This is a genomic window from Vibrio sp. N418 (assembly GCF_000222565.1).
GTDB classification, from domain to species: domain Bacteria; phylum Pseudomonadota; class Gammaproteobacteria; order Enterobacterales; family Vibrionaceae; genus Vibrio; species Vibrio scophthalmi.
Map to the genome: position 1 here is coordinate 1 of NZ_AFWD01000058.1, position 57,671 is coordinate 57,671.

Consider the following 57,671-nt stretch of genomic DNA (forward strand, 5'->3'; position numbering starts at 1 on the left):
CTCATCATAGAGGCGTTTTTCTATAAACCATCTTTTATAGCAGAATAAAGATACCCGCTAAGCACGCACTCATTAAGTTAGCTAGAGTACCTGCAGCCACAGCTTTAAGGCCAAGATTTGCCACTTCCGAGCGACGGTCTGGAGCAATAACTCCAATCGAGCCAAGTTGAATTGCAATTGAACCAATATTGGCAAAACCACATAGCGCAAAAGTGATGATCACCTGTGAGTGCTCAGAAAGCAATTGCTTGTGTTCCACAAAATCAATGAACGCAACAAACTCATTCATAATGATCTTTTGACCAATGTAAGAACCAGCCATCAGAACTTCATGCTTTGGAACACCAATCACCCAAGCAAGAGGAGCAAACAAGTAGCCAAAAATACCTTGTAGAGTAATACCTGAAAAGCCAACCAGCTCGCCCATATTCTCTAGACCGGTATTCACCATTGCAATCACTGAAACAAAGGCAATAAGCATGGTACCCACCGCAACTGCGACTTTCATACCATTCATCGCACCACTCGCCAATGCATCAATGACATTGCTATCTTGCGCTTTGTCCATCTCAATCTGAGTTTGGTCCACAGGAACATCACGCTCAGGCACGATGATCTTTGCCATCATTAAGCTACCTGGAGCGGCCATAAAACTTGCTGCAATCAGATATTTAAGATCGACACCTAGGCCAGCATATCCACCTAAAACACTACCCGCAACTGAAGCCATACCCGCTGACATCACAACAAAAAGTTCCGAACGTGTCATACGAGACAAGAATGGACGAACTAGAAGAGGAGACTCACCTTGAGAAAGGAAGATGTTGCCCGTTGCAACTAACGATTCAGCTTTACTTGTACCCAAGAATTTTTGGATACCGCCACCAATAAACTCAATGACCTTTTGCATGATGCCTAAGTAGTAGAGAGCTGAAATAAGCGCGCTAAAGAAGATAATGATAGGAAGGACACGCACAGCAAAAATGAAACCCGACGTCGCTAAATCACCAAATAGGAATTTGATGCCTTCATCTGCGAAGGAGAGCAATCCGGCCACACCACTGCTCATACTGGTTAATGCGGCTTGACCCAGCGGGAAATAGAGAACCAAAGCGGCAAAACCCACTTGCAACAACAGAGCTCGAGAGACTGTTTTCCAGTTAATTGATTTGCGACTTTCTGACAATAGAACCGCACACCCGATCAGAGCGAGAACGCCGATTAAACCAAATAATACATTCACTTTAGATTACCTTTACAAGCATTGAGTTGGTAGCTGGTCCGGTCCGTGGGGTCATTCACCATTCCCTGTGACGGCTTGTAATTGGTAGAGCTGATGCTCTTAACCGGGCGGAAAGTATAAACATCAGTGTGAGATATTCATCACATATTTTTACGCAAACGTTCAAGCGAACAAATGTTAACCACGCAATCGTTTCATCATTTTGAATGGGAAGCGAATGCAAGACAAAATAGTGAGATGCAAATCCCAATCACCGCTCAAAGGGCAATTATTTGCATATTGAAATTAGCCAAATATGACTTCTTTACCTAAGGTTAAAGCAGTTAACGTACTCCTTGCGTTCACTACAACGTCAACGGTAAATCATTACAAATACCCACAAGCCTTCATCCCCGCTCAATGCGGGGTTCTTTTTATCGCCTGCAATACTGATAAATCGTTCTTGCGATGGAATTTTTAACTAAAACTCTTGATTGAGTTGAAGCCGATTCCATCTTGCTAATGTACCAATGTAACCCCATAGCAATCGCTATGAAACTTAACGTATAACGATTGGCAATACGTTAACACTCAGTTACAAGGCTGCCGTTATGAAAAACCTCCCAATCTCTTTCAAAGTGAGTATTCCCCTAATTGCCGTACTCTCTACCCTACTCTTCTCCACCATGTTCTCGATGTTTCAAGCAAACACGCAAAAAGAGTTAAACCGTCAACTCAATGCGAGTGTGTTACCAGCCTTCACCAATTTGGAAGATGCCTATCGAGATCTTTACCAAGTCATGGTTGCCGCGATGAATATCTATCGCGTCAGTGATCCTGAGCAAATTGCCTATCATACTGAAGAATATTTCGACAATGCCAAAAAAGCGATTCCACGCATGCAATCGGCATTACCACTCTATCAACAAGGGCTATTGAGCGCCGAAACACGCATTAACTACGATACGATGATATCGACCACGGATATCTGGTTAGACTCGTTCAAGCCGATGTTTGATAATCCTGCTCAAGCAGAAGGCTATTTCAATCAAAACGAACAGTTAATTGAAAAACAATTCAAAGTCATTCGCGAAAATCTCGGTGTGATCAAAGACGATATCGAATTACAAAAAGAAGTTTTAATTGAAGAAGTAAATGCTTCGATTTCTCGCTCAAACGTCGCCGTTCAGTTTAGTGCAGCGTTTGCGGTACTGGTTGCCGTTCTCGCCTTCTGGATGAATAGTCGTTTTGTGGTTAATCCAATCAAATCATTACAACTCGCAATGAATGATATTAGCCAAGGCGAAGCAGATCTATCACAACGTATTGACATTGATACCAAAGACGAGCTTGGCGCACTGGCGAAGTCGTTTAATACTTTTGTTTCTCGTATTCACACTACCGTCGAGCAAGTAGTCATTTCTTCAAATGCTGTTCGATCTGAAATGGAAAATATCAAGTCAATAACCCATAGCATGGCGAACTTTAGTAGTAGTCAACAACAAGAAAGTGAAATGGTCGCTACAGCCGTTTCGCAAATGCTGGCCACCACAGAGACAGTCAGCGAGCATGCTATCGTCGCAGCCGATTCCAGCCGTGAAGCGAATAAAGAAGCAGAAACCACGAATAACACGATTACTTCTACCGTGAGTTCTATTGAGTCGCTTTCCGCCGATGTCAGCAATGCCAGCAGCGTCATTAATACGCTCGATAGCGATGTAGGTAATATTGTCACCATTTTAGACGTTATTCGTGATATTGCAGAACAAACCAATCTTCTTGCGCTCAATGCCGCTATTGAAGCTGCCCGTGCGGGTGAGCAAGGCCGAGGCTTCGCCGTTGTCGCTGATGAAGTACGATCTCTCGCCAGTCGCACTCAACAAAGCACTGGTGAAATACAGGCGATGATCGAACGCCTAAAAGACGGTGCAAAGCGCGCAGTCACCGTTATGGATTCTAGCCAGCAAAGCAGTAATGAAACCATTTCTACCGCACAATCTGCAGCCCTCTCCCTTAACACCATTCGCAGTGCTATTGAGAGTATCAACGATATGAACGATCAAATCGCCATTGCAGCGACCGAGCAAGCCAGCGTAGCTAACGAAGTAAATGGTAATATCCATCGTATCGCTGGCAGTAGCCAACAAATGGTTGAAATGGTGAATAGTGCTGACAATGCCTGTGGGAGTCTTGAACAGCAATGTCGCCACTTAGATCAATTGGTGGCCGAATTTAAAGTGTAAATACATCTCTATTTTAAAACAGCAACCTCCACATATTGCTCGGCTATCACGCCGAGCTTTTTCTGTGTACCGCGCTTTGCCATTAAGACTTACTGCTTACGTACCAACAAGCTTGCATGGTGTTGGTATAGTGACGGGCACAAATCTAGATATGAAGGCAGTATAGAAAAACCATCGCTCACGTCCAAATATTGAGCATTCGCAGATAGACGCAAATGCCAACGACTGATATTTTAAATCGTATACTATGTTTAGCCTCTATTGAATTGGTGGAACTATGCGGATCGCGAATGCTATTTATCAACCACATATTCAACAAGATTTAAAAAATGCCACCGCTTATATCAATGACTCCCTTGATACCAACGGTAGCAAGTTAAGTGCTTCACTGAGCCCACAAAATCAAATTCAAATTCGCAACACAGAAGGTATCGTTGTCAAAACACTTCAAGGGGAAAAAGTTGCGATGAAAATGAACAATATTGATGAGTATGTATAAAGAAAAAGCCGAGTACTGAACTGACTCCCAATACTCGGCTTTTTTACTTCCCGCAAACCCAGTGATCGATGTTCGCACTCATACTGACATTTCGCCCAAAAACTCAACTATCAATAAAAATAAATTAGCTACTCATTAGAATCATTTATTTGAAGTTTGTCACAAAATAAGTAGAATACCTGCCTGTTAGACAACGACTTGCACAAGAGGCAGAAGAATATGAATTCTACATCACTATCGATAGACGCTTGCAGCAAGACTGCAGAAGAGAGCACAGCAAGCCAGCCGACCTCGGTTCTAAGTGAAATCATAACTCTCTCAATTATGTTCTTGGCGACAGCCACAGTCAGCTTGTTACTTACCCTAACTTGGGTACTGTAGTCATCTGATTTTCACGGATTGAAAGGCCATGCTCTCATCGCAATACTGACAGCATGGCTCATTTTATGCCGCACGATTAATTGCTTTTACATTCATTAAATCAATCCAAAAAGAACTCTCCGCTTTCTACCACGTTAAGTTACCTTTCCGAACGTCTGCAAATAACGTTATATTGGTCGCTGTCATGAAAAGACGCGTTTAATATTCCTAGCCATCTTAGGTATAAATCGAGCCTGAGCCTACCTCTTAGCGATTCAGGTCATAATAAAAAGGTTTACCCGCTTAACAGTTGGAAGGCAACATATTTGCTCTACACAGAAGAATAGCTCACCCTTGATCAATAAGTCCGTCATACGTACAACGACCTTGATAACTAACAAATAAAAAAGAAACGAAGAATCAACATGAACCAATACGTAAATGATCCATCCAACTATCAACTACTGATCAAAAACCTCCTCTTCTCCCCAGTGGCTTTTGATCCTGAGCGTGAAATTGTTTATGCCAACCATCGCCGTCACAACTACAAAACCTTTCACGATCGAGTAAAGCAGTTTGCCAATGCACTGACCAAAATGGGCGTGAAAAAAGGCGATACTGTTGCCGTCATGGATTACGACTCACACCGATATTTAGAGTGCTACTTTGCTATCCCGATGATTGGCGCAAAGCTGCATATGATCAACGTTCGTCTTTCTCCTGAACAGATCCTGTTCACCATTGACCATGCCGAAGATGACATACTACTAATCCACGAAGAGTTTTTGCCTATACTGGATCAAATTAAAGGGCGCATCGATACCATCACACAATACGTTGTCTTACGTGATGACGAAGAATGTGAATATGAACAACTGCTCAAAAAGGAAGCGGCACACTTCGACTTCCCCGATTTTGATGAAAATACCGTTGCCACCACGTTTTACACCACCGGCACAACTGGCATGCCGAAAGGGGTTTTCTTTACGCATCGTCAACTGGTTTTGCACACACTTGGCATACTCAGCACCATTGGCACAAATGCCGTTCAGGGAAGATTGCATCAAGGTGACGTCTACATGCCTATCACACCAATGTTCCACGTCCATGCGTGGGGACTTCCTTACATGGCGACCATGCTTGGTGTGAAACAAGTCTACCCAGGCAAATACGTCCCAGACGCTTTACTCGGCCTGATAGAACAAGAACAAGTGACCTTTTCACACTGTGTTCCAACTATTTTGCATTTGCTATTAAGCTCACCGAAATCTCAATCTGTCGACTTTTCTCGCTGGAAAGTCGTTATAGGCGGAGCTGCACTGCCCAAAGCGTTATGTAAATCGGCGCTGGAGCGCGATATTGATGTATTTGCAGGCTATGGAATGAGTGAAACCGGTCCAATTCTATCTATTGTGCAACTGACCTCAGAACACTTGAAACTGGATATCGACCAGCAAGCTGAATATCGTACCAAGACAGGTAAAAAAGTAGCGATGGTTGAAGTCGAGATTGTTGACGAAGAGATGAAAAAAATCGACCACGATGGCGAAGCAAGTGGTGAAATAGTCGTTCGAGCGCCGTGGTTAACGCCAAATTACTATAAAGATAACAAGAACTCAAAAGCCCTGTGGCGCGGTGGTTACTTGCATACCGGTGATGTTGCCACCATCGATGGTGAAGGCTTTATCAAGATCACTGATCGAGTTAAAGATATGATTAAAATCTCCGGTGAATGGGTTAGCTCACTAGAACTAGAAGATATTATCCATCAGCATCGTGCGGTTTCTGAAGTCGCCGTTATTGGCATGCCGCATAACAAATGGGGAGAAGTGCCGTTAGCGCTGATCACTATTAAGGAAGGAGCTCAAGCCACCGAAAAAGAACTGCTTAGCTTTGCTAAAGACTTCATCAACAAAGGTATCCTAGCGAGAGAAGCACTGCTACTCAAAGTGAAGTTTGTCGACACAATTGCCAAAACCAGTGTGGGTAAAGTTGATAAGAAGGAACTACGCAGGTTGCATTTGTAGCTAACCTTTTGCGTCTAGGTCAGCGAGACTCATTATATCTCGCTGATCAGAATCGCAACCAGTCTCTATAGTTATCGCCATTTATAAAGTCAATAGGTTCCAAGCATTACTTAGTAGTTGGTCGCTATAAACGACGATCATGAATGTTCTACTTAGAATGCTAGTCAACTTGATTAGAGGTTTGGTTCACACAAAGAAAAATTGAATGAACTACAAGTGACTCACTGCTTAATCGCTTTCCAATTTTACCTCTTTTCAGTTAGTGATCATTGAGCTCACGCTCCTAGAGTTCCCGCCATTTCAACATAAGACCACCGAGTAAGAGAGTTAAGCGCTCAAACTCACTGCCTACCGACTCATGCATTCCCGTTATCGACCAAAAATCAATCAGCGCATCTGGCTCTGTGTAAGATATTTCGGCGAGGACAAATTGATAACAAAAAATTATTATTCTTATAAATTATGATAATTTTTCATGCGATACCTATAAACCTATACTTCTCCACATCGAAACGCATTGCAGATGCAGTTCACTTAAATAATCAACACTAGAATTAAGTTGGAGCAAGTTATGAAGATGAATCACATTGGTATCATGGTGGGTGATATGGACAAAGCGGTTGAGTTCTACACCAAAGCACTGGGTCTTAAGATTGTCATGAACAACACTAAAGTTGAAGAAGAGCGCGAAACCGCCATCGGCCGTATGTGCATTGCTGTGTTCGGCGAAGGTTTTAAAGGCTTTAATATTGCCCACCTACTCACCAATGATGGCATTGGCGTTGAACTATTCGAAATGAAAGAGCGCCAAGAACGTCACGACGTTGATTTTTCTCGCATCGGGATTTTCCATTTCTGTCTACAAACAGATGACTTTGCCGGTGTGATTGCTCGTACTGAAGAGTTTGGCGGCAAGGTGCGTATGGACATTATGCGTTACCACCCAGAAGATGATTCTAAGCCTGCGCAAATGGTCTACCTAGAAGACCCGTTTGGTAACTTATTCGAGCTTTATTCGCACACTTACGAAGAAACTTATGCATCTGACTACGAGTAAATTCATCACACTCACTTCAAAGTAGCGCAATCAAATCTAAAAAGGCTAGCACTCTGTGGCTAGCTTTTTACTTTATTTGGCTAAGTTTTAGATAGGAGTGCAATTCGTGGTTTTTATGCTCTACGGCCGATATGTTGAAAAAAGCCCCAAGAAATTCTTGGGGCTTGCTAGGATTATCTACATTAAATGGAGTCACACACTCTCTTAACGCCTTCATAAGGTGCAACTTAGAATGCGCTACACCCCAGTAGTATCCCTTGGCTTTCGTTATTCCCAGTCAAGGATAACTTTGCCAGACATCCCGCTACACATAACGTCGAAGCCTTCTTGGAAGTCATCAACCTTGTAGTGGTGAGTGATGATTGGGGTCAGATCTAGGCCTGACTGGATTAGCGAAGCCATCTTGTACCAAGTTTCGAACATCTCACGGCCGTAGATACCTTTGATCACAAGGCCTTTAAAGATCACTTGTGTCCAATCGATACCCATATCTGATGGTGGAATACCTAATAGAGCGATACGGCCACCGTGGTTCATCGTGCTCAACATTGAGTTAAACGCCATTGGGTTGCCTGACATTTCAAGACCAACATCAAAGCCTTCTTTCATGCCCAGCTCTTCCATCACCGTTTCAAGGCTTTCATTCGCCACGTTAACTGCGCGGGTCACGCCCATTTTACGAGCAAGGTCTAAACGGTATTCATTCACATCAGTGATCACAACGTGACGAGCGCCAACATGTTTCGCAACCGCTGCCGCCATGATGCCGATTGGACCTGCGCCTGTGATCAGTACGTCTTCACCGACAAGATCAAACGAAAGTGCTGTGTGAACAGCATTACCAAACGGGTCAAAGATTGATGCCAAATCATCTGAAATATCCGCTGGGATTTTAAAAGCATTAAATGCAGGGATCACAAGGTATTCAGAGAAACAACCAGTGCGGTTTACGCCCACACCAATCGTGTTACGACATAGATGAGTACGGCCGCCACGACAGTTACGACAATGACCACAAGTGATATGGCCTTCACCAGAAACACGGTCGCCAAGTTCAAAACCACGGACTTCTTGACCAATTCCAACTACTTCACCTACATATTCATGGCCAACAACCATCGGTACTGGAATGGTTTTTTGTGACCATTCGTCCCACTTATAAATGTGAACGTCGGTACCACAAATGGCGGTTTTCTTGATGCGGATTAACAGATCATTATGGCCAAGTTCAGGCTTGTCCACTTCTGTCATCCAAATGCCTTCTTCAGGCTTTAGCTTTGCTAATGCTTTAATTTTCATTCTATTCACCCAATATTGCTTCGCTCTTTGCGTAGCAAAAAAATCTATTCTTAATGACAACATAGCTCGTTCTTGGTCGTGACGGCACTATATGCGCCGTCACCATAAAGAACAAAAGCGGGCTTAGATGATGCCCATATCTTGGCCAACTTGGATAAAGGTATCGATCGCACGATCTAGCTGTTCACGTGAATGTGCTGCTGACATTTGTGTACGGATACGCGCTTGGCCTTTTGGTACCACTGGGAATGAGAAGCCAACAACATAGATACCTTTCTCTAAACAGCGCTCTGCAAATTCCGCTGCTACTTTTGCATCGCCCAACATGATTGGGATGATGGCATGATCAGCGCCGCCCATGGTAAAGCCAGCTGATTCCATGCGAGTACGGAAATGCGTTGCGTTTTCCCATAAATGGGTACGCAAATCGCCACTTTCTTGCAGTAGGTCAAGTACACGTAGTGATGCGTTTACGATTGCTGGTGCCACTGAGTTTGAGAACAGGTAAGGACGTGAACGTTGACGAAGCCAATCAATCACTTCTTTCTTACCAGACGTGTAACCACCTGATGCGCCGCCGAGTGCTTTGCCTAACGTGCCAGTGATGATGTCGATACGATCAACTACATTGTGGAAATCTGGCGTACCTGCACCGGTTGGGCCCATAAAGCCAACCGCGTGAGAATCATCAACCATCACCAAAGCATCGTACTTATCAGCCAAATCACAGATAGCAGGAAGATTGGCAACCACACCATCCATTGAGAACACACCATCAGTAACAATAAGAGTATGACGCGCACCCGCTTCTTTTGCAGCAATCAATTGCTGCTCAAGCTCTTGCATGTTGTTGTTTGAGTAGCGGTAACGCATTGCTTTACATAGTCGCACACCATCAATGATTGAAGCGTGGTTCAATGCGTCAGAAATGATTGCGTCTTCTGCACCTAAAATAGTTTCAAATAGACCCGTGTTAGCGTCAAAACATGAGGTGTAAAGGATGGTATCTTCTTTGCCTAGGAAATGAGATAGCTTCTGTTCAAGCTCTTTATGGATGTCTTGAGTACCACAAATAAAGCGAACTGATGCCATACCAAAACCGTGCTCATCCATACCCGCTTTACCCGCTTCGATAAGTGCAGGATGGTTAGCAAGGCCTAGATAGTTGTTCGCACAAAAGTTTAAAACTTCTTGGCCAGTAGAGATTTTGACTTGCGCTTGCTGTTGAGAGGTAATTACACGCTCAGATTTGTAAAGGCCTTCACCTTTAACATCTTCAATTTGTTGTTGGATCTGTTGGTAAAATGCAGAGGACATCTTCAATTCCTTATCATTATCTTTATAAATAGCGCCCATTTCGGCTTTCGTTAATGAATAGCACATTGGCCAGACGCTAGGTTGATTAAGGCGTGAACACTCAATCAACCTACATCTGTTAAGTGTAATCTAGGAGAAGAAATTGCATTATCCCACTAAGTGGAAAAACATTATTGAATCTGAGGCACAAATCCGCTTAACTAAGCGCTGTGTGTTCCGAGTTGAATACCTGCAAGCACCATGATTGCAGCAATAAATAACAGGATATTTTCGAGTGTCGACCAAAGGTCGAGCATCATATCGGCATAGAGCATCGTGGTCTCCTCGTAGGTTGTCGTTGGAGATACCTTAGTCTTTGCATTGGTTCTAAACAGAGATGTAAATCGCAAAAAATCCTTATTTATAAATATATTACTATGTGACTAATTATGATCAACAATCGCCTTATCGCGTTACTGCCTGACCTCGCTTCATTCATTCTTATTGTGAACGAAGGCAGTTTTACTGCCGCCGCCAAGATTTTAGACGTAACGCCTTCCGCTCTAAGTAAATTGATCACACGTTTAGAAAAAGCACTGTCAGTAAAGTTGTTTGAACGAACGACTCGATCATTAATCATCACTCCTGCCGGACAAAAAGTGTATGACCAAGCATTATTGATGGTGAATGCCGCGCAACAAGCCATTGAGCTATCCACCAGCGATCACACGGAAGCAAGTGGTTCGATTACTGTTGCTGCACCAGAAGCGTTTCTAAATTCAGTGTTACAACCTCTGGTACTGCCATTTTTAGCAAAATATCCAGAAATTGAACTTCGCTTGCGCGTGGCGGATGGCCAGTTTGATCTGCTGCGTGATCGTATCGATATTGCTTTTAAACTGACTGATAAGCCTGATGAGAACCTAGTACTCAAAGAGATTGGTCAGACGCATCTACGTTTATGCGCCAGCCCTGAATATATTCAACAATACGGCATGCCCGATCACCCAACGCAGCTTATTGATCATCAATGCTTATATCTTGCTGAAACAGATCGTGACCATATCTGGGACTTTTTCAAAGATGATGAATACCACTCCATCTCAGTACGAGGTCGATATGCAGTAAACCACTCTCAAATGCGCTTAAATGGTGTTAAAAGTGGCTTAGGTATTGGTATTTTCCACGATTTCGTTATCGCCGAAGCACTCACTACTGGAGAGGTAATCGAAGTACTTGGCGACTGGACACTAAAAAGTAATTACCATGGCGCGATCGCGATGCAATATCCACAAACCCAATATATGCCGGCCAGAGTACGGGCTTTTATTGATTTTGCCATTGAGCACTTACAAAAAAAGCTAGCGAACTAGCTTATAACGACACATTAGCGACTAACTACCTATTAGCTACACATAGATAGTGCCTTTTAAATAAATCGTAGCAAAACCGGAAATAAGCACTCGCTCACTCAACAGTCGGCAATATAAATTGCCTCCACGTGCTGACGCTTGATGAGCCAACAGTTCGGTTTTACTTAGTCTTGCTCCCCAATAAGGAGCAAGACCAGAATGAATGGAACCAGTGACTGGATCTTCATCGCCCCCATTGGCAGGCCAAAAATACCGCGACACGAAATCATAATCTTTCGCAGCTGCGGTCACGACCACATCAAGTGGAGCCAGTCGCTTCAATTGCGCTGAGTCATAGTGAACTTGATAGACATCTTGCTCATCATCAAATACCGCAAAGTAGGCTTGACGATTTTTTAACACACAACTTGGCTTAATCGATAAACCGTTAAGTAGACTTTCTGGCACCTCCTCTACCTCAGTCGGTGCCTGATTTGGAAAACTCATCTCAATCCGACCATCATCTTTGCAATTGACGAACAGAGAGCCGACTTCATTGGTGAGAAATTCCAACTCACCTTGGCTCTCAAATATATTGAACAGCACATAGGAGGCCGCGAGCGTCGCATGACCACAGAAATCCACTTCGGTAAGAGGAGAAAACCAGCGAATAACATATTGATTAAGCGACTCTTGTTTAATAAATGCGGTTTCCGAAAGGTTGTTTTCTGCGGCGATATTTTGCATTAATTCATCGCTTAGCCATTCATTAACTGGTACCACAGCTGCAGAATTACCTTTAAATTGCTTATCACTAAACGTATCTAAAATATAGATATCCAGTTCCATCTTCTCTCCTCTTCCTTAATGTTTATACTTTACACGCAAACTGACGACAGTGCTGAGTTTGTCTCACAAGGCTCATTTAGGCCTCTTGCAACGCATGCATAACCGCGGCTTCTGCATGGATCTGCGTTGTATCATAGAGCGGAACGGATGTATGGCTCTGTTCAACCAGCAACGCGATCTCCGTGCATCCCAAAATCACCGCTTGTGCTCCTTGTTCGGCAAGGCTTGCTATGATTTGAAGGTACTCCTGTCGCGATGTCTCAGACACGATACCTTGGCACAATTCGTTATAGATAACATCATGAACGAGATTGCGCTGTGGCTCATCAGGAATCACCACCTCAATACCAAATTGCTCGGTTAGGCGCTGTTTGTAAAAATCTTGTTCCATCGTAAAACGCGTACCTAACAAGCCGACTTTGCTCACGCCATCATTCACCAGTTGCATCGCCGTCGCATCAGCAATATGTAAAATTGGAATCGAAATCGCTTGTTCAATTACAGATGCAACTTTGTGCATCGTATTGGTACAAATCAGCACAAAATCCGCGCCACCCGCCTGCACCGATTGGGCTGCTTGACTTAAAATTTCTGCGGTATCGTCCCAACGGCCTTGATGCTGCAGTTGCTCAATTTGATGAAAATCGACACTATAAAGACAGATTTTTGCGGAATGCAAACCGCCAAGCTTTGCTTTGACACCTTCATTGATTGCTTTGTAATAACTGGTTGTCGACTCCCAGCTCATTCCACCAATTAAACCTATTGTTTTCATTATTTTACCTTATTAAAAATAGATTAGTTACGAAGACAACCCACGTCCTGTGGTTAAAAAATGCGCCCAATCATTTCTCTCTCGACACAACGCTTGCTCAACAGCAGAAGCCACATCGTAGTCCACACAATGAAATGCCACATCCCATTGCTGTTCTGCATTCAGTGTTAATGTTGCATAACGGGCATGTGGACTATAGTTTTCCATTGAGTGAAGAAACGGTTCATCATCGGTATAAGCAGGCATACCCACACTTCCCGGGTTAATCACTACTTGTCCTGTAGAGAGGGTGACACAGCGAGGCGTATGAGTATGACCACATAAAATAATGGGAGACGTTTGTCCATCTAAGCGATCAAGAATAGATTGGTCATCACGCAATTGCGCATGGCCATGGCTAGCATCTTCCAGTAAGTACTCCAAATCATCGCTTGGCGTACCATGGCAGGCATAGATATCGTCACTAATCTGATAATCGAACGGCAACGCTTGCATCCACGCCATCGCTTCTTGACTTAATTGCTGCCAGATAAACTGCATGGTTAGATTCGCGTCCAAATCGTCCTGAGTCGCCTGGAAAATTTGCCGATCTTGATTGCCACATATGGTGATCGCGTTCAGTGATTGCAAATACTGGAAGGTTTGCTGAGGCGCTATCGGCCCATAGAGAATATCACCCAAGTTGATAAATTGGCTAATCCCTAACCGCTTGGCATGTTCAACCACCGCACGCAGCGCGTAAACATTGCTATGGATATCAGATAGAATCGCGTAGGTTTGCATTTCACTCATTCCTTGAGTCTATAAACATTTGCTTCGATACTAACAGCTGCTCAAATCGTATGGCATTGAAAATCGTTAACAATTAACTTTTCGTTCCAATCAATATTCAGCCATTAGATAAACTTACTGCTGGTTAGATACCACCGCCGTTCTTTTGCCTAAAATACGCCATTAGTCAATCACTTAATAGTACAACGCTGGTAATTACTCGTCAATTAATGTCATATTTATTAATAAATCAGTTTCATTTTGCCACATTCATACATATAATTTTACTTACATTATAAAAATGCCCAAGGAATCGAAATGCGCTACCTGATTACCTTGATGCCAATTCTTTTTTCAGCAGTAGTTTTTGGCTCGCCCCTTAAAATTCAACTTCCTGATCAATCGGTTATCTACACAGATACTGAAACGCTGTTAAGCGATTTTGAAACGGAAACGTTCGAAACACACTTGCCTTGGTTTGAAGACGCTCGGCAGTTTACTGGTATTCCTGTCATCGAATTAATAGAACGTTATGGTGATAAGAATACCTTTGCCGTGACCTTCTCCGCCCTTAATGATTATCGAGCGACCAGCACGATCGAAGACATTAATAATTACCAACCTATTATTGCCTTATCCATGAATAACGAACCGATGAAAATAAGGCACAAAGGGCCATTTTGGATGATTTACAATCTCGATAAATATCCTGAAATCGATAACGCTACTTATCATTCACAAATGGTATGGCAAATTGATGAAATCGTAATTTATAGCAATAGTAATGACCAATAAAAATAAAACAAAACGTTTTTCAACCCTACAAGCTCGCTTGAAAGGTATGTTGTTAGCCCTCTCTGCTTTGCTCATTCTCGCTAATTTGTATGTTTTTTCTGAAACACGCCAGTTAGCACGGTCCTATTCGGAGCAACAAAATCAAGCAACTTGGTTTTTATTCCAATTAAGTAAAGAGTTTTCATCGTTAGTGTCTGTCACACCATTTGCGCTAGAAAACGACCAATATCGACAAAAAGCAGAGCTAAGTTATGAGCTTACGTGGAGTCGGTTTGACCTCTTGCTTAACGCCAAAGAAGCCGACAGTTTCATGCAACTGACAGGTGCTCGAGAATTTTTTTCCGCGCTATTCCAACGATACATTAGCTTGGAGCCAGAGCTTTGGAAGCTAACATCCAAACGACAGGCGATGGTGCTGACCAACCAGCTAGAGTCGATCTATCAAGACATGATCACTTATGTAAATGTCAACTTCCGCATCAAAAGCCCGATATATCAACAGCAAATGGATCAAGCAAGACTGCTGAACCAAACGCAATGGTTTCTAATGTCATTGCTCTTCATTTGTGCCCTGTTGGTTGGCTATATTTTGCATTTAGAGTCCAACTACAACAAACACTTAGCTTTAACAGATGCGTTAACAAAAATTAAGAATCGCCTTGCGATGACAGAAGATGTCAATCGTCAAATAGAAAGCCAAACCCACTTTACTGTCTGTTTACTTGACCTCAATGGTTTCAAACAAATCAACGACCGATATGGTCACCATGCAGGCGACATTGCCCTGCAAACACTGGCTAAACGGTTCGAGAATGTTGAATGCCATTGCCATGCATATCGTATGGGTGGAGATGAATTTGCATTAATACTGCCGCAACAAAGGCAAGAAGAAATGGAACAAACATTGGAGGCGATTCTAAGCTGCTTTGACGAAAAAATTACGCTATCCCTAGAAACCTCTGTTCAACTGAGCGCCAGCTTGGGTCTGGCTAGCTACCCAGCCCAAGGTAACAACTTTAGCGAATTACTTAAAACGGCCGACAGCAATATGTATCAAATGAAATTCGCAGCTCAAAAACGCTCGATTCAACTCTGATGCAGTAAAATAGATCTGTTAAAGTTTTTTACTCCAAGACTGACAAGCCGAACGAATCTGGGTAGCTGAAGCTTGGTAACAATCCAGAGATTTTAAAAACGGGTCAGCAATACTGCCCTCTCCCCACTGACCAAGCAAAAATGTTTTACCACGAGCCTGAGTTGAAACTTTCGCGACACTGACAATATGCTCAGGCTCCATCACCAAAATAATATCGCTCCAGAGACAATCGTCTTTCGTTAATTGATGAGCCTTGTGTTCATCAATCGCGATACCAATATCATTGGCGACACTTACCATCGTACTGTCTGCTGGAAATCCCTCTAGTTCACTCTGCTCTGTTGCCGTTCCGGCAGAACGCACTTCGACATGCGGTAAATACTGCTTAAGCAACACTTCCGCTAAAGGAGAGCGGCAAATATTCCCGCTACATACCACTAAAAACCGCTTAAACATCCACTCTTACCCTCTTCAAAGGCGTTGCAATAGAATAGCTCGCTCCGATAACCACCAATATTGCCAAAAAGGTGACGGTATTGGCTGGTGCCTGCAAATTAAAATCAACCGTAATGTGCAGTAGCATTGCTACCAGAGCAATAAGCCCTCCCAATGCAGCCCCTTTACATGTGCGACTTTGTCGATGACTAATCACCCAGATAGCTAAACCCAAAGCCCAAATCAATGATATTGATAAAAATAGCGTCGCAGGTAGCCCTGCCTCCGCAATGAATTGAACATATTCATTATGGGCATGATCATAGTAGCCAATCGCTTGTTGAGTGTAGCTTGGAAAAACAATATAAAAGCTCCCCAAACCACTTCCCGTTAACAGAAAGTCCTTCATCATCGGTATGCTCCATTCAACCACGAGAGGTCTGGTATCACTGCCCAGATGAGATTCCGCGATTCTTTGCTGCACTTTCTCTAAACCGAAAAACGAGCCCAGTACGATAATATCGATAACAAATAAGCTAATTAACAACCAAGTCAGCTTAGGCGGTCTTTGTTTATAAAAACAAAATGCAATAACACCAGCGACAAAAGTGGCGGCAAAAAAGGCACTATTGCCCATTCTTGACCGAGTCATAACCAGAGCGATAACCATGATGATCAACGCAAATCGAATTAACATTTTTTTTGAGACTAACAACTGAAGCAACGCATTAACCCACTCTTGCCATGATGACAAGCGCTCTTGGGAACTACTCAGATCAATAACGATTAAACCTATCCCCATGCTGAGGCAGAGCAATAAATAGTTAGCCAGGTGGTTCTTATAAACAAACGATCCCGTCGCAATGTCTGTTTCTGGCAAGCTAAAAATCCAAGACGATTCAACCCCAAGTAAAACATTAATCGCGCCATACAAAGCTTGCAGCGTGCCACTAATCACTATTGCAAGCATGACAGTTTTTAGCCGCTTTTTACTATTAATTAAAATGGCACTACAGCAGATAAAAAATAGATAAGCGATACCTTTAATCAAAGAGATATAGGTTGCAGCAGGATCCAGTGAAATGTAACCCCATTTGGCGCCGACATCCTGATAGGCACTCGCTGATGCAGGCGATATCCATTCTAGAATAAATATCGGTAGTGGCATAATTTGGCAAAACACCCATATTTGAAAGGCTGAAACAGGGATGATAAGCCAACGAAAAGGCTTCAATTGGCGAATAGAGAGAGGCTGACGATTTTTCGGCATCTCTCGGCTCTTATAAAGCACCCAAGCTAAAACGAAAGCAATACTCGCAATCCATACTTCCCCAATGGTCCATGCCCAAATGCGATTTGATCCCAATGGTATTGGCAGCCATATAAGTAGCGCGACTAGACTTGCAAAACAACCACGTTCAAGTCTATTTATCATTCTTACGTCCTTTGCTGATAATATTTATTTCACGACCAAAGAGTCTCAATTCTCCGCGTCATTAAGTCAAAATATTCACCAAATAATTACGCTAACTCTCAAATTTGGGACACAATTAAATCTCTATTTATAATATATTTCTCGTTTGCTTTAAGGTTGATTATCAACCAGATTTTGATTAACGGAAGAATCATGAATAAACGTATAGTTTCGATGTCCTCTATACTTCTTATCAGCGCCCCTTCTCACGGTTACGAGATGATCAATAACGATATTGCTTATCTTGATTTTTACGGCGATATAAAAGCGAGTGCTCTATTTCTCGATAGAGAAGATAATGAGTACTCATTTGGTGATTCTAAAATTGGTGTTCGCGCCCGCTATGCCATCACTGATCTCGTTTCGGTCGCGGGAGGAACAGAAGCACAAGTCAACCTTGATGCTGATGAAGATAAAAATGAAGATGAAATCTTCATCTCACAGTACTTTGTCGGTCTATACGCAGAGTCACTCGGCGCCCTGACTTATGGTAAACACAGTACATCATCAGACGACTTAAGTGGAACCGATTACTCCGAAGTTTTTGGCGGCAAATCCAACCTAAACTCAGTCGGTGTTAAAGGCGATACCATAAAGTACGTTTACGATAACGAACTCTTTACCCTCAATGGTACATACGGTTTTGAGTCTGGCGAACTAAAACGAACCCTTACGGAATTCTTTGGCCAATATAATCTCGCAGATCTGATATTAGTCAGTGGTATTGGTTCAACGGAAACTAACGCGACAAATAACAAAACTGATGCGCTATATTTTCATACCACCGCTCGTTTAGAAATGGGTGACACCAATTTAGGGATTACCTACTACCATCTGAATTTTAATAATGATTCACAACCATCGCGCTCAGTAGATAAAAACGCCTTTGCCATTGCCGGTCAAATCGCATTCACCGTTGCCCTTACTGGTTACGCTGGTCATGAGGTTATTAACCAAGACTCCGATAACTCAGCATTGACTGGTACCCAAAATAACAGCTACCTTGGCGTGTCGTTAGTTCCGCTTGAGTACACCAAGTTATTTGCTGAAGTTAATTTCAACTCTCCTATCCAAGCCCCTGATGAAACTAACTTTGCCCTCGGCGCAGCGATCGCTTGGTAAACCGCTTGATGAGCATTCGATATTTATCAAGGGCATTGATAAGTCATTGTGAGGGAAAGGATACTCCTACCTCGTAACAATCTAGTGAGTTACCCATATCAACCACGTGTTCAAATACAAAAATGGCTGTTACCAACAGCCATTTTTTGTTTTTCTGAAACCACTTAGTTGGCGGAAATCGGATCTTTTTTCGTAGGTGCATTTGGTACCGGCGTTTCAGCAACAGCTTCAATACCTGCCGCGGTGGCCTCTGCGATAATCGTCGGGTCAATTCCAGCCTCAATCGCCGCAATGGTAATATCTTGATTTGATAATCCCAGTTCACGCGCGGTTTGCACGATTAAATCAATATGTTCCGGATATTTGATAAAGGCATGTGTGATAACTTGTGGCAAAATTTCGTTTCTCTGCTTTGCTGTTTCCTTCAAAAATGGCACCAAATTATCGGCAGCAGGATACTGAGAAAACTGTTCCACCAATGCCGCGGGGCTTGTTGAGGCATCTTGAAACAGGCTATTGAGTTGATCTTGTGTCATCAATTCAGCATGCGCCATAGATGCAACAGAGAGTGCAACCGCCATGCTTGCGATTTTTAGCCTTTTCATAAATATCCTTTTTTACTTGAATAGAACGAATTAATAATATGAACTACATTTGAACCGATACTATTTAATTTTGATTACGGCAGTAGTAGGGTTTTACACTGTTAAATGCCAAAATATTACAGGCTCTTTCACCTACAACTGGCAGCTTCAATATTGAATCATATTGCCAAAGTTTCATTTTATATCTTTTATGATCCAACAAATAAGAAATTGTCTGTTTTTTATCTGTTAACGATAATTCTGGCCAATGTGCCAAATAATATTTTAAAGACTGCATCACCGTAAAAGGCTCATAACGACCTACCTCTTGGGCATAATGGAACTCAGCTACGACCGCATCAAACTCTGCGCCATTTCTCCACATTTGATTTGCTTTATCGATCACTACAGATGAATCGAGAGGTCGCTGTGCTAATTGCAATTGAAACTGCTCCACGGACTTCAATGAAAACTTCTCTATCGACGCCTTATCTTGCGCAGTAAAAGCCAACCATGAATAGTACAAACCGAAGGCTTGATAGTCGATAAAAGGACCTTGGGACACAGGTTCAACTAAGCTATTTAACGTTCCTATTGTACCGTTTTCTTGCTCAGCCGACTTTTTAATGTCGCTAAGATAATTACGTATTGTCTGATTTTGCCAATCATCCGCTCCTTTGATAAGAGAAAGCGTCATCAGCAGCAATGCGCCAACCATTAGAGTTAGAATCCCAACACGCTCATGCATAAGACAGTCCTTGTGTGATTTGTTCTTTATCATCCTGCAACACTCTTTTTTGTACGATTCGATAACGAACATAAACAAACGCTAGAGCAAATGGTGCAATATATCTTGCATCAATCGTCATAAAAAAAGCACTGGATAACACTAAAAACAGCAGCACAGCAAAATCATATTGCATACGGTGTTTAACGAAAAACTTAAACAGCCGCCCGATATATTTCACATAAACATAGACGAAAAAAATCCCGCCAAATATGACCCAATCAAAAAAGAACGACTTCGTCGATACACTTTTGGTTTCACCCACGACTAAATATTTTGAGAATTCAGAAAAATTTAGTAGCCCAGGCGCTAATCCATCGACAAAGCTCACCGCATGGACACCATATTCGTACATGGATGGTAGATAGCCAAAGAAACCACTGCCAATTGGGTTATAAATCAATGATATAATTGCCGTCATCACCGCAGTCCCGCGAGTTGCAACACTGGTGTAACGTTCAACGTCATTGACGATAGAGCCGCCCAAAAATGTAGAGACAAACACGGTGATACCAAAGAGCAAAATCAATGAGGCCAACAACTTATGGAAAGCATTGATGCGACTAAAGGTGACAAAAGTAATAAAGATGGTCATCAAGAAACAAATCAATGTTCCCTTTGAAGTGATTAATAACACACTGGCCACAATGATTGGCGTAATCACAAAAAGGTTAATACGGAAAATAGCCGCAACCATCAACAAAACTAAACTAAACTGGAAACCAAACGTACTTGCTTCTAACGTAAAGCCTCGCATTCGATGTGGCGACAACGCATAGTTATGATGGAAAAATGATGAGCTATTGATGAAGCCACGCGCCGCCAAGTTCAATAAAAATGCGAAGATAACAACACTAGCGATGACTAATAATCCCTGATAAATTGTTTTTTCATCTTGACGAACCACCGTCAGGAAGACGACAACAGGAGGAATGATCAGCAATAAAAACCTTAGTCCTCGGTCAAATAGAAAGGTTTTATTGTAATCCCCATAAAAGAATGTCAACAGCAAGAAGGAATAAACAAAAAAACCGAACAGTAATTTGACCGTGTTGAACTCCGTCTCCGATAACGAACGATAAGACAGAGCAATCTGCAATGCGAGCAACGGGATCATAGTGATCCCAAGTGGCGCAGTAAATACGCCACCAATAGAGGCAAGCGCAGTGTTCTCAAACGGAATTAGCAAACAAAAAAATAGAAATACCGCTTTTTGCACTGGGAACTCCTAACTGAGTGTCGAAAATGACTGGAAGTAGCGCTGATTCATAATGTCTTCATGAAAATTCTGCTCAAAGTGCTCAACACAATCTTGCTGACTAATATTAAGATAAGCTTTATCTACCAACACCTTTGCTATACTTTGAGATAAATTCGCCTTACTTTCTAGATCAAAAACCCAGCCAGTTTTATCGTTCAGCATATCTGCGAGTGACCCAGCATTTGAAGCAAACACCGGCGTACCATTGCGTAAAGATTCAGCCACGATCAAGCCAAAACCTTCCCACAACGAAGGCACAACAACAAAGTCAGCCCGTTGAAAGTAAAGATCGAGCTGTGTATTCTCCACCCAACCTAAGCGCTTAATTACGACATTTGTGATTGTGCTATCCAGCAATATGTCCAATTCAGGGCAATCATTACGCACAGACTCACCGATCACAGTTAACTCGACAGCTTGTTCAAGCTGCGGTAGATTTTGTAACGCATGAATCAAAAGATGCAGACCTTTTTGCTTATCCAAGCGCCCGACAAATAGGATTCGAGTGACCGTTGTCTCTTGCTTGGTTTCAGGCAAGGTCAATGCACTACCTTGAACTCCATTCCAAACGAGTGTGAGTTTCTTTTCCTGTAAACCAATTTTCAACGCTTCACGATATTCATATTGAGAAATGCAATATATCTGGTCACAAAAGGGCGTTAGTAAGCGCTCTACTGCGATATAAATCGCTCGGTAAAGCGTATTCTTTATTTTTGAACTGTAGTGAATATCAAACGCCCAGCCATGACTGCAATAAACAATCGAGACATTTTTCCATTTACCTACAGGCCATAACAATGGACGCAATAATCCCGAGAATGTACTATGCAAAAAAACAACTTGATACTGCTTTATTTCTAGTTGAAATAGTACGACCCATAACAACATTAAAACATTAAAAGGTCTAAACCCTTTGGCTTTAAGCGGAAGAATAGAACGATGGTAGTTAAGTGCAAGAAAATCATTATCAACTGATTGAGAGCGAGATAGTGACTCAAAAAAAGTTTCAATGCCACCTTGTGTAGTTTCAGAAATATTAAGAACTCTCATCATTGCTCCACATAGCTCAAGCGGCGCAACACTTGATGATTAGTTAAACCATCAAGCTTAAATAATATACGTAATATCTTAATAACGATCGAGTATCGGCTGATCTTTGCATCAATCGCACCAAATAAAAACTTCTGATTTGAAATTATTTTTTCAAAAACACACTTATCTTTGGTTTTATTCTTTACTAAGAATTTAATTAAGTTGATATAACACGTAGAAAGAAAAAAATTGACATCTTGCTCTCTGGCCAGTTTTTTAGCCTGTAACGAAATACGCTCAAATGCATCAATGTGAGTGGTGTCTTTCTCAGTTAATAGACTATTGATGGCTGAACCGCTGCGCATTACGTGAAAATATAAAATTTGCTCACTGATGTAGCATTGACGAGCAAGTGACAGGTAATCGACAATAAATAACACATCTTCACTAAAGTGCAGTGTCTCATCAAATCTTAATTGATGCTCGACTAGCAGCGAACGCGATACCATCAAGCCACAAACATGTACGCGGATCTCTTTAGTCAAAAATTGAGACAACGCTTGCAGCCCACCCACCTGCTGAGCACGGTTCTGAGCTTGCTCTGATTTATCATCGGACACTTTTTCGAACGAAAATAATATCGTATCTAGATTAGTGCGTTCCAACAGCTCTTTATCCAAGTAACTGAATAAGCCGGATTGATATTTGTCGTCTGAATCTAAAAATAAGATAAACTCACCACGCGCATTCTCAATACCAACGTTGCGAGCACTTGAAACGCCACCATTCTCTTTTCGTATCAATCTAATACTCTGATGATCAATCGTGTAGTTAGGCCCCTGCTTTGAGCCATCATCGACCAGTATTAGCTCTGCGTCTTGCTCTGTACGGGCCGATACTTCTTGAACAAACCACTCTACGATGCGTTGGGCATAATCAAAGGTGTTGTAAATAGGTACAATCACGGAATATTTCATGCAACAGCCTCCTGCCATAACTGATTAACAACTTCTATTTCCGTTTCTTTCGCTTTGTTTAGTGCATTATTTGATAAGGTGGTGTAACGCGCTTCGTTGCTGCAAATCTCGATAATTCGCTCAGCAAAGCGACGGCTATCGCCTTCAACAACACGATAACCATTGACCCCGTCTTCAACAATCCATGGCAATGCATCAAAGGTTTGATAAGCAACTATCGGTAGACCTTGGCTTCGAGCCTCGATGAGAGTTTGTCCAAAACCTTCATACCTTGAAGTCATAATGAACGCAGCATAGTTTTGTAGCGTATCGGCTACATCGCTAGTCGGGCCTTTAAATTGGATTTTGTTGTTCTCCGCAACACGCTCAATCAAAGCGTTCACTTTGCTGTCACTACCATCCCCATAGATATCTAAGTGATACCCATCAGGTAACTGGTCGATAACCTCTATCATGGCTGAGAAGTTCTTCTGCTCCTCATCAATTCGAGCAATCGTCACTAACCTTTTGCTTAGCTGTTGTGGCTCCGACGAAGTCGAAAGCTTACAGCCGCGAGGAATCACTTTTACCTTCGAAACCAAGCGAGGAAATAACGTCGCTAATGCCTGCTTGTCTTGATCGGTATAAACCGTAAACAAATCAATTTTACTGTGTAACAAAGCCATGATTAATTTTGATAACGGTTTAAAAAAGACCGAGAACTTATTGGTCTGCACCAATACTACCTTGGTCTTTTTCAATACCTGTAGAGGCAAGTAGAGCAAGTCATTGGGGTGAAACAACACCACAACGTCTTCGGCAGAAAGTTGCAGCTTCCTCACCGCATCAATTTGGCTTAACTTTGCCGCGATTTTGTTACCACTGCCATACTTAACGTATTGGATCTTTGAACTTTCAGGATAATGTTCCTTCTCAGGTTCAAACTGATACAACTCATAGTTTTCACAATCAAATAGAGTATGCAAACTTCTGATCAACGTCTCTACCCCACCCATGGTGGTCGACTTTTGTGGATTAATGGTGACGAGTTTCATCAAGTATTTAACCTTGTCCTTAGTCGCTACCAAATAGGTCGCGGGTGTAAACTTTATCCGCAACATCAGCTAGTTCTTCCATCATGCGGTTACTCACAATCACATCGCTGATCTGTTTGAACGAAGCAAAGTCATTCACCACTTCTGAGTTAAAGAATGTCGGCTCCTCTAACAATGGTTCATATACGATGACTTCGATCCCTTTCGCCTTGATGCGTTTCATAATGCCCTGGATACTCGACGCTCTAAAGTTGTCCGAACCAGACTTCATAATCAGACGGTAAATACCTACTACTTTCGGTTGCTTGTTGACAATCGAACGAGCAATGAAATCTTTGCGGGTGGTATTTGCCTCAACAATTGCTTGAATAATATTGTTTGGCACATCTTGATAGTTGGCCAATAACTGTTTGGTATCTTTTGGCAAACAGTAGCCGCCATAGCCAAACGAAGGATTGTTATAATGAGAGCCAATACGCGGGTCTAAACCGACACCTTCGATGATCTGACGTGAATCTAAGCCATGACTTTCTGCGTAAGAATCCAGCTCATTAAAATACGCCACACGCATCGCCAAATAAGTATTAGAGAACAGCTTAACAGCTTCAGCTTCTGTCGAATTGGTGAACAGCACTGGAATATCTGTTTTCACTGCACCTTCGAGCAATAGCCCAGCAAACGTTTCAGCACGAGGCGAGGTTTCACCCACAATAATGCGCGAAGGGTAAAGGTTGTCATGCAGCGCTTTGCCTTCACGTAAAAACTCAGGCGAGAACAAGATATTTTCAAAATCAAGCTCTTGCTTCACTCGTTCAGTAAAGCCTACAGGGATTGTTGATTTGATCACCACCACACCCTGTGGCGCATACTGTTTGACTTCTTTGATCACCGACTCGACTGAACTGGTATCAAAAAAGTTCGTTTCTGCATCATAATTTGTTGGCGTAGCCACGATGATGAAATCAGTCTCTTTGTAAGCGAGTTCTTTATCGATGGTTGCGGTTAGATCCAGCGTTTTTTCTGCCAAAAACAACTCAATTTCAGTGTCTGAAATAGGCGAAATACGCTGATTTATTTTGGCGACTTTTCCTTCATCAATATCCAATGCGACCACTTGATGATTCTGCGCCATAAGCACTGCATTCGACAAGCCAACATAACCGGTACCAACAACTGTAATCTTCATAAATCTTCCGTAATTTTTTCAATTTTTAGGCAGTAACGAATTACTACGCTTGATATTTTTGACTGCTCAGAGATTGCTTTCTTTTGATAAAGCGATCGAACAATGCCATTGGGTTTTTGAGGTAGTAGTATGTGCGCTTTGGTACAACCGAAATTTTTCCTTGAAAAAGCAAACCCACTACCTGCATAAAATCTCGTAGTGACATCACCTTACGGAAGTTCTTCACCATCTTGTAAAGTGAGGTACTGTCAGTTGGTAAAGCAAAGGAGGCAATGTAATCGATTCTGTTTAATTCCACCTCATAACGAGAGCGCACCACCGCAGGTTTAAAATTCACTGTCAGGGTGCCTTTACCGCGCGTCACGCAATAAATCTCCTGCGGATGAACTGAAATAGAAGCTGCTTTTCGCCCGGAAACCAACGAGAACATCACATCATTGGATGCTATGACTTGGTCAAAATAGAGCCCATGGTCTTGGATAAACTCGGTACGAAAGACTTTGCTCCATGGAACCGAAAAGTGATAACGAATATCCTCATCACCTGTATTGAGGAAATCACGCACCAAATTGGCATAAATATGATGACGATCCGATAGCTCACCCGTGACATCACAACGGCTAGTCGGCGAAAAATAACTAATATCATCTCCACTTAAAACCGTATCGAGTAGCTCAAAAGCCCCTGAACAAAATAAGTCATCTGCATCTGCAAATAAGGTGTATCGACTACGTAACTGTTTTAGCCCCACGTTACGAGCAGAGCCCGCGCCTTTAGTACCCGTATTGTTCGTTAGAAACTCTAGATGATGGTCCTTATATTGCTCAGCTAGGCGCTGGCTATCCAGCGCTTCACTGCTGTTATCGTCAACAACGATGATTTGAATATCCGGTCTAGTAGGAATCGAGTTTAATAACCGTTTCAAACCTTGCTCGCTGTTGTAGTGCGGCACAACGATGCTATACATAAAATCCATTTTTAGGCTTCCTACTTATGATTGCTGTGCTTGAGGAACTTTGTCCAAATGGTGAATGTAGTCACCGTAAACATAATCTTGCTTACCTTTCCCTTCACTGATTTGGTTTAGCAGCAACCCTTCAAACTGCACATCATGAGATATAAATCTGGATATTGTGTTGCGTAGAGTGACAACTCGCGTACTTGAAGCTCTTAGCACCACCACAACCTTACCGGTGATTTTACTTACAATCATACTATCGCTGACCACTAGAGCGGGTGGCGTGTCTATAATGACCTTGTCAAAGCGCTCAGCAAGTTGGTGTAACAGCTGTGAGAAGCGTTCTGAACTTAGCAGTTCTTGTGGATTCTGAGTTGGCATACCCGCTGGCAGTACGGTTAGTCCCGAGCGCTCATCGACAAACAGACATTCCTCTAAGCTGGCTTTCATCAAAAGATGGTTGGTTAAACCTAGCTTATAACGTTTATGTCCAAAACGCTCAGCAACCGCTGACTTTCTTAAATCACAATCGATAAGCAGAGTATTCTCTACCTTGGAAAATGCGAGTGCTAGATTGATTGAGCACGTTGTTTTCCCTTCATTCGGTAAAGAGGAAGAGATTGTAATAAATTTATTGTCTTTATTTACTAGTGCTAGCGCTGTCCTAGCCGATCGGATCGACTCGTTAAACGTCATGAATTTTTCGCTAAAGAAGACATCACTCCCCATTACTCGCTTCTTAAATTTGTTGAGCTTAGGGATTCCGCCGAGTGGAATGATGCCGAGTTTGTCTTCACAATGTTTAATTGACGTAATGGTGTTATTAAAGGCATCTAGCAGCAACACAACCGAGATCGACAGAAGCAACGCTGCGATCATCGCAAGACCGACGATCAATTTCTTATTTGGTTTAGCTGGGAACTGCGGCACCAATGCCTCATCAGTAAAACGAGCATTTCGTGAATCAAAATCACTGGTTGCCGTGGTCTCTTTTTGACGATTTAAGAAGATATTTAATATATTGCGGTTGGTCTCTTCTTCACGCAGTAACGCTTCATATTGGCGCTTTTTCACCGTCAAACTTTGGAATTCTTGTTTACGCTTATCCAACTCACGTGAAATCAAACTCTCTTGAGAGCGCACGGCTTGCAGCTCTTTACCAATCCCACCGACCAATTGGCGGATCAATTGATTTAACTGCTCTTCAAGGTTCGCGCGTTTGGCACTAACAGCAATCATCTTTTCATGCTTAGGGCCATAGGTTTTCGAGAATTCTGTTTGCTCATGTTTGGCGTTAGACAACAAACCACGCAAATTAATCACCTGAGGGTGTTTAGATATTTCGGGTACTGAAGAGACATCAGTGATTGCCAATGAACCACCACTGCTCAACGTACTATAAGCAGATTCCAGTTGAATTCGACGGTCAGTGACCTCGCTTAAACGCAAGATAAGATCATTAATCACTGCGCTCGCTTGAACATCAATACCGCTATCATCGTCATCAACTAATTTTTCCTGCGCCAAAAACTCGATTAGAGCATTTTCAGAGCGCTTCAATTGTTCTTGTAGCTGCGCCATTCGACCCGAGATCCAAGACGATGCATGTTCCGTGGCATCTAATCGGGCATCAAGTCCTTCGAGAATGTAGGCCTCACCCACGGCATTAGCCACATCTGCCGCAAGTTGTGGGTCTACAGATTCAAAGGTAATGCGGACTAGTTGTGTTTTACGAATAGGCGAGATATACAATCTCGATTGGAAGTTGGCTAACACCGCATAACGCACCTTGGTCGCTAATTCTTCTGCGGTAGGCTCTACTTTCGCTTCTTCTGACTTAAACATCGGCAACGCCAGAATTTTCTCTTTCACAAGAGATTTAAAGGATTGCTTCGGTTCAATATAGGGATTGAACTCTTTATTTTGCTCCAAATTCAATTGTGCTATGACACGCTCAGCGATGCGGTGCGATTTTAGAATTTCAAACTGAGTCAAATAGTACTCTTGCTGAGTCGAATCAATGCCTACTACTTCTTCGATCGAAACGGCTTTACTGGTGTTTGATTCAATCAATAGTGTCGCAGTTGCTTGATAGGTAGGGGCAATTGATAATGCAAATAACGCTGCAAGTACTGTAACAAGAGTGGTAAACAGTGATATTTTTAACCAACTGCGTTTTAGTAATACGATGTACTTACCAAAATCCACCGACTCCCCTTCAATCGAGGTTTTCTCATCGCTTAGTAACTTCATACTTTCCCTAATAATTCGTCAAATTGAGTTGGCTGGTGAGGCTTATTACCAAAAAGAAGCAACGACATGAATCGTGTCACCGGGGTGAATGACTTGGTATAACTCAGCTTCCGTTTCTGTATTTTTATCAAATTCTTTCGCTAATTGTTCTGCAGTAAGATTGGCGTATTGATCTGCTTCTGTAGATTTAGTGCGGTAAGCTCTCGCACTGCGCCGATACTTACTCATCACGCCACCCGCTAATGAAATCGCCTTTTGTACCGTGAGTCCCGGTTCGTATTCATAGCCACCCGGTTTATTGACGAGGCCGTTAATGTAAACATTACGATATTGAACAATAGCGACGTTCACTTTAGGACTAACTAAATAGTCACCTTGCAGACCTTGAGTAATTTCACTCTGAACTTGCTCTAATGTCTTACCACCGAGTTTAATCACCCCCAAATACGGGTAATCGATCACTTCACGGTTATCGATTTTTTGCTCTTCTATGGTGAGATTCTCTTCACCGTAAACTTTAATACTGATGACGTCACCAGCCGCAAGTTTGTACAGATCCGTGATATTCGCATTGACCGAACCAATAGAAATACAACTCAGCACAAGGATTTTAAACAGCTTGTTAATCACTTTTACACCTAATTTTATTGGATAAATTAATATGCGGTTTTACCTACAAAACCTTTAAATATGGTTAAGAAAATTATCTTAATATCGAGCCACAATGACCACTCACGAATATAGGTCAAATCATATTCGACACGCTTTTCCATTTTGTCGATAGTATCTGTTTCTCCGCGATAACCATTAATTTGTGCCCAGCCAGTAATGCCTGGTTTGACTTTATGGCGTAACATATAGCGGTCGACAATTTGGCGATATTCTTCGTTGTGCGATACCGCGTGGGGACGAGGACCAACAATTGACATGCGGCCTTGGAGGACGTTGATAAATTGCGGTAATTCATCCAAAGAAGTTTTACGAATAAATGCGCCAAATTTGGTAATTCGTGGGTCACCTTTTGTAGCTTGCTTTACTACTTGACCATTATCCATAGAGCGCATTGAGCGAAATTTCCACACTTTGATCTGCTTACCATCAATACCATAACGATGTTGCTTAAATATAATTGGTCCAGGAGAAGACAACTTCACTCCAATGGAAACGGCTAAAAGCACGGGACTAATAAGCAAAAGAATAAGCGCTGAAACGACGATATCTTCTAGTCGTTTTACAAAAGTCGACATACCATAAAATGGCGTATCATGGATACTTAACGTGGGAATATTACCCACATTACGCCAACGTGATTGAATAAGATCATAAGTAAAGAAGTCTGGCACGATATATACACGAGCGGTGCTATCGGCAAAGTAATTGATCACTTCTTTAATTCGATTAGAGGCCTTCATCGGTAACGCAACATAGACATGGCGAAAATCACGTTCTTTCGCCATTTGCAAAGCATCATTAATTGAGCCTCGGAGTTGCACATCAAGGTTTTCATCAGCAAGACGATCAAGGCTGCGGTCATCAAAAATACCGACGAGGTTAAGGCCGTGATGGCGACTTGATTGAATCTCCTTCGCCAACGCTAGACCTGCTGGTGTTGCACCAATGATGATACTTTTTTTCTCATAAGAATCCGACTTCGCTGAAGTTCGAACCTTACTGCTCACCAATCTGTAAGAAGTCAGTAATACCGGTGTGCCAACAAACCAAACCGTCATCGCAATACGAGAAAACGAGTCAGTAATTTTAAAACCAAAAGCGAGTACAAGTAACAAACCAATGGCACAAAACCAGGAGAGCAAAATAGGTGGTAAAGTTTGACGCAGAGACGATGTATATGAAGGGTTATAAACGCCAAGTAGCTCTGCCATGACACTAAAAGAAACCACCGCAACACTGGTCGCTAAAAGATAGTAAATATTCCAACTGTCAGCATAAATATTGGCGGTCATTAAAATAGTAGCGATAATAATCGCGATATCTAACACACGGTAAGCGATTACGTGCTCGTCACCATGCTGCTTTATAATACCTATTTCTCTCATGCTATATTCCCTGCCCTAGACCTATTCCTTTCCATAGCGAAACAACGAAGCTCACTCTAAATGAGCAGTTAACATCATCTCAACAAGCACATAGTCTGTATTTATTTGCGACAAAAACAAACTATAATTATTCTCTATTCAACTTGTTCCAGACTTTGAGATTGCAAAATTTCCAACAAATGAGAACGGCATTTAAAAAACACTAAAATAGAATAAATTTATTTATTTTGTATTATTCAACCAGCAATTAACCACATAAAAAGCGTGGTTTTATAGCAATTTGAATTGATGAAAAATAGAGCAAGCTACAACTTTATCATTAGAAATTTAAATTAATCACAGATGTAATGGGAAAGTAATTTACAGAATGGTCAACTTTTATACAAATAACTTCATGGCCACATTTGATGCCTCTATTTTCCATTTTTCAGGCATAAAAAAACCCCTCATTATGAGGGGCAATAGTTACCATCGCTTATAGTTATAGTATGTACCAGTAAATACGTTTTAACCGAAGTCACCATTGACATAACCTTGTGTACGGTCATCACGTGGTGCACTAAAAATCACATTGGTTTCATCGTGCTCAACCAACTCCCCCATTAAGAAAAATGCGGTGCGATCAGAAATGCGTCGTGCTTGCTGCATTGAGTGAGTCACAATGACGATCGTATAGTTTTTCTTCAGCTCTTCCATCAACTCTTCGATTTTGTGCGTCGCAATCGGGTCTAATGCTGATGTTGGTTCGTCCATTAAAATAACATCAGGCTCCATTGCGATGGTACGTGCAATGCAAAGACGCTGTTGTTGGCCACCAGATAAGCCAAATGCATGTGATTTAAGGCGGTCTTTAACCTCATCCCATAAGGCCGCACCACGCAATGAGCGCTCTACCACCTCATCAAGGTGCTTTTTGTCTTTAATACCTTGAGCACGCAAGCCATAAGCAACGTTTTCATAAATGCTCATCGGAAATGGGTTTGGCTTTTGGAATACCATTCCAACTTTAATTCGCAGGTCTGCCACATCGATATTGCCATAGATATCTTCATTATCCATGGTCAGTTTACCTGTGATTTTTACGCCTTCAATCAGATCATTCATGCGATTCAAGCAACGTAATAACGTCGATTTACCACAACCTGAAGGGCCAATAAGAGCGGTCACTTGGCGAGTCGGGATTGGCAGGTTAATTGATTTTAATGCTTGGCTCTCACCGTAAAACAAGTCTAGGTTTTCAATGTTAAATTTGTTCATAACTATTTCTCTTAAATCTTAAATTCGAATCAGTAAGTTGCTGTATTAAAGCGTTTAGCAATTAACTTAGTGACCATATTGATCAGCAGGACAACAACAATCAGTACGGTGGCGGTTCCGTATGCTTGGTTCCACTCTTCAATGGTGAAGAGTTCAGTGGTCAGTTTGTAAAGGTGTACGGTTAGCGTGCGTCCTGAATCTAATAAAGAATCTGGAATACGCGCTACCATGCCTGCCGTTAAAAACACCGGAGCTGATTCGCCAATGACACGACCAGTACTTAGAATGATCGAAGTTAAGATACCTGGCATCGCACTCGGTAAGATCAAACGCCAGATGGTGTAAATTCGTGAAGACCCTAGAGCATAAGAACCTTCTCGGTATGTTTGAGGTACCGACATTAGTGCTTCTTCAGTGGTACGAATAATGACAGGTAGTATAAGAATACTTAGCGTAAGCGCACCTGACAGAATCGAAAAGCCCAATCCAAGAATGGCAACAAAGAATGTCATACCAAACAAGCCAAAGATAATCGAAGGAATACCCGCGAGTGACTCTGTACAGAAGCGGATCACTTTCACTAATCGACTACCCACTTTGGCATATTCTGTTAGGTAGATGGCCGTCATAATACCCAATGGCGCAGCAACGGCAATCGATGCAATAACCATATACAGTGTCGACACAATCATTGGGAAGATGCCGTGTTCGTCACCTGTACGTGTATAATCGTCAGTAATGAAACTCCAATCTACGTGCTGAAGACCATTCGACAAAATGTACCAAATAATCCAGAACAAGAATCCAACCGTTAGCGCCGCTGCAGCCCATACGAAAGCACTAAGCATGTTATCTTTAAACTGACGCGAGCGTTTTAGTTTTGCGTAATCCATAATCATTACCCGTCTCTATTTGGTCTTCTGACGATTAAGATAAAGCAGCACTGCATTGAGCATCATGATAAATGCCAACAGAACAACACCTGTTGCGTAAAGTGCGCTTGCGTGAACGCCGCTTGCATACGACATCTCAATGGCGATATTCGCCGTTAGCGTTCTGGCTGCATCCAGAATGCCTTCAGGCATAGCTGGAGCATTACCCATAACCATAATAATCGCCATCGTTTCGCCCAAAGCACGGCCAATACCCAAAATGACACCGGTCATAATGCCCGAACGTGCCGCCGGAACGAGTAACTTGAAGATGGTATAAATTTTTGACGCACCCAGAGCAAGAGAGCCTTCTTTATACGCTCGTGGCACGGCACGGATTGAGGTTTCAGAAACGGTAATCACGGTAGGTAGAATCATCACACCTAGTACAATGATACCGGCAAGAATCGTATTACCCGCTGGAACATCAAACACATTTTGAATGAGCGGAACAATAATCACCAAACCAAAGAAACCGTACACAACCGAAGGAATACCAGCTAACAGTTCCACCGCCGGACGGATCACGTCAGCTAAACGCTTTGGGGCGATTTCTGCAATAAACACGGCGGTTAACACGCCAACAGGCACACCAACGACAACAGCACCAAATGTTGATACAACCGATGCCACAATCATGGTTGCTACACCGTAAAGCGCAGGTGGTAACCAATCTTGACCAAGAACGATGCCACTCACACCTACTTCTTGAAAAGCGGGTAGCGATTCGCGCACGATGAAGTAAGCAATAACGGCTAGAGAGACAATACCAATAACGGCACTGGTGAGAAACAAGCCATGGAAGATGCGCTCTTTCCAGTCAACGCGCTTTTTCGCTCGTAAACCAGGCTTTGAAATTTGAGTCGCTTCAGTGTTCATAAGCTTTTCACTATTTGTTGCGATGGACATATAAAATCACCGTACTTGCCCAAACTATCTGGGCAGTCGTGTAACAAAAGGCTCAGCCCAAAAGTAGGCTGAGCAATTAATTGATGTTTCAGGGTATTAGTTAACTGAGATGTAGCCTTTCTGCTCAACAAGCGCTTGTGCGTCTGCGGTTAACATCCAGTCTAGGAATTTTTGTGTTTCAGCTGAAGGCTTGCCTTCTTGGTAAAGCACTAGGAAAGGACGAGCAACTTGGTAAGTGCCATTCTTCACGTTAGCAACAGAGGCTGGTGTGCCGTTGATGTCTAGCGCATTCACTGAACCATCAACCGTACCTAGTGAGATGTAGCCAATTGCGTATGGGTTAGAAGCAACCATGGTTTTCAGTGCACCGTTACCGTTCGCCACTTGAGCACGTTGAGAAATAGCCGATACTTTCATACCTGAGACTTTCTTTTTCAGCTTCATGATGTCTTCAAATGCACCACGAGTGCCTGAAGCCGTGTCGCGAGTAATCGCTACGATTGGCTTGTCAGCGCCGCCAACATCTTTCCAGTTGGTGATTTCACCTTTGTAGATTGCGGTTACTTGCTCAGCGGTTAGGCCTTCAAGTTTATTGTTAGGGTTAACCACAACCGCGATACCATCTCGAGCAACCACTTCTTCAATCAATGTTGCTTCTTTTTCTGAATCTTTTAGGTTGCGTGATGACATGCCTAAGTCAGCACTGCCATTTTTTGCCGCTTTTACGCCCGCCGAAGAACCAGGTCCTTGTACTTCGATAAATACGTTCGCATTGTCTTTCATGTATGTTTCAGAGAAAACTTCCATCAGCGGAGTTACGCTACTAGAACCTACCGCAGAGATAGTTTCTTTCGCTGAAGCTGGAGTCACTGCTAGTGTGCTTAGTAGAGCAATCGCTCCGATAACTGTCTTTTTCATCACAAGTTCCTTTAATGGCTTTATTGCCGTTGTGTTTATTCAACGATGCCCACTTTAGGGAGGAAATATGACAGTTGTGTTTCACTTTATTGAAGGCTGCATGACATTTTAATTTTTATTATTCTAAACATTCCACCCCATACAACTAACACTAATACATTGATATTTAATGATTTATAGGAAAACAAAAATGGAAAAACAAGATGGTTTTGCACATAAAAACACCAACTTTGCGGTGTCACAATTAAATTAATTGAGCCATTAATGAATGACTGAAGCTGTTAAATAGAAAAAAGCCAGTCAGGATACTGACTGGCTTTTAGCCCAACAACGTTGGATTACAGGAGCAAACTAGTCTAGGGGGAAAGACTAGTCAGCTTAGGGGGAACTGGATACATAACTGCACTAAGAATTATTCCATTCTATGCTTTCGATTTAAGTAGTGCCGCCGCACTTAACATGGCATCTTTGGTACAGACATCAATTATTTTTATGTTATTAAATCGTTCAGGATCTTTGATCGCCACATCGTGAGCAAAAATAACAAATCGCGCTTTTTCAACATCTTTCGCCGTAATACGATTGTTAATCCCATTGGCGCCTTGCGTCTCGACTTTAATTTTCACACCCAATGCCTGCGCCGCTTTTTCTAATGATTTTGCCGCCAAAAAAGTATGCGCTACGCCAGAAGGGCAAGAGGTAACCGCCAATACTTCGGCCTCACCTTCACCTTCCACCGCACCAAAGCGCAATGCATTGGATGAATGATCATCTTCGTTAACGGTCTTTTTCAATAAGATGACGATAGCTGCCGTCGTCATTGCCCCAACAAGAGTGCCGATTATGTAGCCCAACTTACCATCCACCACGGGTAGAACTATCCAACCGCCCCATGGCGCATGGTTGATGACATGGAACATAAAGCCAGTCACATTCCCGACAATGCCCCCTGCCACTATGGCTGGGATGACTCGAGCAGGGTCTGCGGCGGCAAAGGGAATCGCACCTTCACTGATACCGATCATGCCCATGATGCCTGCAGCTTTACCTGCCTCACGCTCTTCACGCTTGAACTTCTTCGGTGAAAATAGCGTTGCTAATGCCATACCCAGTGGCGGCGTACAAATCGCAATACCAACTCCCCCCATCAACCATGGCTGGGTATTCACTTGGCTTTGCGCAAACAGTGTCGCAACCTTGTTAATTGGACCGCCCATATCGAACGCCGTCATCGCGCCGAGAACCGTACCTAAGATGATTTTTCCCGATCCGGCTAGGCCCGCGAGCCAATTGTTAAGCCACTCCATCGCATTAGCAATCGGTGTACCAATCAACCACATCACTGCCCCGCAAGTGACAAAAGTACCGACCAGCGGATAGATAAAGATCGAACCTAGCGAGGTCATACTGCTTGGCAACTGAATTTTTTTAAGCAGATAAACCACAAAACCAGCAAAGAATCCCACCACAATTGCACCAAGAAAGCCTGTGTTGTAATGGCTAACGGCTATCCATGAGCCAATCATCCCCGGAGCAAGACCTGGCTTATCGGCGATAGAGTAAGCAATGTAACCGCCAAGCACTGCGGTAAAAAGAGTTAATCCCGCAATGCCCATTTGCGCGATGTCAGCGAGGATGCCGTTGGTTGGTACGCCACCATGGCCGGAAATCATGACCGATAGCGACAGTAATACCCCACCAGCCACAATAAAAGGGATCATGTGGGAGGTGCCAAATAGCAAATGCTCTTTCGCTCGCGCTAAGCTCTGTTTTAATGGGCTTGGGGAAACCGAAGATAGATCGACCCGATCTTGATAATGGGCGGGACTTTGCTCAGTTTCGACATCGGTTAGTAAAGCCAGCGCTTGTTCGACTGTCTCTACCTTTTTAAGCGAGTCCACAAAGCCATCTTCAATCAGTTTCGATGACAATTGCGCCAATACCTCAATATGGTGGTGATCATCTCCATCTGGAGAAGCCAGCATGAAGAACACGTCCGATAGTTCGCCATCTTCCGCACCATAATCAATACCGTCACGGCTAATTCCAACAGCAACCGCAGGAGTCGAAACCGCATAACTTTTGGCATGAGGAATCGCAATACCTTGCTCAAAACCGGTATTACCTATCTTCTCTCGCTTCCATATATCCGCTAAAAATTGATTTTTATTGTCAAGTTTGCCTGCCGCTTCCAACAACTCGACAAGCTCCAGTAACACTTCTTCTTTTGTTTGAGCTTTTAACTCTAAACAAATCGTCTCTTGCTCTATGAGATTAGTGATATCCATTACTGTTTTATCCAAATGACCTATAGCTAAGAAGACCGAGGAGTGCTCTGGTTTGTGCATAGATTAGCCATACTTGTCTCGGTGAGATACAGGAGGAATCTAGCATTAACTGGAAAAATGTAACACTCATTTCAAACTGTGATGAGGCTCTTATCTATCAGTGGTTTAAATCGATCTATTATCGCTTTGATATGCTAGTATCCAGCAAAAATAGAGTCGAGATTCATGATGAAAATTGTTGCTGTGACAGCTTGCCCTACAGGCATTGCACATACTTATATGGCCGCAGACGCGTTAGTAAAAGCGGCATCTAAATTTAACGTCCAAATAAAAGTTGAAACCCAAGGCGCTATGGGCATTGAAAACCCATTAACCCCCGTTGATATTACCCATGCCGATCGCGTGCTGATCGTCTCTGATATTGAGATTGAACAAGCGGGCCGATTTGAAGGTATGAACATCGTACAGATCCCAATTGAAGACGTATTGTTGAACGTCGACAAAGTCTTTCTTGTTCATTGCCGATAGATAAATAAAAGCGCCTACTGCGGATGAACGAATACCAAATTACCTTTCTAGTTGATGATGCTAACGCCAGTGCTCATGTCGCTTCACCGCTACATCGCATTGCTAAAAAATTCAAAAGCTCCCTGCATATCCTCAACATCACCCAAGACCGTTGCGCCAAGTTGACGCAGTCAATGGCGATGTTACAAGCTGGACTCTTAAAAGGCGATTTATGCCAAATTACCGCGATCGGTATTGACGCGGAACTGGCATGTTTTGTCATCAAAGACATCATTGCTGAACACTTCACCCTCGTGGGTTCACAGATCAATTATGAGTTTTCCAGTCAATTGGCTCAGCGCTTACCGCAAATCTGCCCGCCGAGCGAAATTCATTGGCACTATGCCAAAGCGCGCACTGAGCTGACAAAGTTTGAATGTTTAAAAGGGCTTGCCCAATTAATTTATCCAGAAAACTCCGATGAGCTCATTCTGGCTTTCATTAAACGTGAAGAGCGATCCTCAACGTGTGTCACCCCCGGCATCGCTCTACCCCATGTTATGTTTGGTGGTGTTGAACACGTTTCTATCGCCGTTATCGTGAATGATAAGGCGATAGACTGGGCATCAAAGATGGGCGATGTACATATCGCAATAGCACTGGTGATTCCTGCCAAACCCACTCGCGATCAAATCGTTTCCGCCACCAACCTCACACGCAACCTGCTGAGTGGGCAAATGGCCGAACGACTGTTGTCAACCAGAAGCAGTGTCGACCTACAAGCCCTATTGATGTATTCAATGTCGCGCCTAATCGCATAATTTAAGCGCCAATTTCAGTCTCAATGATCAACCCAATGTTTAATTAAGCCGAACCACGATATTCCGTTGGCGTGCGGCCAGTTCGCGTTTTAAAGACTCGGCAAAAATAGTTCACATCTTTAAATCCACAACGTACCGAAACATCACTCAACTTAAAATTGTATTTCTTCAACATGAACTTAGCGCGGTCGACACGCACCCAAGTAATGTAGTCCGCCAATGTCATGTGGCCTTGTTGACGGAATAAGCGAGACAAATGGTTTGAAGAGATACTAAAGCGCTCTGCAATACTGTCGCGCGTAATCGGGCGGTGAAAATTTTCTTGAATATAAATACAAATCCCTTGATAGAGATCTTGTACGCGACTGTGAGTTTGCTCGACTGGTGCCTCCAACATGGTTTTGCTGTATTGCAGTAATGCTTGCAGTAACAGCTCATCCATTGGTTTTTTGTGGCTCTCACGCGCCAGCGAACTCAATGCTTCAAGAATATTATCAATCGCAAATCCTGAACGCGTCTGGATGCTATGCTTTTGGATATCATAAAAACCTGTCTCGCCCTTACGCTTGCTCACCAAGCTAAGCCCTAATTGGCGACGACCAAACAAAATACTCAAAACAGAACAGTTAGTGTCCCAGTCAGGTTTATTCCAACAGTTTGGCGGAATAAAAATCGCATCTCCAGCTTTCGCGGTGATATGAGTCACTTTGCGATCATGGCTTTCCATCTCGTTGACATATTCGCCATCAAGTACCAACTCTAAACGTGGAAAATTCACTTGGTAACTAAATTCAGGTGGGGTATGGAAATCACCCGCAAACCATATGTTATGCAAAGGCTCGCGCTCACCCAAAACTGACGAAATCAAATCGTGGAAAATCATTATTTACTCTTTGCATACACCAAAAATGCTCTTGGGATAGATATACATCGCCCGCTCATTTCGTGCTACTGAGTAAAGTCACAGTTCAGAACTTACGTTACAAAAATCCAGCAAAAGCACCAATATTGCAGCTTGCCATTCTCTCTCATCATTCCCATTCAACAAACAGCCATCTAGAGAAGGAAGCTTTAAATAACAAACAGTTAATCTAAACATCCTGGCAAGACTCTTCTCATCAGGTATTACTCGATCTAAATCACACAACCAGCAGCCCGATACAATCTTCCAGTAAATGAGTTTTTTCTTCACTACAGCACGCTTCCCTCTCCCAGCAAAATATCCGCTAGGTAACAAACCACATCAAATAACGGAGAGATGGTCGCTCAGTGATCGCGTTCTATATCTGCATGTCACTTTAAGGTGCAGTCATGCAACGTCAATGACCACCATCACTATCCATAAACCTCTTAACGTCCACATTCGTCCTTACGGTGATTGCTATGTCTGATCTTGCGCCAAACCCTGTTTTTTTTCCGATGACCAACGTAATACAAAACTACGCTTGGGGGAGTTCATCATCATTCAATCAATTATTTGGCATGGCAAACCAAACCGGTGAGCCACAAGCTGAAATTTGGATGGGGGCACACCCTAACGGTTGTTCAACCGTGCACAACCAAAATGGAGAGCCGACTAAGCTGTCTTCGCTTATTGCGCAGAATATAAATTCGTTCTTGAGTGAAAAGGTGGCAACACGCTTTGGTGAATTACCCTACTTATTTAAAGTGCTCGCAGCAGAAAAAGCGTTATCTATTCAGGTTCATCCTAATAAGAGCCAAGCAGAACGCGGATTTGCTCTTGAAGAACAGCTCGGCATTCCGCAAAGTGCTGGGAATCGAAATTACAAAGACGCGAACCATAAGCCAGAATTGGTCTATGCGTTAACAGAATACCATGCAATGAACGGCTTTCGATCCGTGAGCGAGATCATTAAGAACTTTACTCGCCTTGAGATTCCGACCGTTGAGCCACTGTTAGCTCAATTGAAAGCAAACCCAACCGCACGCGGATTATCGCTGTTTTTCTCAGATCTACTCTCTGTCGATGGAGAGCAAAAAGATCAAGCAATCACCGCACTTCTTGTACGAGCAAAAAATGCCGAAGAGCCGCTATATCAACTGATTGTAGAGCTCGAAACCCAATACCCAGGTGACATTGGTTTGTTTGCTCCATTGATGCTCAATGTGATCACTCTGCAGCCCGGTCAAGCCATGTTCCTCGATGCCGAAACACCTCATGCTTACCTTAAAGGAACGGGCCTTGAAATTATGGCCAACTCAGACAACGTACTGCGTGCCGGTCTTACACCTAAATTTATGGACATTAACGAACTTGTTTCATGTACAAAATTTGACGAGAAACCCCACGACAGCTTGTTATTAAATCCTATTGAACGTGATGCGATGTTGGAATACCCAATCCCAGTTGACGACTTCAAATTCGCCATTGTGTCCCATTCGAAGCAACGTCTGATTGCCACGGAAAGCGCCGAGATATTGCTACCTTTGGATGGTGCAATGGTACTAACGCACACTAATGGGGAATCTTGTTTGATTGAAAAAGGTCAATCGGTATTCATTCCAGCTTACGCTCAAAACTACACGATTGATTGCGAAGGGCGTGTGGCTCGCGCTTACAGTTAATCGACAACCGATATTTCTTTAGCCTCGCATTCGCGGGGCTTTTTTCTCTCCCTTTTAAGGGGTCATTCCACCCTTCTCAATTCTCAATTCTCAATTCTCAATTCTCAATTCTCAAGCGCCCCATTGCCAAATATCTCACCGTTTTAATAATGACTTCTATCACACTTAAATCCGCTTGATACAAATCTACAGTGGATGGTTTTTTTTTGCTATTTCGCAAAACGCTCGCTTGGATTAATTTTATCGCATTACTTCAACACCCGAGTTAAACATGATTACCACACTAACAAACGTCAAATTAATTAAACACGAACTTCAAGCAACTAATAAAAAAGAAGTGTTCGAAGAATTGGCTCAAATGCTATTTGATGAAAATCGAATCAGCGATAAAGAATCATTTTTACAAGATATTGAAACTCGTGAATCTGTCAGTGTCACTTCAACCGAAGGTATCGCTTACCCACATGCGAAAAGTAAGGCTGTTATCGACCCTGCAATCGCAGTTGGTGTAAAGCGCGAAGGTATTGACTACGGTGACGAAGACGGTATCAAACCAACCGTGTTTTTTATGATTGCTTCACCTGATAACGGTGCAGATCATCATATTTATGTACTACAAGAACTATTTGGAAAATTCAGTGATGAATTTATCCAAGATATTAATAACGCGAAAGATCAAAACGAAATTCTGAATATTTTAATCAATTCTTAAGGTGGATTATTTATGAGTACCCTAACAGCTCAAAATACCAGCAATACTGATTTTAAAAAGACACTCAGCACATTAAAAGGGCACCTACTTTTTGGTACCTCTCACATGTTACCTTTTATCGTTGCGGGTGGTGTTCTACTGGCTCTTGCGGTAATGGCATCTGGTAAAGGTGCGGTTCCTGCAACTGGCATCTTGGCAGATATCTCAAATATCGGCATTAAAGGCTTGGTGCTATTCCCGATTATTCTAGGTGGTTTCATCGGTTACTCAATCGCGGATAAACCAGCACTGGCTCCAGCTATGATTTCTTCTGGCATCATGGCTGACATGGGCGGCGGTTTCCTAGGTTGTATCGTGGCAGGTTTCCTTGCGGGTGGTGTTGTATACCAACTGAAGAAAATCCCTCTTTCTCCAAATATGACTGCTCTTGGTGCGTACTTTATCTACCCACTAATCGGTACTCTAGTATCAGCAGGTATCGTTCTATGGGGCATTGGTGAGCCAATCAAACTGTTCATGACTTCAATGAACGAGTTCCTTGCTTCGATGGCAGGCGCATCGAAAGTGGTTCTAGGTGCTATCCTAGGCGGTATGACTGCGTTCGACATGGGTGGTCCAATCAACAAAGTGGCAACACTATTTGCTCAAACTCAAGTTGATACTCAACCATGGCTAATGGGTGGTGTTGGTATTGCAATCTGTACGCCTCCTCTAGGTATGGCTCTTGCAACTTTCCTATTCAAGAAGAAATTCTCTAAAGAAGAGCAAGAAGCAGGTAAAGCAGCAGCAATCATGGGTTCAATCGGTATCTCTGAAGGTGCTATCCCATTCGCAGCAAACGACCCGATGCGCGTTCTTCCTTCAATCGTTGCGGGTGGTATCGTAGGTTGTGTGTTCGGTTTCCTAACTGACATCCTGCTACACGCACCGTGGGGTGGTCTAATTACAGCGCCTGTATCAAGCAACATTCCAATGTACGTAGTGGGTATCGCTCTAGGCTCTCTAACAACAGCACTTATCGTTGGTTTCTGGAAACCAGTCGCTGAAGAACAAGCTGAAAAAGTTGAAGCAGCACCAGTTCAAGCAGCGGCAGTCGCTCCAGTGGCAGGTGAAGGCGAGTACGATGTAGTTGCAGTAACTTGTTGTCCATCAGGTGTTGCACACACTTTCATGGCAGCAAAAGCGCTAGAAAAAGCAGGCGCAGCAGCAGGTATCAAGGTCAAAGTAGAGACACAAGGTCAAAACGGCATCCAAAACCGCATCACTGACCTAGACGTAGCCAACGCGAAACTGGTTATCCTTGCTCACGATATCCAAGTGAAAGATGCTCACCGCTTTGCAAACGCAAAAGTTGTTGAATGTTCGACAAAAGAAGCGATGAAACAAGCTGCGACTCTAATTCAAGCGTAACAACCGCAATAATTAGACAAGATGTGATTTAATGATCACTAAGCACTAAACAAATCCGATGCTTTCCTCGAGAGTGTCGGATTTTTTATTTAATGGGTATTGCATCAACACCAACACTACACGCGAAGTGCGTCACAAACATTATTGCCTTTTTGTCTTTACACTTTGGCTTTACCACTCTCCCCCATAAGCTAAACCTCGTTGTTATTTTACTGGCGATTCACAATGAATTTGTCCCTAACACTCAACATTATCGATATCATTGAAGAACAACTGCCGAATAAGGTTGCTATTCAAGAGATCGCTCAGCAGTGTGGGTTCAGTCGCTCCTACCTACAGCATCAGTTTAAGGCGACCACCGGGCTTTCTATCTCTCAGTATCAAAAACATCGCTTAATCAGCCTAGCTGCGCAACAACTTGCTCACAGTGACCAGCGTATTCTTGATGTCGCGGTTGAATATGGTTTCGAATCGCAAGAGGCATTTGCTCGAGCATTTCGCCAATATACCTGTACTCAACCCTCTCAGTTGCGTGGTCAAGAAATCTGGGCTGACCGCATGTCATTCCCACGTCTCGATATCAAACGCTTACAACTGTTAGTTGCAGTACTCAGCCTTCCACTGTGTATTTCGCATCAAAACCCAACGCGCTGGGGCTGCTATACCTTCACCATCGATAGCTCATCGAGAGAAATAGACGTCATTATTCAAACCATAGATCAGGCTCATCAGCGCTTAATGGCGGAGCCGTTTGCCAGCACCTTACCGCTTCATCGTGCACAAATCATGGAGTTCCGCGAGCACAATCAAAACGTCAGTAGTACCTATCCTCTTTCTATAGCGATTCCTTTTGCTGAGGACGAAACCATTCCAGCTTCGCTATTTGAGTTGCGTTTACCACAAACTCAACTTGCCAGCATTTCATTGCCTGAGCCAAACTACGTGACCATTGCTTTTAACCAGTTATATCAACGAGTCTATCAAGAGTACCAATGCTACTTTGCCGGCTTGCCGGCCTATTGGATTTACGATTATCAAACAGGTCAATTGCAACATAAATTCCCGGTTGAACCGCGAGTGCACGCCGAGGAAGATCGTACTTGGTTATTGTTTGACGAAAAGAGTGAAGTGTTGCTTGATGAACGTCACTTGCCACTGTCATCACATTGGATTGCTGAGGCCCAGCGTGCGGGCACTCGTCGCCTAACTACGCTGATCAATCATTTAACCTCATCGCTCACCCCAACCAATACGGTTGAGAAAGTCATATTTAATCGGCCTGATCTCCACTCAACAAGCCAATACCAGTACTTTATTTGCTCATCAGCGCTACCTCATCTAGTGATAAATAAAGCAGACCCCATTCATTGCGGAGGCCTTTATCTCCGCACTCGTTGGCACGGTGATGACGTTCATCAATTAGAAAATGAAATTGAGAAATTCTACCTACGCTTATTCCAACACGAACATTACCAATATCGTGCAGGCCCTGAAATCATAGAAAATCTCAACGTTTCTCATGCTTTACAAGCCAATGAATGTGGGCAAACGGCTGAAAGTGGTGATGGAATCATTAGCTTTGAACTACTTACACCTATATCTGTCAATAAACGTCTGTGACCGCGCCTAAATACGCCAAACTGGACAAATGCATCAGATAAAAAAAGACCGTATCTCTACGGTCTTTTTCTCATTACGATTCCTAACTAAAAGTTGACGAAGTGTATCGTTTGATGGGCTTTTTCCGGATGGGAAAATTGAACTTGTGCCATTTTGGGCGGGCCTTGCAGGGCTGGGTTATTTGAATAACCAAAGCCTTCCACAGGCATATCATTCACACCAGAGGTAAGCTGCTGATTGCTATCAACATCTTGATAGGCAAATATTGCATATTTGCCCACCGGTAAACCTTGTATGGTAATTCCCTGTTCAACTTGTTCCACCGAGTAACCCTGAGCATGGATACTTGGCATTCCCATCAGATCATCCTCCTCGGCATAGACCAACACAATCACAGATCCCGAATCCTGAATGTTTTTGATCGTCACTGATAGTGGTGCGACACCATCGCCATTCGCCTCTACTTCAGGAAGTACCTGTGGTTGAAGCAGCAAAGACAACAACAGCACTACCGAGACCGCCCCACCAAAGCCCATATACAAACGTGTCTTTGCAGATAAAGTTGCTCGCTTTTCACACATCCAAGCCGGAATCCAAATTGAAACCGCGCAAATAATCACCAACAGCTCATAATGGCCCTCAAAACGTTGGCTCATCAACATCGGTGCCATTAAATAGATCATCACCGTGTGCCAAGCAAATACCTGTAACGAATGGCGGCCAATGTAACTTAATGGTCTAAACACCAACCAAGTCGGTCGAAAACGGATAAATGCTGCAATCAAATATGCCCAAAGCGCGATGTTTAATGCTCTCAACCAACCCAATTCAGGCTTGTCAGCCAATGAATAAAGCACACCTTGGTGAATGCCAAACGAAAGAAACGCGCCGTGATGCATCGTCATAATCAAAACCGCCAACACAGCACATACCAACGTAAGCGGTAATGAATACCAGCGAAAATCTGGATTATTAGCGGCAAAGCCAAATGCAGAAGCAACGACAAATAATAACTGCCATGCAAATGGGTCAAAATAACCGGTTTGTAACTTAAACTCTGTTGAACTAGAACTCAACAAGCCCACCAGTCCAGCATCATTGAGGTAGCCCGCGGCGAGCCAAATAGAAAAACTTACCGCTATCACCCCTTTCATCCAGCCACGTCGGTAAGCACACACTAGCGCTGGTAATATTGCGATATACATAATATAGAGCGGTAAAATCTCGAGATAGCTTGGTTTATTGACCAGTAATAAGCTCCAGAACACCGTCAAAAAAGGCGCTTCTACAAGGTTTGAGAAATTGGGTGATAAGGCCTCTGCCGCTTGTGGAAAATAAACGATGCAGAAACCGAACCAAGTAAAGACCGTCAATAAACAAACGATATGATACCGGTAGATCTCCCATGCTCGTCTCCAAGCTTTGCGCTTTACCTCATTTATACGTTGAGTTGGTCGGCTATATATCGCTCCAGCCAGAAAACCCGAGACTAAAATGAACCCTTCAGCAGCACCAAATTGGCCTAAAGGTTGTAAGGTAAACGCTTGAAAAATCGAACTCCCACCACTAATCCAAAACAGGTGGTTGAGAGTCATAATAAGCAGCAATAGCCCTCGTATTGAATCTAACGCTGGAATGCGTTTCATCATCCTATTCCTTAATAAGATTAACATCAGCCCTTAGTGTGCAAAATATCTAACGTTTCGATCTGACCGATTGTGCACTGAACATGATCTCTCTCGGAATTTACTGATTGAACGTAGGTACCAAAGGCAAGAATTCACGTTGAGCTCTGCGAAATTGAGTCCGTTTAGGTATCGCTGTACACGCCCTACCAAAGGAATCACGGAGAAGGAACAGGAGAGAAAAAGTAGTACAGTGAAAACAAAACAGCCGATGGTGAAATCCAATCGGCTGCTTAATTTCTCTTAAATCTCTTTGCGTAGTAAAGGATCGGCTAACAACAAAACCGTTGCTATGCATTCTTCTCCCGATTGGACGGATGAATCACCTTTACAGGAAAATACTTATCTTTAATAAACAGGCACGCGGCACCAATGAGCGCGACCACAGAGACAAAGAACAACGCATTCATATGTAAAAACCATGCGAAGATTGCTGCGAGAAACGCAATAAAGGTGATCATGCGGCTGTTTGTCATCACGTGACCTAATTTTCTATCCATAACTCCTCCTCTATCTACTGGAAATATCGAAAAAGCACGAACAAAACTAAAGAGCCGTTCCGTTATTGGCTGATAATAAGCCCAATGTGTGCAGTGAAATTATCAGCAAAATCGTATAAAAAAACCGCAAACAAGATCTCAAAATCATACTAACGGATGAGGCTATTAAAGGTTATGTGAGAGTGAACACAAATAGTTATCGAGCACTTAGATATAAGCATCAACAAAGAAATAACCCGTCATTATGATACTGGATATCACAACAAAGATTTTAATATAGATAGGCGCTAATTGACGCGAAATTCGAGCCGCAAGATACCCTCCAAACACACTGCCCGTTAATACGGCCAACCCCGGCAACCACGCAATCATATCTTGATAAATAAACACCACCATGGCACTCAAAGAGACGCCGCTCGACACAACCAATTTGAGACCGTTCATTTGATTAATGTCTTGGTACCCCGCCAGAATCAGATAGCTCAGTACCACAATGCCTAAACCCGCGTTAAAAAAGCCGCCATAAGCACTGACTAAAATCAATACCACGGGTAAAATCCATCTCGCTGTCCGTTGTTTTTCAAGCCAACGACTAAGATGCGAGCCGAACAGAAACAGCAAGGTCGCAAAGAGCAACAACCACGGGATAGTACGAGTAAAAAGCTGCTCATTGATGGTAATAAGTAAGGCTGCCCCTATCGCGCCCCCCACCACGCTTAACGCAAGAATCACAGCCACTCTAGCGGGTTGATGCATAAAGTCATCGCGAAAGCCATAAGCCCCCGACACGTAACCAGCACTGACAGAAAAGGTATTGGTTGCATTCGCGACGATCGGTGAAATTCCGACCAACATTAATGCTGGAAAGGTAATAAAACTGCCTCCGCCCGCAACGCTGTTTATGACTCCACCAATCACTCCAGCAAAAAATAGCAACCACCAATCCATCCGCGTTCCTTCGCTTTATTTCGTTATCGCCAATTCATCTTTCCTTGATAGAAAACCACTCTACCGACAAAACAGCTAAATTTACATGCCACTTTAGCCGTGTGTTAGTCGAGCAACTCAGCCAATATATCCCGCCAACTTCGAACTTCATCACGAAAATATTGAGTCTGTTGCTCTGTCATTAGATTAATCACTTCAACCAAGTAAGCACGCCCAATCGTACTATTATGCTCAATACGTTTATAAAGTTGGTCAGAATAAAACAGCTCTGGGCTATAAAGCAGCGAGTTTAACAAAGCTGCCAATTTATCTGGGTTATGTCGCTGAGAAAACAGCCTTATGAGTTCGACTCTAAGTTGAGTTTGGTACTCAAACCATAACGGCGTCGTTACTTGTAAATCGGATGCCCAAGCATCGATAACCTTCAACTGTGAGGACGTTAGCGGCCCCAACCAATCTTCAAGGTTTTCGCTAATTCTGTTTTTATAACGAGCGATGAGTTCCACTTCGTCTTCAGATTCTCGCTGATGCTTAAATTGCACATGACGCACTCGCAGTGCATTCATAAACTGCTCAACCTGAGCATCACTCATGCTAGCAATCAGCAGCATGACGACTGGATAAAACCGATCTAATAACTGGAATGAAAATTGACGCCAGCGAGCTTCATGCGAGATAAATTGGGCTTCGGTAAATGTACTAGGAGAAATCAGTAAAATTTGGTTCAATTCCGCAATATAGGCGGGAATTTCTTCTCGACGATGCCACACACTGGCATCCTCAATGGCAAAGCTGATCATCTCTTGCTGATTGTCGTTAAGTTCAACAAACTCTTCAACAAAGCGAATCGCTAACCAATCGGCATTGTCATAGACAAATTTAGTCCCACAACCGCTGAGTGATAGACAGACCAACAGCAATAATAGCCAAGGTTTCATAGCACCTCCCTGTTTCATCGTATCCTTCCACTACTGGTTATCGATATTAGCTTTAATATATACCGCCAGCTTAACCAAGAAGGTTCAAGCAGATTTGTACGAAAAATTGACATCAAACTGACTAAGATCCCAATGATCTTTTTGACAATACTCCATACTGCATTCAAATTATAACAAGCACTTACTCACTCTCGGCTGCAAACTAGCCTGTTAGGAAGGAAAAAACATGAAGAAATTAATGGCTGTTGCTGCGCTTGCCACTTTGTCACTCGCTGGCTGCGCAACACACTCTGAACCGAAACAAGCAACCTCACCAATCTGCCAAAACAAGATGCTCGCAGGTGGCTGGCAAGTTGCTGAAATGACGCCTGAAGTTGAGAAAGCAGTCGCAACATTAATGGATCGCATGAATACCGCTTCACCATTAAAACAAGTCAATGAAGTACGCAGTCAAGTTGTCAACGGTACAAACTATGCCATTGAAATTGAGTTGGAAAACGGTGAAATTTGGCATGCGATCGTGTACCGCAATATTCGCGGTGATTACATGATTGATAGCGTTGCTAAACAAGGCAAATTGTGTCCATAGCAATGAAGTGATATCTAAACGAAATCTTCCGTTAGAATCGTGAAATCACTGCATTTAACGCCCAGTTAAGCTGGGCGTTTGCTTTTAATGATCAGCGAATTTTTGCAGCGCTTCACTACAAATATATTCGCCAATCGGTATCGCTGATGTTGCGGCAGGACTTGGGGCGTTGCAAACATTAAGCGATCGCGCGCTTTCACTAAACAAAAAGTCATGCACTAATTGCCCATCTTTAGTAACGGCTTGAGCACGGATTCCCGCAGGATAGTTTTCTAGATCATCCAATCTAATCTCTGGACAATACTTATTTACTAACTTCAAATACCCCGGCTTCCAAAGAGAATTTAGCCACTCTTTAATACCCGTACTTAAGTTTGCCCATGTCACCTTCCAAAAGCCGGCAAAACGCAACATCTGCAGCGTATCTTTAAGACTAAAGTTAAATCGGCCATAACCCTCTTTCTTCCATCCTTGGACGGCATTGGGCCCAACCGTCACCGAACCATCAACCATACGGGTTAGATGAACCCCTAAAAACGGTAATTGAGGATCAGGCACTGGATAAATAAGATGATTTACAATTCGGTTATGGCGCGACGCTAATCTAAAATACTCGCCACGATAAGGAATAATCTGAAAATCAGTGGCGATGCCCAACATTTTTGTGATGCGATCAGCCATAAGACCTGCACAAGTGATTAAATACTGGCAATTTATTTGTAAAGTTTGTTCATCAGATACACAGGTGAGTTGGACTTCGTCATCAAGTTCAGAGATGCCAATCACCTCCATCCCTAAACGAGCTTCACCGCCTAAGGAGATAAACTCTGCCACCATGGCCTGAGTGACACGTTTATAATCGACAATGGCAGTTTGCTGAACTCTAATAGCGGCTAAGCCACGAATATTCGGCTCAGCCAGTTTGAGTTGCACTTCATCCAATCGCTCAACATCAATCTCATTCTGCTGGCAACGCTGATAAAGCGCATCTAGACGAGTCACTTCTAGTGAATTTGTTGCGACGATTAGCTTGCCACATTCCTCAAAGGGTATCTCATGTTGGGCACAAAACTGCTTAGTCGCTACGGCGCCTCTCACACAAAAATCGGCCTTAAGCGAACCTGGCGCATAGTATACTCCAGCATGAATAACCCCACTGTTGTGGCCGGTTTGATGCTGGGCATACTCTGATTCCTTTTCAATCAAAAGAATCCGTTTATCTGGCAACTTTTTTTTCAACTGCCATGCCGTCGAGGCTCCGATAATACCGCCGCCCACAATAATATAGTCGTACATTCCGTTGTTACTCTTCCGCGCTGAACTTCATCTATGATAGCAAAGCAAAACGGTTAACTCTTTGACTTACATTGCAACGCTAATGACTCATTTATCGGTGAACTACTTGAGTATAGAGAGTTTTATCTCTGTAAAACAGATAAGTGTATGGTAGCTAAACCAACTCACAATCCCAATGAACTTTGCGCCATCTTCAATAACAAAGTGCCAAGAGAACAAAGTACTAGGCAAGACAAAATCAACTATCGCAGATAACCCAAACATAACAAAAAACACCAACAGCAAGGAGATATCGGCACTAAGAATTTTTTCATGAAATAGATAAAGATAAGCCAGCAACATCAATGCATAGGTCATCATAATGATGCTTTCAGGAATACCAAGCCATTGGGGATAAATGACTTCATGCAACATAAAGCAGTCATCTAGAAGCAGCACAAGGCTGATCATACCCGCAAAAAAAAGTGACAATCCACGATTACTTGGGTAGCCATATTTATTCAACAACAACGCGGTCATTAAGCAGACTGATGCAGCACCAGACCAAATAATAATCCCAATATTAGACAGAACGCCCGTCAAAGGATTTGCGCCGGAAAATGAGAGCGGGTCTTTGGATAGCACTTCAAATGGAATACCCATTTTTACACTCATAATGACGGCAAATATTAATAAACTCACAGCCGGAACATAAACCATGATCAATATATTTTTTGACAAGGAAAAGCAATCCTTCCATTTAACGTTCATTAACACCCCAACATCGAACAATTTAACTTAACTCGTGCACTTAGAGCATCGGCAAAGTAATTTTGAACGGAATAATATCGACTACTACTTTCTTGTCTAGTAATGCAGCACGTAAATATTGTTCAATTCGCATGAGTAGCAAATGTAAGAATTTGTTAGCAACTGTACAACACCAATAAATGGCATTTTTAACATCAGCATTGGTTGAATTTTAACAAAAAACTCTCTTGGTCATCTAAATCGATAATTTTATATGGTTATAGACATCTGCCACTTAGCGTTGCTTTTCCTCCGTGACCATACCCACGTATATCCTTACAACTTTTTTACCCTCATCCTGTTTTTATTAGGCGATTGCTGGATTTCATTAATCTTATTTCTAACGTCTTTTGTAAATGAAAGTTGATTTCGTCCCTGCTTACCAACAAAGACAACTTCATTATCGACGACTAATGCTGGCAAAATTTTTATATTACTCAAATTTACACCTTGTTGAGATAATAATCTCTCCACTTCATAAAGGTCCATTTAGTCAGTCTCATCAATAATAACCAACGCGAACTTTACGTGAATATTTAAAAACAATAAAGACCACAAATAAAACTAACTAATACTTTAGTATTAATTTAGTAAAATTACTCTTAACCCATTAGAACCATGAAAATGCTAACAACATTAATAACAAAATAATCATTACAACAAACTGATTTAAATGGAAATTTTAAATTTAATAAAACAGTGAATTTATTTACCATCGCGAACAATTCAACCACAGCAAATTAAAAATTGAACTTTACTTCCATTTAATTCTGATCAATATCATTGCTTACAGTACTATGAGTGAGGTAGATCGGAGCAGGCATCAAAAAGCCGAGCATCAATGAAAACTCGGCTTTTCGGATTCGAGGACCAGTGATTTAACTGATCATTTAATGAACTGGCGCATCAGACTTAGCGTAAAACTGTCCAAAATATTGCTCTAATACCTCAGGGGTCAATTCACCTGCAGCTTCTAAGCGCTTAAGCTCTGCCGCAATCTTTTTTTGCTCATCAATAGACGGTAGAGCAACTTCTGGCTCTTCGCTTATCTGCTGCGACATCAGTTCTAGTTCTTTTTCAAAATCACTCATGGACTTAAACTTACCTATACAAAATAACTCTACTGAGTGTACCCATTTAAGCTGTCTTATTCTAGCGTAATTGATGTCCATCACCTGATACAACGTAGTAAAGATAGCTGTTCTGTAGCACCCTTTCTACGTTAAACGTAATTCCCAAAAAATGGTGACCTAAGCCCTTACCATGGACCTAATTTGGCTACTAATTGTTGTACTAACCATTATCTATTGCCTACAGAACGACAAAGCTTGTGCCAGAACACTCACTGTTAGGGAAAACTTATTGCCAGAAACCTAAGATTTCATAGATTATCTATTGCTTAACTCACTGATTATGATATCAAACATCTCTTACAATATCGGTTTTGGCTATTGAGACATAATCTCGGCCATTAATGTGGCAATTTGGTGATAAAAACATCAAACAGGCCATTATGATGAAACCTTTCCTTTGGTACGGTGACTAAGTGGAAAACAAGGAGATCAACATCAATGACATCACAAGCCTTTGACCAATTACGACAATACCTAGAAAGCCAAGTCGTAGGGCAAACAGAATTAGTTAAGCAATTACTCGTTGCTCTATTGGCCGACGGACATATTTTGGTAGAAGGTCCTCCCGGGTTAGCCAAAACTCGCGCCGTAAAATCGCTTGCAGATTGCATTGAAGGTGATTTTCACCGCATTCAATTCACCCCTGATTTACTGCCAGCAGACCTCACTGGTACGGATATTTTCCGTCCAGAAACTGGCGATTTTACCTTCCAAGCTGGGCCTATTTTTAACAGCCTAATTCTGGCAGATGAAATCAACCGAGCTCCAGCGAAAGTTCAAGCGGCGATGCTCGAAGCGATGGCGGAAAAACAAATCACGGCTGGCAGAAAAACCTATCCGCTTCCTGATCTATTTCTCGTTATGGCAACACAGAACCCAATTGAACAGGAAGGTACTTACCCGTTACCAGAGGCGCAATTAGACCGTTTCCTTTTACACCTCAATGTTGATTATCCTGATGCGCAAAGCGAACTGGCGATTTTGCGTTTAAATCGTGGCGAAGCAAAAGGTGACAAATGTATTGAGCCGCCGACATTAAGCCAAGCTGCTATTTTTGCAGCGCGACAAGAAGTGCTCAATATTCATATGGCTGAAAGCGTTGAGCAATATATCGTTCGTTTGGTGATGGCAACCCGTCAACCAGATCAATACGACGCAACCCTGGCAAGTTGGATAGAGCTTGGCGTTAGCCCACGAGCAACTATCGCACTTGACCGCTGTGCTCGCGCCCATGCTTGGTTATCTGGCCGAGAGTTCGTTTCCCCAGAGGATGTTCAAGCAATGGCTTTTCCCGTACTTCGTCATCGTTTATTACTCAGCTATCACGCACAAGCTGAAGGCACAACGGGTAATCAGGTGATTGAGCGCTTACTCTCTTTGGTTGGTAGCGCTTAAGGGTCATGATGGAACACAAGCTTCCCATTGATGCCAATGGCGTCAATGTCACACTCGATGAGTTGCTATTTTATAAGCAGCAAAGCGTCAAATGGTTACCGCCGGCAAAAAGCCTGTGGTCGCAACTACTTGGGCAACATCAAAGTCGTCAGTTAGGTCGAGGAATGGACTTTGCCGAAGTTCGTCAATATCAGGCTGGGGACGATATTCGCAGCATAGATTGGCGAGTCACGGCGCGGACAGGTAAAACTCACACCAAGTTGTTTAGTGAAGAGAAAGAAAAGCCAGTGGTTCTGTACCTAGACCTCAGCCATAGCATGATATTTGGCTCAACGCTGATGCTCAAATCCGTAGTGATGATGCACATGGCAAGCCTTATCGCATGGCTTACCGTCGCGCAGAAAGACCGTATTGGTGCTGTGATTGATACTGGTACTCAACTGGTTGAAATCAAACCTAGCGCGCAAAATCGTGGGCCGTTGGCCATTTTGCAGCAATTAATCACCCTTAATGAACAACAACTCGCCACAAATCGGCAAGATAGCGGACAGAACCTATCAACGGCGTTCCAAGCGATCCATCGCCTTGCGCCTAAAGGTGCTGAAATTATCCTGATGAGTGATTTCATCCGCCTGACAAAAGAGGATGAACGCGGCTTATCAAGACTTGCACAACATAATCGCGTTCGCATGATTCACATCTCAGACCCGTTGGAGTTAGGACAAACTCATTTCCGCGGAGTCGAACAAGTTTCCGATCGAAAGAAAACGCTTTGGCTTGATTTTTCGTCACCAAAAACCCGCCAACAACTTGAGTTGGCATTTACTCATAAACAACAAGGCTTAAAAACTCTCGCACACAAAACAGGGATCAGTTTTAGCGCCTTAACCAGTGCACAACCACTGTTACAGCAACTATCTGGATGAATGTATGACCAGCTCTAACAACGACACAGTATTACCTTTGAATGATTTACACTTACCGGATGTACCATCCTGGTTTCCCCTTGCTTGGGGCTGGTGGGCAACCGCAGCAGCTGTCGTTCTTGTATTGTTATTGATTACCGTCTATTTGCGATGGCAAAAAAAACGCTTAGCGCCAAAGAAAACGGCGTTATTGCTGATCCCAAAAGAAAAACCAGCGGCAGCAATAGAGTTGGTTCGCCAAGTGGCACTTTGTTACTACCCGAGAGAACAAATTGCTCAACTTACGGGGCGTGATTGGTACGTCTTTTTAGACTCACAAATTGATTCACCTTTGTTTGAATCCAATTTTGAGCAATGGCAGAAGGTCCTTTATTCACGTCAAGCCGTCGAAAACAGCAACGAACTCGTTGAACATTGTTCTCAATGGGTTAATCAGGCATTGCCACCAAAGAAAAGGAGAGCCTAGTTGTCCAATATAGAGTTTGTCTGGTGGCCAGTATTGCTGGCACTTCCTTTACCTTTGGTGATGTATTTTCTTGCGCCAAGAGTAAAGAATGCTGCGCCACTCTTCTTACCTTATTTACCAATTGCTGCTTCACAAGTCGCACCAAAACAATGGCTTGCTAAGACACTGGCAGCTGCCATTTGGGTTGCTGTGATCTTGTCGGCTGCAAGACCCGTTTGGTATGGAGAACCGATCATGAATCAACTCGAACATCGCGATATGATGCTTGTCGTTGACTTATCCGGTTCAATGGGTCAGGAAGACATGCTCTATCAAGGCGATTACATTGATCGCCTGACTGCGGTTAAACAGGTATTAAGTGACTTTATTAGCCAGCGAGAAGGTGACCGTTTGGGGCTGATCTTCTTTGCTGATCACGCTTATCTACAGACACCACTAACGCTCGATCGCAATGCATTAAGTAACCAACTCAATATGGCGGTACTGCGTTTAATTGGTTCGAACACAGCGATCGGCGAAGGCATTGGTTTGGCGACCAAGAATTTTGTTGATAGTGAAGCCAAACAACGAGTGATGATTTTACTCAGTGATGGCACCAATACTGCCGGGGTTCTTGACCCTATTGAAGCGGCTAAGATTGCGAAAAAGTACGGCGTAACCATTTATACCGTAGGGGTTGGCGCCGGTGAAATGGAAGTGCGTCAATTGTTCATGACACGTACTGTCAATACTGCACAAGACCTTGATGAGGCGAGTTTAAAACAGATTGCTCAACTAACGGGTGGCCAGTACTTCCGCGCGCGAAATAGCGAGGATCTCGCAAATATTTACGACACCATCAACCAACTTGAACCCATTAGCCAAGCCACTCAAACCTGGCGCCCACAACAAGAATGGTTTCGCTACCCATTGGCCTTAGCACTATTGCTGAGTGCCTTGTTGCTTGTGATTAGGAGAAATCATGTCTGAATTTGTTTTCCTATACCCTATTTGGCTAGTGGGGGTGGTGGGTTGGTTAGTCTTAACTTATTGGCTATTTTCTCGTCGACGCACTCAAAGCCTGATTGCTCCGCACCTTGCCCAAGCACTCAATATGCGAGCAGCCAAAGCGTCAAAGCTAAAATACTATGTTATCGCTCTATCTGGAGTGCTGGCTTTTATTGCTCTTGCAGGGCCTAGCTTTAGCCAAACCGAAAAACCTAGCTTTACCAGCAATAGTGCCCGAGTGTTGATTTTAGACATGTCACTCTCGATGTATGCCAACGATATCCAACCAAATAGACTGAGCCAAGCGCGCTACAAAGCGATGGATTTGCTCAAACAATGGCGTGAAGGCTCTACAGGCTTGGTGGTCTATTCTGCAGATGCCTACTTAGTTAGCCCACTCACCAACGACAGTAATACGCTAATTAGCCTCATCCCTAGCCTCTCGCCGGCCATCATGCCTTATCAAGGCGCCGATGCTGCCTCTGGGGTTAAACTGGCGATCGACACCTTAGTGAATGCAGGTTTTGCTCACGGCGACATTGTTTTAATCAGTGACGATCTCGACAATCACGAAGCTCAAGCTATCGATGCGCTTATCCAAGATTCACCGTGGCGTCTTAGTATCTTAGGGGTAGGTTCTTCAACTGGCGCGCCCATTCCTTTGCCAAATGGCAGCCTACTCGAAAATAGCACTGGGAATACGGTGGTCGCTAAAACAGATTTCGGCAACATGCAGCAAGCTGCGCGATTAGGCAACGGTATTTTTGTTTCAGTTCAGCCAGACAACAGCGATATCAATGCTATTGCAACCATGACCAACCAAATTGAAAGCGCAGAAAAAAGCGCTTCAGACAATCGTATTCGTGACCGACAAAACAGCGGCTATTGGTTCACTCTCGTACTGATTATCCCTGCTTTATTTCTATTTCGTCGAGGAAGTGTCTTCGCTGTGCTTATTGCGCTGCCTTTGTTGATGCCGTCACCGGCCGCACAAGCTAACCCTTTTCTCACCGATGATCAGCAGGCTCATCGGTTATTTGAACAAGAAGAATTTCAACAAGCGGCAGATTTATTTAAAGATCAACGCTGGAAAGGGGCCGCGCAATATCAAGCCGGTGACTATGAGAACGCGATTAAATCTCTGCAATCTTTTGATGATATTGACAGCCAATACAACTTGGCGAACTCACTCGCGCAAGCGAAGCAATACCAGCAAGCCATTGATAAGTATGAGCAGGTATTGGCGACAGAACCTAAT

53 protein-coding genes (1 of these 53 running past the window's edge) are annotated in these 57,671 nt (G+C 43.0%); 20 read left to right on the forward strand and 33 right to left on the reverse strand.

The window, feature by feature from the left end; all coding sequences use genetic code 11:
* Window positions 1-34: 34 nt before the first annotated feature.
* Window positions 35-1,243 (reverse strand): NupC/NupG family nucleoside CNT transporter, encoded by a 1,209-nt coding sequence (locus RH86_RS12505; RefSeq protein WP_005597824.1) that lies wholly within the window; start codon window positions 1,241-1,243, stop codon window positions 35-37.
* 590 nt (window positions 1,244-1,833) lie between these two features.
* Here RH86_RS12505 and RH86_RS12510 point away from each other — a divergent pair.
* The 4 genes from RH86_RS12510 to RH86_RS12525 all read left to right on the forward strand — a co-directional run bounded on the left by RH86_RS12510 (window position 1,834) and on the right by RH86_RS12525 (window position 7,408).
* The gene (locus RH86_RS12510) at window positions 1,834-3,465 is read left to right on the forward strand and encodes a methyl-accepting chemotaxis protein (protein WP_009386434.1); all 1,632 of its coding nucleotides are present in this window, start codon (window positions 1,834-1,836) and stop codon (window positions 3,463-3,465) included.
* Window positions 3,466-3,742: 277 nt separating this feature from the next.
* Window positions 3,743-3,964, forward strand: coding sequence for a hypothetical protein (locus RH86_RS12515; RefSeq protein WP_005597830.1), 222 nt, complete (start codon window positions 3,743-3,745; stop codon window positions 3,962-3,964).
* A gap of 785 nt (window positions 3,965-4,749) precedes the next feature.
* The gene (locus RH86_RS12520) at window positions 4,750-6,351 is read left to right on the forward strand and encodes a long-chain fatty acid--CoA ligase (protein ID WP_009386435.1); all 1,602 of its coding nucleotides are present in this window, start codon (window positions 4,750-4,752) and stop codon (window positions 6,349-6,351) included.
* Window positions 6,352-6,922: 571 nt separating this feature from the next.
* Complete coding sequence (locus RH86_RS12525) at window positions 6,923-7,408, forward strand: VOC family protein (RefSeq protein WP_009386436.1); 486 nt, start codon at window positions 6,923-6,925, stop codon at window positions 7,406-7,408.
* A 267-nt stretch (window positions 7,409-7,675) separates the two neighbouring features.
* On the opposite strand, the gene tdh is transcribed toward RH86_RS12525, so the two are convergent.
* Both tdh and RH86_RS12535 read right to left on the reverse strand, forming a co-directional pair.
* Window positions 7,676-8,707: an L-threonine 3-dehydrogenase gene (gene tdh, locus RH86_RS12530; protein WP_005597855.1), complete on the reverse strand. Its 1,032-nt coding sequence runs from the start codon at window positions 8,705-8,707 to the stop codon at window positions 7,676-7,678.
* A 123-nt stretch (window positions 8,708-8,830) separates the two neighbouring features.
* A complete protein-coding gene (locus RH86_RS12535; protein WP_005597857.1) occupies window positions 8,831-10,024 on the reverse strand; it encodes a glycine C-acetyltransferase in 1,194 nt (397 codons plus the stop codon).
* 428 nt (window positions 10,025-10,452) lie between these two features.
* Here RH86_RS12535 and RH86_RS12540 point away from each other — a divergent pair, with 428 nt between their 5' ends.
* A complete protein-coding gene (locus RH86_RS12540) occupies window positions 10,453-11,376 on the forward strand; it encodes a LysR family transcriptional regulator (RefSeq protein ID WP_009386437.1) in 924 nt (307 codons plus the stop codon).
* 36 nt (window positions 11,377-11,412) lie between these two features.
* Here the strand turns inward: RH86_RS12540 and RH86_RS12545 are convergent, their stop codons facing one another.
* The 3 genes from RH86_RS12545 to RH86_RS12555 all read right to left on the reverse strand — a co-directional run bounded on the left by RH86_RS12545 (window position 11,413) and on the right by RH86_RS12555 (window position 13,762).
* Window positions 11,413-12,204 (reverse strand): PhzF family phenazine biosynthesis protein, encoded by a 792-nt coding sequence (locus RH86_RS12545; protein WP_009386438.1) that lies wholly within the window; start codon window positions 12,202-12,204, stop codon window positions 11,413-11,415.
* Window positions 12,205-12,280: 76 nt separating this feature from the next.
* Complete coding sequence (locus RH86_RS12550; protein ID WP_009386439.1) at window positions 12,281-12,979, reverse strand: aspartate/glutamate racemase family protein; 699 nt, start codon at window positions 12,977-12,979, stop codon at window positions 12,281-12,283.
* Window positions 12,980-13,006: 27 nt separating this feature from the next.
* Window positions 13,007-13,762, reverse strand: a complete 756-nt coding sequence (locus RH86_RS12555; RefSeq protein ID WP_009386440.1) for a metallophosphoesterase family protein — start codon at window positions 13,760-13,762, stop codon at window positions 13,007-13,009.
* Window positions 13,763-14,068: 306 nt separating this feature from the next.
* On the opposite strand from RH86_RS12555, the gene RH86_RS12560 reads away from it, so the two are divergent.
* Together RH86_RS12560 and RH86_RS12565 are read left to right on the forward strand one after the other, a co-directional pair.
* Window positions 14,069-14,545: a hypothetical protein gene (locus RH86_RS12560; protein ID WP_009386441.1), complete on the forward strand. Its 477-nt coding sequence runs from the start codon at window positions 14,069-14,071 to the stop codon at window positions 14,543-14,545.
* A complete protein-coding gene (locus RH86_RS12565; RefSeq protein WP_009386442.1) occupies window positions 14,535-15,641 on the forward strand; it encodes a GGDEF domain-containing protein in 1,107 nt (368 codons plus the stop codon). The genes RH86_RS12560 and RH86_RS12565 overlap by 11 nt, the downstream gene beginning before the upstream one ends.
* Before the next feature lie 18 nt (window positions 15,642-15,659).
* On the opposite strand, the gene RH86_RS12570 is transcribed toward RH86_RS12565, so the two are convergent.
* Both RH86_RS12570 and RH86_RS12575 read right to left on the reverse strand, forming a co-directional pair.
* Window positions 15,660-16,097, reverse strand: coding sequence for a low molecular weight protein-tyrosine-phosphatase (locus RH86_RS12570; RefSeq protein WP_009386443.1), 438 nt, complete (start codon window positions 16,095-16,097; stop codon window positions 15,660-15,662).
* The gene (locus RH86_RS12575) at window positions 16,090-17,511 is read right to left on the reverse strand and encodes an O-antigen ligase family protein (RefSeq protein WP_009386444.1); all 1,422 of its coding nucleotides are present in this window, start codon (window positions 17,509-17,511) and stop codon (window positions 16,090-16,092) included. The genes RH86_RS12570 and RH86_RS12575 overlap by 8 nt, the downstream gene beginning before the upstream one ends.
* 192 nt (window positions 17,512-17,703) lie before the next feature.
* Between RH86_RS12575 and RH86_RS12580 the strand changes: the two genes are divergently transcribed.
* Window positions 17,704-18,672, forward strand: a complete 969-nt coding sequence (locus RH86_RS12580; protein WP_009386445.1) for a porin — start codon at window positions 17,704-17,706, stop codon at window positions 18,670-18,672.
* 164 nt (window positions 18,673-18,836) lie between these two features.
* Here the strand turns inward: RH86_RS12580 and RH86_RS12585 are convergent, their stop codons facing one another.
* The 16 genes from RH86_RS12585 to RH86_RS12660 all read right to left on the reverse strand — a co-directional run bounded on the left by RH86_RS12585 (window position 18,837) and on the right by RH86_RS12660 (window position 37,105).
* On the reverse strand, window positions 18,837-19,277 hold the full coding sequence (locus RH86_RS12585) for a hypothetical protein (protein ID WP_005597876.1): 441 nt from the start codon (window positions 19,275-19,277) through the stop codon (window positions 18,837-18,839).
* 64 nt (window positions 19,278-19,341) lie between these two features.
* Window positions 19,342-20,004, reverse strand: a complete 663-nt coding sequence (locus RH86_RS12590) for a hypothetical protein (protein WP_009386446.1) — start codon at window positions 20,002-20,004, stop codon at window positions 19,342-19,344.
* Window positions 19,997-21,262 (reverse strand): hypothetical protein, encoded by a 1,266-nt coding sequence (locus RH86_RS12595; protein WP_009386447.1) that lies wholly within the window; start codon window positions 21,260-21,262, stop codon window positions 19,997-19,999. Before RH86_RS12595 ends, RH86_RS12590 begins: the two co-directional genes overlap by 8 nt.
* Before the next feature lie 9 nt (window positions 21,263-21,271).
* On the reverse strand, window positions 21,272-22,357 hold the full coding sequence (locus RH86_RS12600) for a glycosyltransferase family 4 protein (RefSeq protein WP_223296343.1): 1,086 nt from the start codon (window positions 22,355-22,357) through the stop codon (window positions 21,272-21,274).
* On the reverse strand, window positions 22,354-23,313 hold the full coding sequence (locus tag RH86_RS12605) for a glycosyltransferase (protein ID WP_009386449.1): 960 nt from the start codon (window positions 23,311-23,313) through the stop codon (window positions 22,354-22,356). Before RH86_RS12605 ends, RH86_RS12600 begins: the two co-directional genes overlap by 4 nt.
* On the reverse strand, window positions 23,310-24,347 hold the full coding sequence (locus tag RH86_RS12610; RefSeq protein WP_009386450.1) for a glycosyltransferase: 1,038 nt from the start codon (window positions 24,345-24,347) through the stop codon (window positions 23,310-23,312). The genes RH86_RS12605 and RH86_RS12610 overlap by 4 nt, the downstream gene beginning before the upstream one ends.
* Before the next feature lie 19 nt (window positions 24,348-24,366).
* On the reverse strand, window positions 24,367-25,533 hold the full coding sequence (locus RH86_RS12615; RefSeq protein WP_009386451.1) for a nucleotide sugar dehydrogenase: 1,167 nt from the start codon (window positions 25,531-25,533) through the stop codon (window positions 24,367-24,369).
* Between the two features lie 43 nt (window positions 25,534-25,576).
* A complete protein-coding gene (locus RH86_RS12620) occupies window positions 25,577-26,509 on the reverse strand; it encodes a glycosyltransferase family 2 protein (protein ID WP_009386452.1) in 933 nt (310 codons plus the stop codon).
* 15 nt (window positions 26,510-26,524) lie between these two features.
* Window positions 26,525-28,744, reverse strand: coding sequence for a GumC family protein (locus RH86_RS12625; protein WP_009386453.1), 2,220 nt, complete (start codon window positions 28,742-28,744; stop codon window positions 26,525-26,527).
* A gap of 45 nt (window positions 28,745-28,789) precedes the next feature.
* Window positions 28,790-29,374: a polysaccharide biosynthesis/export family protein gene (locus RH86_RS12630; RefSeq protein WP_009386454.1), complete on the reverse strand. Its 585-nt coding sequence runs from the start codon at window positions 29,372-29,374 to the stop codon at window positions 28,790-28,792.
* Between the two features lie 26 nt (window positions 29,375-29,400).
* On the reverse strand, window positions 29,401-30,801 hold the full coding sequence (locus RH86_RS12635) for an undecaprenyl-phosphate glucose phosphotransferase (protein WP_009386455.1): 1,401 nt from the start codon (window positions 30,799-30,801) through the stop codon (window positions 29,401-29,403).
* A gap of 507 nt (window positions 30,802-31,308) precedes the next feature.
* Window positions 31,309-32,058: a phosphate ABC transporter ATP-binding protein PstB gene (gene pstB / locus RH86_RS12640; RefSeq protein WP_009386456.1), complete on the reverse strand. Its 750-nt coding sequence runs from the start codon at window positions 32,056-32,058 to the stop codon at window positions 31,309-31,311.
* 29 nt (window positions 32,059-32,087) lie between these two features.
* A complete protein-coding gene (gene pstA / locus RH86_RS12645) occupies window positions 32,088-32,951 on the reverse strand; it encodes a phosphate ABC transporter permease PstA (protein ID WP_038219683.1) in 864 nt (287 codons plus the stop codon).
* A gap of 15 nt (window positions 32,952-32,966) precedes the next feature.
* Window positions 32,967-33,899: a phosphate ABC transporter permease subunit PstC gene (gene pstC / locus RH86_RS12650; RefSeq protein WP_005597891.1), complete on the reverse strand. Its 933-nt coding sequence runs from the start codon at window positions 33,897-33,899 to the stop codon at window positions 32,967-32,969.
* Window positions 33,900-33,995: 96 nt separating this feature from the next.
* Entirely contained in the window at window positions 33,996-34,817 is an 822-nt protein-coding gene (locus RH86_RS12655; protein ID WP_009386458.1) for a phosphate ABC transporter substrate-binding protein, read from the reverse strand.
* 422 nt (window positions 34,818-35,239) lie between these two features.
* On the reverse strand, window positions 35,240-37,105 hold the full coding sequence (locus RH86_RS12660; protein ID WP_009386459.1) for a fructose-specific PTS transporter subunit EIIC: 1,866 nt from the start codon (window positions 37,103-37,105) through the stop codon (window positions 35,240-35,242).
* A gap of 228 nt (window positions 37,106-37,333) precedes the next feature.
* Here RH86_RS12660 and RH86_RS12665 point away from each other — a divergent pair, with 228 nt between their 5' ends.
* Window positions 37,334-37,633: a PTS fructose transporter subunit IIB gene (locus RH86_RS12665; RefSeq protein WP_009386460.1), complete on the forward strand. Its 300-nt coding sequence runs from the start codon at window positions 37,334-37,336 to the stop codon at window positions 37,631-37,633.
* Between the two features lie 23 nt (window positions 37,634-37,656).
* Window positions 37,657-38,433: a PTS sugar transporter subunit IIA gene (locus RH86_RS12670; protein WP_009386461.1), complete on the forward strand. Its 777-nt coding sequence runs from the start codon at window positions 37,657-37,659 to the stop codon at window positions 38,431-38,433.
* A 43-nt stretch (window positions 38,434-38,476) separates the two neighbouring features.
* Here RH86_RS12670 and RH86_RS12675 read toward each other — a convergent pair whose 3' ends face one another.
* Window positions 38,477-39,316: a helix-turn-helix transcriptional regulator gene (locus RH86_RS12675; RefSeq protein WP_009386462.1), complete on the reverse strand. Its 840-nt coding sequence runs from the start codon at window positions 39,314-39,316 to the stop codon at window positions 38,477-38,479.
* Window positions 39,317-39,816: 500 nt separating this feature from the next.
* Here RH86_RS12675 and manA point away from each other — a divergent pair, with 500 nt between their 5' ends.
* The 4 genes from manA (at window position 39,817) to RH86_RS12695 (ending at window position 44,761) form a co-directional block, all read left to right on the forward strand.
* The gene (manA, locus tag RH86_RS12680; RefSeq protein ID WP_009386463.1) at window positions 39,817-41,019 is read left to right on the forward strand and encodes a mannose-6-phosphate isomerase, class I; all 1,203 of its coding nucleotides are present in this window, start codon (window positions 39,817-39,819) and stop codon (window positions 41,017-41,019) included.
* A 271-nt stretch (window positions 41,020-41,290) separates the two neighbouring features.
* Window positions 41,291-41,731 (forward strand): PTS sugar transporter subunit IIA, encoded by a 441-nt coding sequence (locus tag RH86_RS12685; RefSeq protein ID WP_009386464.1) that lies wholly within the window; start codon window positions 41,291-41,293, stop codon window positions 41,729-41,731.
* A 12-nt stretch (window positions 41,732-41,743) separates the two neighbouring features.
* Complete coding sequence (locus tag RH86_RS12690) at window positions 41,744-43,141, forward strand: fructose-specific PTS transporter subunit EIIC (protein WP_009386465.1); 1,398 nt, start codon at window positions 41,744-41,746, stop codon at window positions 43,139-43,141.
* Between the two features lie 225 nt (window positions 43,142-43,366).
* Window positions 43,367-44,761, forward strand: coding sequence for a helix-turn-helix domain-containing protein (locus RH86_RS12695; protein ID WP_009386466.1), 1,395 nt, complete (start codon window positions 43,367-43,369; stop codon window positions 44,759-44,761).
* 86 nt (window positions 44,762-44,847) lie between these two features.
* On the opposite strand, the gene opgC is transcribed toward RH86_RS12695, so the two are convergent.
* The 4 genes from opgC to RH86_RS12715 all read right to left on the reverse strand — a co-directional run bounded on the left by opgC (window position 44,848) and on the right by RH86_RS12715 (window position 48,832).
* Complete coding sequence (gene opgC, locus RH86_RS12700; protein ID WP_223296344.1) at window positions 44,848-46,410, reverse strand: OpgC domain-containing protein; 1,563 nt, start codon at window positions 46,408-46,410, stop codon at window positions 44,848-44,850.
* A 326-nt stretch (window positions 46,411-46,736) separates the two neighbouring features.
* On the reverse strand, window positions 46,737-46,946 hold the full coding sequence (locus RH86_RS12705; protein WP_005597911.1) for a hypothetical protein: 210 nt from the start codon (window positions 46,944-46,946) through the stop codon (window positions 46,737-46,739).
* A gap of 207 nt (window positions 46,947-47,153) precedes the next feature.
* Window positions 47,154-47,894, reverse strand: a complete 741-nt coding sequence (locus RH86_RS12710) for a sulfite exporter TauE/SafE family protein (RefSeq protein WP_009386468.1) — start codon at window positions 47,892-47,894, stop codon at window positions 47,154-47,156.
* A 104-nt stretch (window positions 47,895-47,998) separates the two neighbouring features.
* Window positions 47,999-48,832, reverse strand: a complete 834-nt coding sequence (locus RH86_RS12715; protein ID WP_038219667.1) for a DUF6279 family lipoprotein — start codon at window positions 48,830-48,832, stop codon at window positions 47,999-48,001.
* A gap of 226 nt (window positions 48,833-49,058) precedes the next feature.
* Between RH86_RS12715 and RH86_RS12720 the strand changes: the two genes are divergently transcribed.
* Window positions 49,059-49,421 carry a cystatin domain-containing protein gene (locus RH86_RS12720; RefSeq protein WP_009386470.1) on the forward strand — a complete coding sequence of 121 codons (363 nt, stop codon included), beginning with the start codon at window positions 49,059-49,061 and terminating at the stop codon, window positions 49,419-49,421.
* A gap of 84 nt (window positions 49,422-49,505) precedes the next feature.
* Here RH86_RS12720 and lhgO read toward each other — a convergent pair whose 3' ends face one another.
* The 4 genes from lhgO to RH86_RS12740 form a co-directional block, all read right to left on the reverse strand.
* Entirely contained in the window at window positions 49,506-50,717 is a 1,212-nt protein-coding gene (lhgO, locus tag RH86_RS12725; RefSeq protein WP_009386471.1) for an L-2-hydroxyglutarate oxidase, read from the reverse strand.
* A 102-nt stretch (window positions 50,718-50,819) separates the two neighbouring features.
* A complete protein-coding gene (locus RH86_RS12730; RefSeq protein WP_223296345.1) occupies window positions 50,820-51,467 on the reverse strand; it encodes a hypothetical protein in 648 nt (215 codons plus the stop codon).
* Window positions 51,468-51,782: 315 nt separating this feature from the next.
* A complete protein-coding gene (locus tag RH86_RS12735; RefSeq protein ID WP_009386473.1) occupies window positions 51,783-51,995 on the reverse strand; it encodes a hypothetical protein in 213 nt (70 codons plus the stop codon).
* Window positions 51,996-52,396: 401 nt separating this feature from the next.
* Window positions 52,397-52,597: a hypothetical protein gene (locus tag RH86_RS12740; protein WP_005592857.1), complete on the reverse strand. Its 201-nt coding sequence runs from the start codon at window positions 52,595-52,597 to the stop codon at window positions 52,397-52,399.
* Between the two features lie 480 nt (window positions 52,598-53,077).
* On the opposite strand from RH86_RS12740, the gene RH86_RS12745 reads away from it, so the two are divergent.
* The 5 genes in view from RH86_RS12745 to RH86_RS12765 are tightly spaced (at most 8 nt apart) and all read left to right on the forward strand, a layout consistent with a single transcriptional unit that may run on beyond the window.
* A complete protein-coding gene (locus RH86_RS12745) occupies window positions 53,078-54,034 on the forward strand; it encodes an AAA family ATPase (RefSeq protein ID WP_009386474.1) in 957 nt (318 codons plus the stop codon).
* Between the two features lie 8 nt (window positions 54,035-54,042).
* Entirely contained in the window at window positions 54,043-54,960 is a 918-nt protein-coding gene (locus RH86_RS12750) for a DUF58 domain-containing protein (RefSeq protein WP_009386476.1), read from the forward strand.
* A gap of 4 nt (window positions 54,961-54,964) precedes the next feature.
* On the forward strand, window positions 54,965-55,426 hold the full coding sequence (locus RH86_RS12755) for a DUF4381 domain-containing protein (protein WP_005592854.1): 462 nt from the start codon (window positions 54,965-54,967) through the stop codon (window positions 55,424-55,426).
* Complete coding sequence (locus RH86_RS12760; RefSeq protein WP_038219669.1) at window positions 55,427-56,395, forward strand: vWA domain-containing protein; 969 nt, start codon at window positions 55,427-55,429, stop codon at window positions 56,393-56,395.
* Window positions 56,388-57,671: the 5' portion of a VWA domain-containing protein gene (locus RH86_RS12765; RefSeq protein WP_009386483.1), read on the forward strand. Its footprint extends 747 nt past the window's final position; only the first 1,284 of its 2,031 coding nucleotides appear in the window; it begins with the start codon at window positions 56,388-56,390; the stop codon falls past the right edge of the window. Before RH86_RS12760 ends, RH86_RS12765 begins: the two co-directional genes overlap by 8 nt.

Excerpts from the sequence above, each read along its gene's own strand:
- RH86_RS12510 (WP_009386434.1), top strand. The coding sequence starts at position 1,834 with ATGAAAAACCTCCCAATCTCTTTCAAAGTGAGTATTCCCCTAATTGCC.
- RH86_RS12515 (WP_005597830.1), top strand. The coding sequence starts at position 3,743 with ATGCGGATCGCGAATGCTATTTATCAACCACATATTCAACAAGATTTA.
- RH86_RS12520 (WP_009386435.1), top strand. The coding sequence starts at position 4,750 with ATGAACCAATACGTAAATGATCCATCCAACTATCAACTACTGATCAAA.
- RH86_RS12525 (WP_009386436.1), top strand. The coding sequence starts at position 6,923 with ATGAAGATGAATCACATTGGTATCATGGTGGGTGATATGGACAAAGCG.
- tdh (WP_005597855.1), bottom strand. The coding sequence starts at position 8,707 with ATGAAAATTAAAGCATTAGCAAAGCTAAAGCCTGAAGAAGGCATTTGG.
- RH86_RS12535 (WP_005597857.1), bottom strand. The coding sequence starts at position 10,024 with ATGTCCTCTGCATTTTACCAACAGATCCAACAACAAATTGAAGATGTT.
- RH86_RS12540 (WP_009386437.1), top strand. The coding sequence starts at position 10,453 with ATGATCAACAATCGCCTTATCGCGTTACTGCCTGACCTCGCTTCATTC.
- RH86_RS12545 (WP_009386438.1), bottom strand. The coding sequence starts at position 12,204 with ATGGAACTGGATATCTATATTTTAGATACGTTTAGTGATAAGCAATTT.
- RH86_RS12550 (WP_009386439.1), bottom strand. The coding sequence starts at position 12,979 with ATGAAAACAATAGGTTTAATTGGTGGAATGAGCTGGGAGTCGACAACC.
- RH86_RS12555 (WP_009386440.1), bottom strand. The coding sequence starts at position 13,762 with ATGCAAACCTACGCGATTCTATCTGATATCCATAGCAATGTTTACGCG.
- RH86_RS12560 (WP_009386441.1), top strand. The coding sequence starts at position 14,069 with ATGCGCTACCTGATTACCTTGATGCCAATTCTTTTTTCAGCAGTAGTT.
- RH86_RS12565 (WP_009386442.1), top strand. The coding sequence starts at position 14,535 with ATGACCAATAAAAATAAAACAAAACGTTTTTCAACCCTACAAGCTCGC.
- RH86_RS12570 (WP_009386443.1), bottom strand. The coding sequence starts at position 16,097 with ATGTTTAAGCGGTTTTTAGTGGTATGTAGCGGGAATATTTGCCGCTCT.
- RH86_RS12575 (WP_009386444.1), bottom strand. The coding sequence starts at position 17,511 with ATGATAAATAGACTTGAACGTGGTTGTTTTGCAAGTCTAGTCGCGCTA.
- RH86_RS12580 (WP_009386445.1), top strand. The coding sequence starts at position 17,704 with ATGAATAAACGTATAGTTTCGATGTCCTCTATACTTCTTATCAGCGCC.
- RH86_RS12585 (WP_005597876.1), bottom strand. The coding sequence starts at position 19,277 with ATGAAAAGGCTAAAAATCGCAAGCATGGCGGTTGCACTCTCTGTTGCA.
- RH86_RS12590 (WP_009386446.1), bottom strand. The coding sequence starts at position 20,004 with ATGCATGAGCGTGTTGGGATTCTAACTCTAATGGTTGGCGCATTGCTG.
- RH86_RS12600 (WP_223296343.1), bottom strand. The coding sequence starts at position 22,357 with ATGATGAGAGTTCTTAATATTTCTGAAACTACACAAGGTGGCATTGAA.
- RH86_RS12605 (WP_009386449.1), bottom strand. The coding sequence starts at position 23,313 with ATGAAATATTCCGTGATTGTACCTATTTACAACACCTTTGATTATGCC.
- RH86_RS12610 (WP_009386450.1), bottom strand. The coding sequence starts at position 24,347 with ATGAAACTCGTCACCATTAATCCACAAAAGTCGACCACCATGGGTGGG.
- RH86_RS12615 (WP_009386451.1), bottom strand. The coding sequence starts at position 25,533 with ATGAAGATTACAGTTGTTGGTACCGGTTATGTTGGCTTGTCGAATGCA.
- RH86_RS12620 (WP_009386452.1), bottom strand. The coding sequence starts at position 26,509 with ATGGATTTTATGTATAGCATCGTTGTGCCGCACTACAACAGCGAGCAA.
- RH86_RS12625 (WP_009386453.1), bottom strand. The coding sequence starts at position 28,744 with ATGAAGTTACTAAGCGATGAGAAAACCTCGATTGAAGGGGAGTCGGTG.
- RH86_RS12635 (WP_009386455.1), bottom strand. The coding sequence starts at position 30,801 with ATGAGAGAAATAGGTATTATAAAGCAGCATGGTGACGAGCACGTAATC.
- pstB (WP_009386456.1), bottom strand. The coding sequence starts at position 32,058 with ATGAACAAATTTAACATTGAAAACCTAGACTTGTTTTACGGTGAGAGC.
- pstA (WP_038219683.1), bottom strand. The coding sequence starts at position 32,951 with ATGGATTACGCAAAACTAAAACGCTCGCGTCAGTTTAAAGATAACATG.
- pstC (WP_005597891.1), bottom strand. The coding sequence starts at position 33,899 with ATGTCCATCGCAACAAATAGTGAAAAGCTTATGAACACTGAAGCGACT.
- RH86_RS12655 (WP_009386458.1), bottom strand. The coding sequence starts at position 34,817 with ATGAAAAAGACAGTTATCGGAGCGATTGCTCTACTAAGCACACTAGCA.
- RH86_RS12660 (WP_009386459.1), bottom strand. The coding sequence starts at position 37,105 with ATGGATATCACTAATCTCATAGAGCAAGAGACGATTTGTTTAGAGTTA.
- RH86_RS12665 (WP_009386460.1), top strand. The coding sequence starts at position 37,334 with ATGAAAATTGTTGCTGTGACAGCTTGCCCTACAGGCATTGCACATACT.
- RH86_RS12670 (WP_009386461.1), top strand. The coding sequence starts at position 37,657 with ATGAACGAATACCAAATTACCTTTCTAGTTGATGATGCTAACGCCAGT.
- RH86_RS12675 (WP_009386462.1), bottom strand. The coding sequence starts at position 39,316 with ATGATTTTCCACGATTTGATTTCGTCAGTTTTGGGTGAGCGCGAGCCT.
- manA (WP_009386463.1), top strand. The coding sequence starts at position 39,817 with ATGTCTGATCTTGCGCCAAACCCTGTTTTTTTTCCGATGACCAACGTA.
- RH86_RS12685 (WP_009386464.1), top strand. The coding sequence starts at position 41,291 with ATGATTACCACACTAACAAACGTCAAATTAATTAAACACGAACTTCAA.
- RH86_RS12690 (WP_009386465.1), top strand. The coding sequence starts at position 41,744 with ATGAGTACCCTAACAGCTCAAAATACCAGCAATACTGATTTTAAAAAG.
- RH86_RS12695 (WP_009386466.1), top strand. The coding sequence starts at position 43,367 with ATGAATTTGTCCCTAACACTCAACATTATCGATATCATTGAAGAACAA.
- opgC (WP_223296344.1), bottom strand. The coding sequence starts at position 46,410 with ATGATGAAACGCATTCCAGCGTTAGATTCAATACGAGGGCTATTGCTG.
- RH86_RS12705 (WP_005597911.1), bottom strand. The coding sequence starts at position 46,946 with ATGGATAGAAAATTAGGTCACGTGATGACAAACAGCCGCATGATCACC.
- RH86_RS12710 (WP_009386468.1), bottom strand. The coding sequence starts at position 47,894 with ATGGATTGGTGGTTGCTATTTTTTGCTGGAGTGATTGGTGGAGTCATA.
- RH86_RS12715 (WP_038219667.1), bottom strand. The coding sequence starts at position 48,832 with ATGAAACCTTGGCTATTATTGCTGTTGGTCTGTCTATCACTCAGCGGT.
- RH86_RS12720 (WP_009386470.1), top strand. The coding sequence starts at position 49,059 with ATGAAGAAATTAATGGCTGTTGCTGCGCTTGCCACTTTGTCACTCGCT.
- lhgO (WP_009386471.1), bottom strand. The coding sequence starts at position 50,717 with ATGTACGACTATATTATTGTGGGCGGCGGTATTATCGGAGCCTCGACG.
- RH86_RS12730 (WP_223296345.1), bottom strand. The coding sequence starts at position 51,467 with ATGAACGTTAAATGGAAGGATTGCTTTTCCTTGTCAAAAAATATATTG.
- RH86_RS12735 (WP_009386473.1), bottom strand. The coding sequence starts at position 51,995 with ATGGACCTTTATGAAGTGGAGAGATTATTATCTCAACAAGGTGTAAAT.
- RH86_RS12740 (WP_005592857.1), bottom strand. The coding sequence starts at position 52,597 with ATGAGTGATTTTGAAAAAGAACTAGAACTGATGTCGCAGCAGATAAGC.
- RH86_RS12745 (WP_009386474.1), top strand. The coding sequence starts at position 53,078 with ATGACATCACAAGCCTTTGACCAATTACGACAATACCTAGAAAGCCAA.
- RH86_RS12750 (WP_009386476.1), top strand. The coding sequence starts at position 54,043 with ATGGAACACAAGCTTCCCATTGATGCCAATGGCGTCAATGTCACACTC.
- RH86_RS12755 (WP_005592854.1), top strand. The coding sequence starts at position 54,965 with ATGACCAGCTCTAACAACGACACAGTATTACCTTTGAATGATTTACAC.